Annotated in this window: 57 protein-coding genes and 1 pseudogene (1 of these 58 running past the window's edge); 33 read left to right on the forward strand and 25 right to left on the reverse strand. The window is 63.5% G+C overall.

Annotated features, from left to right (window positions below):
• Positions 1-71: 71 nt before the first annotated feature.
• Entirely contained in the window at positions 72-992 is a 921-nt protein-coding gene (gene argP, locus AC07O2_RS15955; RefSeq protein ID WP_495076733.1) for an HTH-type transcriptional regulator ArgP, read from the reverse strand.
• Between the two features lie 68 nt (positions 993-1,060).
• Positions 1,061-1,348 (reverse strand): DUF1330 domain-containing protein, encoded by a 288-nt coding sequence (locus tag AC07O2_RS15960; RefSeq protein ID WP_495076734.1) that lies wholly within the window; start codon positions 1,346-1,348, stop codon positions 1,061-1,063.
• A 144-nt stretch (positions 1,349-1,492) separates the two neighbouring features.
• Between AC07O2_RS15960 and AC07O2_RS15965 the strand changes: the two genes are divergently transcribed.
• Entirely contained in the window at positions 1,493-2,380 is an 888-nt protein-coding gene (locus tag AC07O2_RS15965; protein WP_495076735.1) for a LysR substrate-binding domain-containing protein, read from the forward strand.
• A 112-nt stretch (positions 2,381-2,492) separates the two neighbouring features.
• Positions 2,493-3,134 carry a LysE/ArgO family amino acid transporter gene (locus AC07O2_RS15970; protein WP_495076736.1) on the forward strand — a complete coding sequence of 214 codons (642 nt, stop codon included), beginning with the start codon at positions 2,493-2,495 and terminating at the stop codon, positions 3,132-3,134.
• Positions 3,135-3,211: 77 nt separating this feature from the next.
• Here the strand turns inward: AC07O2_RS15970 and AC07O2_RS15975 are convergent, their stop codons facing one another.
• A complete protein-coding gene (locus AC07O2_RS15975) occupies positions 3,212-4,030 on the reverse strand; it encodes a creatininase family protein (protein ID WP_495076737.1) in 819 nt (272 codons plus the stop codon).
• A gap of 41 nt (positions 4,031-4,071) precedes the next feature.
• Here AC07O2_RS15975 and AC07O2_RS15980 point away from each other — a divergent pair, with 41 nt between their 5' ends.
• Positions 4,072-4,821 carry an AAA family ATPase gene (locus tag AC07O2_RS15980; protein WP_495076738.1) on the forward strand — a complete coding sequence of 250 codons (750 nt, stop codon included), beginning with the start codon at positions 4,072-4,074 and terminating at the stop codon, positions 4,819-4,821.
• Here AC07O2_RS15980 and AC07O2_RS15985 read toward each other — a convergent pair.
• On the reverse strand, positions 4,807-5,514 hold the full coding sequence (locus AC07O2_RS15985; protein WP_495076739.1) for a sulfite exporter TauE/SafE family protein: 708 nt from the start codon (positions 5,512-5,514) through the stop codon (positions 4,807-4,809). The two genes, AC07O2_RS15980 and AC07O2_RS15985, sit on opposite strands and share 15 nt — an antisense overlap.
• A gap of 2 nt (positions 5,515-5,516) precedes the next feature.
• Positions 5,517-6,899, reverse strand: a complete 1,383-nt coding sequence (gene hemN / locus AC07O2_RS15990) for an oxygen-independent coproporphyrinogen III oxidase (protein WP_495076740.1) — start codon at positions 6,897-6,899, stop codon at positions 5,517-5,519.
• A gap of 146 nt (positions 6,900-7,045) precedes the next feature.
• On the opposite strand from hemN, the gene fnr reads away from it, so the two are divergent.
• Positions 7,046-7,765, forward strand: coding sequence for a fumarate/nitrate reduction transcriptional regulator Fnr (fnr, locus tag AC07O2_RS15995; protein WP_495076741.1), 720 nt, complete (start codon positions 7,046-7,048; stop codon positions 7,763-7,765).
• Here fnr and AC07O2_RS16000 read toward each other — a convergent pair.
• The 9 genes from AC07O2_RS16000 to AC07O2_RS16040 form a co-directional block, all read right to left on the reverse strand.
• Positions 7,743-7,991, reverse strand: a complete 249-nt coding sequence (locus AC07O2_RS16000) for a hypothetical protein (protein WP_495076742.1) — start codon at positions 7,989-7,991, stop codon at positions 7,743-7,745. The two genes, fnr and AC07O2_RS16000, sit on opposite strands and share 23 nt — an antisense overlap.
• 12 nt (positions 7,992-8,003) lie before the next feature.
• Entirely contained in the window at positions 8,004-8,276 is a 273-nt protein-coding gene (locus AC07O2_RS16005) for a FixH family protein (RefSeq protein WP_495076743.1), read from the reverse strand.
• Between the two features lie 21 nt (positions 8,277-8,297).
• Positions 8,298-9,668 carry a cytochrome c oxidase accessory protein CcoG gene (gene ccoG / locus AC07O2_RS16010; RefSeq protein ID WP_495076905.1) on the reverse strand — a complete coding sequence of 457 codons (1,371 nt, stop codon included), beginning with the start codon at positions 9,666-9,668 and terminating at the stop codon, positions 8,298-8,300.
• Positions 9,669-9,746: 78 nt separating this feature from the next.
• Positions 9,747-10,661, reverse strand: a complete 915-nt coding sequence (gene ccoP / locus AC07O2_RS16015) for a cytochrome-c oxidase, cbb3-type subunit III (RefSeq protein WP_495076744.1) — start codon at positions 10,659-10,661, stop codon at positions 9,747-9,749.
• Positions 10,662-10,679: 18 nt separating this feature from the next.
• Complete coding sequence (locus AC07O2_RS16020) at positions 10,680-10,817, reverse strand: cbb3-type cytochrome oxidase subunit 3 (protein ID WP_495076745.1); 138 nt, start codon at positions 10,815-10,817, stop codon at positions 10,680-10,682.
• Positions 10,818-10,832: 15 nt separating this feature from the next.
• Positions 10,833-11,543 carry a cytochrome-c oxidase, cbb3-type subunit II gene (gene ccoO / locus AC07O2_RS16025; protein WP_495076746.1) on the reverse strand — a complete coding sequence of 237 codons (711 nt, stop codon included), beginning with the start codon at positions 11,541-11,543 and terminating at the stop codon, positions 10,833-10,835.
• Positions 11,544-11,555: 12 nt separating this feature from the next.
• The gene (gene ccoN, locus AC07O2_RS16030) at positions 11,556-13,004 is read right to left on the reverse strand and encodes a cytochrome-c oxidase, cbb3-type subunit I (RefSeq protein ID WP_495076906.1); all 1,449 of its coding nucleotides are present in this window, start codon (positions 13,002-13,004) and stop codon (positions 11,556-11,558) included.
• A gap of 224 nt (positions 13,005-13,228) precedes the next feature.
• A complete protein-coding gene (gene ccoS / locus AC07O2_RS16035) occupies positions 13,229-13,366 on the reverse strand; it encodes a cbb3-type cytochrome oxidase assembly protein CcoS (RefSeq protein WP_495076747.1) in 138 nt (45 codons plus the stop codon).
• Between the two features lie 231 nt (positions 13,367-13,597).
• Positions 13,598-15,880: a heavy metal translocating P-type ATPase gene (locus AC07O2_RS16040; RefSeq protein ID WP_495076748.1), complete on the reverse strand. Its 2,283-nt coding sequence runs from the start codon at positions 15,878-15,880 to the stop codon at positions 13,598-13,600.
• Between the two features lie 104 nt (positions 15,881-15,984).
• Here AC07O2_RS16040 and AC07O2_RS16045 point away from each other — a divergent pair, with 104 nt between their 5' ends.
• The gene (locus AC07O2_RS16045; protein ID WP_495076749.1) at positions 15,985-16,422 is read left to right on the forward strand and encodes a universal stress protein; all 438 of its coding nucleotides are present in this window, start codon (positions 15,985-15,987) and stop codon (positions 16,420-16,422) included.
• A gap of 159 nt (positions 16,423-16,581) precedes the next feature.
• Positions 16,582-16,962, forward strand: a complete 381-nt coding sequence (locus tag AC07O2_RS16050; RefSeq protein ID WP_495076750.1) for a hypothetical protein — start codon at positions 16,582-16,584, stop codon at positions 16,960-16,962.
• Between the two features lie 40 nt (positions 16,963-17,002).
• Here the strand turns inward: AC07O2_RS16050 and argG are convergent, their stop codons facing one another.
• Positions 17,003-18,352, reverse strand: coding sequence for an argininosuccinate synthase (gene argG, locus AC07O2_RS16055; RefSeq protein WP_495076751.1), 1,350 nt, complete (start codon positions 18,350-18,352; stop codon positions 17,003-17,005).
• Positions 18,353-18,689: 337 nt separating this feature from the next.
• Here argG and AC07O2_RS16060 point away from each other — a divergent pair, with 337 nt between their 5' ends.
• The 3 genes from AC07O2_RS16060 (at position 18,690) to AC07O2_RS16070 (ending at position 20,283) form a co-directional block, all read left to right on the forward strand.
• Complete coding sequence (locus tag AC07O2_RS16060) at positions 18,690-19,016, forward strand: plasmid stabilization protein (RefSeq protein ID WP_495076752.1); 327 nt, start codon at positions 18,690-18,692, stop codon at positions 19,014-19,016.
• Between the two features lie 17 nt (positions 19,017-19,033).
• Complete coding sequence (locus AC07O2_RS16065; RefSeq protein WP_495076753.1) at positions 19,034-19,543, forward strand: CBS domain-containing protein; 510 nt, start codon at positions 19,034-19,036, stop codon at positions 19,541-19,543.
• Between the two features lie 275 nt (positions 19,544-19,818).
• Positions 19,819-20,283 (forward strand): alpha/beta fold hydrolase, encoded by a 465-nt coding sequence (locus tag AC07O2_RS16070; protein ID WP_495076754.1) that lies wholly within the window; start codon positions 19,819-19,821, stop codon positions 20,281-20,283.
• Positions 20,284-20,469: 186 nt separating this feature from the next.
• Here AC07O2_RS16070 and AC07O2_RS16075 read toward each other — a convergent pair whose 3' ends face one another.
• Positions 20,470-21,396, reverse strand: a complete 927-nt coding sequence (locus tag AC07O2_RS16075; protein WP_495076755.1) for a LysR family transcriptional regulator — start codon at positions 21,394-21,396, stop codon at positions 20,470-20,472.
• Positions 21,397-21,526: 130 nt separating this feature from the next.
• Between AC07O2_RS16075 and AC07O2_RS16080 the strand changes: the two genes are divergently transcribed.
• Entirely contained in the window at positions 21,527-21,931 is a 405-nt protein-coding gene (locus tag AC07O2_RS16080) for a RidA family protein (RefSeq protein ID WP_495076756.1), read from the forward strand.
• 195 nt (positions 21,932-22,126) lie between these two features.
• Here the strand turns inward: AC07O2_RS16080 and AC07O2_RS16085 are convergent, their stop codons facing one another.
• Positions 22,127-23,017, reverse strand: coding sequence for a LysR family transcriptional regulator (locus tag AC07O2_RS16085; protein ID WP_495076757.1), 891 nt, complete (start codon positions 23,015-23,017; stop codon positions 22,127-22,129).
• 107 nt (positions 23,018-23,124) lie between these two features.
• On the opposite strand from AC07O2_RS16085, the gene AC07O2_RS16090 reads away from it, so the two are divergent.
• Together AC07O2_RS16090 and AC07O2_RS16095 are read left to right on the forward strand one after the other, a co-directional pair.
• On the forward strand, positions 23,125-23,952 hold the full coding sequence (locus AC07O2_RS16090; protein WP_495076758.1) for a pirin family protein: 828 nt from the start codon (positions 23,125-23,127) through the stop codon (positions 23,950-23,952).
• A 64-nt stretch (positions 23,953-24,016) separates the two neighbouring features.
• Positions 24,017-24,622, forward strand: a complete 606-nt coding sequence (locus AC07O2_RS16095) for an isochorismatase family protein (protein ID WP_495076759.1) — start codon at positions 24,017-24,019, stop codon at positions 24,620-24,622.
• 29 nt (positions 24,623-24,651) lie between these two features.
• Here AC07O2_RS16095 and AC07O2_RS16100 read toward each other — a convergent pair whose 3' ends face one another.
• A complete protein-coding gene (locus AC07O2_RS16100; RefSeq protein WP_495076760.1) occupies positions 24,652-25,245 on the reverse strand; it encodes a CBS domain-containing protein in 594 nt (197 codons plus the stop codon).
• 278 nt (positions 25,246-25,523) lie between these two features.
• Here AC07O2_RS16100 and AC07O2_RS16105 point away from each other — a divergent pair, with 278 nt between their 5' ends.
• From AC07O2_RS16105 to acnA, 11 genes are all read left to right on the forward strand, one after another.
• Complete coding sequence (locus AC07O2_RS16105; RefSeq protein ID WP_495076761.1) at positions 25,524-26,162, forward strand: LysE family translocator; 639 nt, start codon at positions 25,524-25,526, stop codon at positions 26,160-26,162.
• A gap of 133 nt (positions 26,163-26,295) precedes the next feature.
• Positions 26,296-27,303 (forward strand): CE1 family esterase, encoded by a 1,008-nt coding sequence (locus tag AC07O2_RS16110; RefSeq protein ID WP_495076762.1) that lies wholly within the window; start codon positions 26,296-26,298, stop codon positions 27,301-27,303.
• Between the two features lie 40 nt (positions 27,304-27,343).
• Positions 27,344-27,655, forward strand: a complete 312-nt coding sequence (locus AC07O2_RS16115; RefSeq protein ID WP_495076763.1) for a DUF167 domain-containing protein — start codon at positions 27,344-27,346, stop codon at positions 27,653-27,655.
• Between the two features lie 56 nt (positions 27,656-27,711).
• Positions 27,712-29,835 (forward strand): protein-disulfide reductase DsbD family protein, encoded by a 2,124-nt coding sequence (locus tag AC07O2_RS16120; RefSeq protein ID WP_495076764.1) that lies wholly within the window; start codon positions 27,712-27,714, stop codon positions 29,833-29,835.
• 124 nt (positions 29,836-29,959) lie between these two features.
• The gene (locus AC07O2_RS16125) at positions 29,960-31,036 is read left to right on the forward strand and encodes an ABC transporter ATP-binding protein (protein WP_495076765.1); all 1,077 of its coding nucleotides are present in this window, start codon (positions 29,960-29,962) and stop codon (positions 31,034-31,036) included.
• A gap of 34 nt (positions 31,037-31,070) precedes the next feature.
• Positions 31,071-32,225, forward strand: coding sequence for an ABC transporter substrate-binding protein (locus tag AC07O2_RS16130; protein WP_495076766.1), 1,155 nt, complete (start codon positions 31,071-31,073; stop codon positions 32,223-32,225).
• 12 nt (positions 32,226-32,237) lie between these two features.
• Positions 32,238-33,086, forward strand: a complete 849-nt coding sequence (locus AC07O2_RS16135) for an ABC transporter permease (protein ID WP_495076767.1) — start codon at positions 32,238-32,240, stop codon at positions 33,084-33,086.
• Positions 33,083-33,910 carry an ABC transporter permease gene (locus tag AC07O2_RS16140; RefSeq protein WP_495076768.1) on the forward strand — a complete coding sequence of 276 codons (828 nt, stop codon included), beginning with the start codon at positions 33,083-33,085 and terminating at the stop codon, positions 33,908-33,910. Before AC07O2_RS16135 ends, AC07O2_RS16140 begins: the two co-directional genes overlap by 4 nt.
• A 4-nt stretch (positions 33,911-33,914) precedes the next feature.
• Positions 33,915-34,439 (forward strand): 2'-5' RNA ligase family protein, encoded by a 525-nt coding sequence (locus tag AC07O2_RS16145; RefSeq protein ID WP_495076769.1) that lies wholly within the window; start codon positions 33,915-33,917, stop codon positions 34,437-34,439.
• 116 nt (positions 34,440-34,555) lie between these two features.
• Positions 34,556-35,923: a lactonase family protein gene (locus AC07O2_RS16150; RefSeq protein ID WP_495076770.1), complete on the forward strand. Its 1,368-nt coding sequence runs from the start codon at positions 34,556-34,558 to the stop codon at positions 35,921-35,923.
• Between the two features lie 142 nt (positions 35,924-36,065).
• Positions 36,066-38,804 (forward strand): aconitate hydratase AcnA, encoded by a 2,739-nt coding sequence (gene acnA, locus AC07O2_RS16155; protein WP_495076771.1) that lies wholly within the window; start codon positions 36,066-36,068, stop codon positions 38,802-38,804.
• A gap of 31 nt (positions 38,805-38,835) precedes the next feature.
• Here the strand turns inward: acnA and AC07O2_RS16160 are convergent, their stop codons facing one another.
• Both AC07O2_RS16160 and AC07O2_RS16165 read right to left on the reverse strand, forming a co-directional pair.
• The gene (locus AC07O2_RS16160; protein ID WP_495076772.1) at positions 38,836-39,108 is read right to left on the reverse strand and encodes a hypothetical protein; all 273 of its coding nucleotides are present in this window, start codon (positions 39,106-39,108) and stop codon (positions 38,836-38,838) included.
• A gap of 202 nt (positions 39,109-39,310) precedes the next feature.
• Positions 39,311-39,739 carry a MarR family winged helix-turn-helix transcriptional regulator gene (locus AC07O2_RS16165; RefSeq protein WP_495076773.1) on the reverse strand — a complete coding sequence of 143 codons (429 nt, stop codon included), beginning with the start codon at positions 39,737-39,739 and terminating at the stop codon, positions 39,311-39,313.
• 70 nt (positions 39,740-39,809) lie between these two features.
• Between AC07O2_RS16165 and AC07O2_RS16170 the strand changes: the two genes are divergently transcribed.
• The 3 genes from AC07O2_RS16170 (at position 39,810) to AC07O2_RS16180 (ending at position 43,407) form a co-directional block, all read left to right on the forward strand.
• On the forward strand, positions 39,810-41,003 hold the full coding sequence (locus tag AC07O2_RS16170) for an HPP family protein (protein WP_495076774.1): 1,194 nt from the start codon (positions 39,810-39,812) through the stop codon (positions 41,001-41,003).
• A gap of 1 nt (position 41,004) precedes the next feature.
• On the forward strand, positions 41,005-42,759 hold the full coding sequence (locus tag AC07O2_RS16175; RefSeq protein ID WP_495076775.1) for a chloride channel protein: 1,755 nt from the start codon (positions 41,005-41,007) through the stop codon (positions 42,757-42,759).
• 129 nt (positions 42,760-42,888) lie between these two features.
• On the forward strand, positions 42,889-43,407 hold the full coding sequence (locus AC07O2_RS16180; RefSeq protein WP_495076776.1) for a superoxide dismutase family protein: 519 nt from the start codon (positions 42,889-42,891) through the stop codon (positions 43,405-43,407).
• 15 nt (positions 43,408-43,422) lie between these two features.
• Here the strand turns inward: AC07O2_RS16180 and AC07O2_RS16185 are convergent, their stop codons facing one another.
• Positions 43,423-44,100, reverse strand: coding sequence for an ArsR/SmtB family transcription factor (locus AC07O2_RS16185; protein WP_495076777.1), 678 nt, complete (start codon positions 44,098-44,100; stop codon positions 43,423-43,425).
• Positions 44,101-44,173: 73 nt separating this feature from the next.
• Between AC07O2_RS16185 and AC07O2_RS16190 the strand changes: the two genes are divergently transcribed.
• From AC07O2_RS16190 to AC07O2_RS16205, 4 genes are all read left to right on the forward strand, one after another.
• A complete protein-coding gene (locus AC07O2_RS16190; protein ID WP_495076778.1) occupies positions 44,174-44,521 on the forward strand; it encodes an NIPSNAP family protein in 348 nt (115 codons plus the stop codon).
• Positions 44,518-44,862 carry an antibiotic biosynthesis monooxygenase family protein gene (locus AC07O2_RS16195; RefSeq protein WP_495076779.1) on the forward strand — a complete coding sequence of 115 codons (345 nt, stop codon included), beginning with the start codon at positions 44,518-44,520 and terminating at the stop codon, positions 44,860-44,862. Before AC07O2_RS16190 ends, AC07O2_RS16195 begins: the two co-directional genes overlap by 4 nt.
• Before the next feature lie 63 nt (positions 44,863-44,925).
• Positions 44,926-46,632: an NAD(P)/FAD-dependent oxidoreductase gene (locus AC07O2_RS16200; RefSeq protein WP_495076780.1), complete on the forward strand. Its 1,707-nt coding sequence runs from the start codon at positions 44,926-44,928 to the stop codon at positions 46,630-46,632.
• A 158-nt stretch (positions 46,633-46,790) separates the two neighbouring features.
• Entirely contained in the window at positions 46,791-48,452 is a 1,662-nt protein-coding gene (locus tag AC07O2_RS16205; protein WP_495076781.1) for a hypothetical protein, read from the forward strand.
• Between the two features lie 6 nt (positions 48,453-48,458).
• Here the strand turns inward: AC07O2_RS16205 and AC07O2_RS16210 are convergent, their stop codons facing one another.
• The 3 genes from AC07O2_RS16210 to AC07O2_RS16220 are packed head-to-tail and all read right to left on the reverse strand — an operon-like array spanning position 48,459 to position 52,104.
• Positions 48,459-49,640 (reverse strand): diguanylate cyclase domain-containing protein, encoded by a 1,182-nt coding sequence (locus tag AC07O2_RS16210; RefSeq protein ID WP_495076782.1) that lies wholly within the window; start codon positions 49,638-49,640, stop codon positions 48,459-48,461.
• 59 nt (positions 49,641-49,699) lie between these two features.
• Positions 49,700-50,227, reverse strand: coding sequence for a YfiR family protein (locus tag AC07O2_RS16215; RefSeq protein ID WP_495076783.1), 528 nt, complete (start codon positions 50,225-50,227; stop codon positions 49,700-49,702).
• Positions 50,224-52,104: a TonB-dependent receptor plug domain-containing protein gene (locus AC07O2_RS16220; RefSeq protein WP_495076784.1), complete on the reverse strand. Its 1,881-nt coding sequence runs from the start codon at positions 52,102-52,104 to the stop codon at positions 50,224-50,226. Before AC07O2_RS16220 ends, AC07O2_RS16215 begins: the two co-directional genes overlap by 4 nt.
• Before the next feature lie 281 nt (positions 52,105-52,385).
• Between AC07O2_RS16220 and AC07O2_RS16225 the strand changes: the two are divergent.
• The 3 genes and pseudogenes from AC07O2_RS16225 to AC07O2_RS16235 form a co-directional block, all read left to right on the forward strand.
• A pseudogene (locus tag AC07O2_RS16225) lies at positions 52,386-52,886 on the forward strand (MBL fold metallo-hydrolase); the annotation flags it as partial.
• Positions 52,887-53,024: 138 nt separating this feature from the next.
• Positions 53,025-53,501, forward strand: coding sequence for a rhodanese-like domain-containing protein (locus tag AC07O2_RS16230; protein WP_495076907.1), 477 nt, complete (start codon positions 53,025-53,027; stop codon positions 53,499-53,501).
• 55 nt (positions 53,502-53,556) lie between these two features.
• Entirely contained in the window at positions 53,557-54,330 is a 774-nt protein-coding gene (locus AC07O2_RS16235) for a type III pantothenate kinase (protein ID WP_495076785.1), read from the forward strand.
• 47 nt (positions 54,331-54,377) lie between these two features.
• Here AC07O2_RS16235 and AC07O2_RS16240 read toward each other — a convergent pair whose 3' ends face one another.
• Positions 54,378-55,388, reverse strand: partial view of a M20 aminoacylase family protein gene (locus AC07O2_RS16240; RefSeq protein WP_495076786.1) — the 3' portion only. 198 nt of this gene lie beyond the right edge of the window; only the last 1,011 of its 1,209 coding nucleotides appear in the window; the start codon falls outside the window, past its right edge; it ends in the stop codon at positions 54,378-54,380.

Consider the following 55,388-nt stretch of genomic DNA (forward strand, 5'->3'; position numbering starts at 1 on the left):
CATACGGCCTTGCTTTCCCTGGCTTGTTGTGTCATCTGCCTTCGTAGACTTTCCCCGTTTTGTTAGCCGCTCTAAGCGTTAACGCCCACTCTCCATCCCCCCAACCCACCCGCCGCCTCCCGCACCCCCTGCGTCAGGCGTTGCGCGGACAGGGGCTCGCGCTCCCAGTGGTGCCAGTACAGGGCTACCTCCACGGCGCTGCCGGGTAGTACTTCTTCCAGCGGCAAGCGCCCCTCGCGGCGGGCCAAAAACTGGTCGGGCACCATGCCCCAGCCCATGCCGTGCTCCAGCGCGGTTTCATACGCATCGACGGCGGGCACGAAGTGCCGGGGGTATTGCGGCGCGGACAAGGCGAAGTGCTGCTGCAAAAATGCATCTTGCAGGCCGTCCGTGCGGTTGAAGATGATGGCCGGCGTAGCCAGCATGCGGTGTACCGACACGGCGCCGGCCTTGGTGCGGCACTGCGACACCAACGCAGGCGCACCGACACAGCGATAGCGCATGACGCCCAGCGACTCGGCCACACAGCCGCGCATGGGCTGGGCCAGGGTGCTGACGCAGCCAACCACTTCGCCGTTTTTCAGGGCCTCATGGGTGTGGTCCTGGTCATAGACCTGCAGATCCAGCAGCAAGCGGTAGCGCGCCACGCAGGCGGCCACGCCCGGCAGGAACCAGCTGGCCAGAGAATCTGCGTTGATAGCCACGCCCAAGGTTTGCCAGGCTGGCGTGCTGCCTTTGGCGCGGGGCAAGGCACCCACCAAATCGGCCTCCATCAGGCGCAGCTGCTTCACATGGGCCTGCAGGGCCTGGCCGGCGGGCGTGGCGCGCACGGTCTTGCCGCGCACCAGCAGGCGCTGGCCCAGCACCGTCTCCAGCCCCTTGATGCGCAGCGACACCGCCGCCAGCGTGAGGTTCAGCGCCGCAGCCGCTGGCCCAAAGCCGCCATGTTCCAGCACGGCGGCCAGGGCTTCGAGTTGTTTCGCGTCGAGCATGTGGTGGCTTCCATCAAGTATTTTTTACGTGATGGAGTTTATGCCGAGCCAAATTTAAACCTGCACCTTCAAATACCGTCCAGCAACACCAGGTCAAACTTGGCGCCACTCAGGCGCAGCTGCTTCAACGGAGCGTGGGCCGGGTCGTCGTACCAGGCATGGGCCTGGGCCGCGCTGGGAAACTCGATCATCACGGTGGTTCCCGGCAGATGCGCCTCGCCCTCCAACAGTTGCACGGGGCCCCGGGCGCGCAGGATGCCGCCGTGCTTAGCCACCAAGGCGGGCATTTTTGCACCGTATTCCTTTTGCCAATCGGTGTTGTGGATCACGAGGGAGCCAATCGCGTAGGTAGTCATCAGATAGTCCTTGGATGCGTAGTACCACCCATCTGCACGGCGGCATGCAAAGCCACCGGCCTGGGCGTATAGGTATTGTTTAAGGCACTACCATTGCAGTAAATGGGATGATCATTGCGACACCCGTAACCAATACTTCCGAATATGAGCGACAAATTGCGCAGCATGCAGGTCTTCGTGGTGGCGGCAACGGCAGAGAGCTTTGCCGCGGCGGGGCAGATGCTGGACCTGTCTGCCGTCATGGTCGGCAAACATGTGCGCGCACTGGAAGAGCAGTTGGGCGCCCGCCTGATAGAGCGCACCACCCGCAAGCAGGCATTGACCGACATCGGTAGCAGCTATCTGGAGCGCTGCCGCGAGGCCCTTACCAGCGTAGAAGCCGCCGACAGGGTGGCAGAAAGCCTGCGCGAGGCGCCGCAAGGCACGCTGCATATTTCCGCGCCCGTAGCCTACGGCGTGTACTGCCTGACGCCACTGCTCAGCGCCTACGCCGCGGCCTTCCCTGCCGTACACATCAACCTGGTGCTGAATGACCGGGTGGTGGACATGGCGGAAGAAGGCATTGATGTCGCGCTGCGCTCGGGTGCCATCACAGACAACGAACTGGTCGCGCGTCCCCTACGCCCCACCGAGGTCTGGGCCGCGGCCAGCCCGGCCTACCTGGAGCGCCGGGGCGTACCCGTCCATGCTGCGGATCTGGCGCAGCACGACTGCCTGGCATTTGCGGCCTGGGGAAGCAAGCCGCAATGGCGCTTCAGCCGTGGCGGTGAGACGGTGGCCGTGCCGGTGAAAGGCACATTCGTCAGCAACAACGGCCAGGCTTTGCTGGCGGCGGCGGTGGGCGGAATGGGCGTTGCCGTGCAGGCGGACTATCTGCTGAACCCGGCCATAGCGGCCGGCCAGCTCATCCGCCTGTTGCCTGACTGGCAATTGCCCCAGCGGGCCATGCACATCGTGCGCCGTGCGGAACGCCAGCCCACGGCCAAGCTGCGCAGCTTTATTGACTTTGTGCTGGCGCGCCTGGGCGAATAGAACTTTTACTCAATTATTTTTTATCCAATGTAATTTGAATTTAGCTTTGTTTAATTAGCAGCACAGATGCCAGACACTGCAGGCCGTTCCACAGCCCCGCTCAAAGCCCGCCATGTCCACCCTGCCCTCTTTGCTGTTCACACCCGCCTTCACCGCTGGACTGGTTCTGTGCCTGTCGCTGATCGTGGCGCTGGGGCCGCAGAACGCGCATGTGCTGCGCATGGGGCTGACCGGCCAGCATGTGTGGCTGACGGTGATGGTATGCATCGTGTCGGACATCGGGCTGATAGCCTTAAGCGTGCTGGGCCTGGCCCAGCTGGGCGGCATGTCGGACAAGCTGCAGGGCGCACTGGTGGGCTCGGGCATCGTCTTCCTGCTGTACTACGGCTGGCAGGCGTTTGCACGCTTTCGCAGTGGCACCCATCCGGAGGCCGTGGGCCTGCCCTCACAGGCGCCGATGACGCGTCGCCAAGCAGTAACTGCGGCCCTGGCTTTCGCCTGGCTGAACCCACATGCCTGGATGGATACAGCCGTGCTGATCGGCACCGCCTCGCTGGCCTGGGGTCGGCCGGGCAATGCCTGGTTTGGCCTGGGCGCGATCACGGCATCCACCCTCTGGTTTGCCAGCCTGGGCCTGGGTTTGATGCTGCTGGGCCAGCGCCTGCGCGCCCCAGCCCTGTGGCGTGCGCTGGACGGGCTGGTGGCGCTGATGATGTGGGGCACAGCCGGGGTGCTGGCCTGGGGGCTTGTGTAGCCGGTCAAAAACAGATTGCTATTTAAAATATAGCTGCCAGCGCAGGATATAACTGCGCTGGCGCCTGTTTTTATGCATCAACCCAGATCAGGCGCATCCACCAGAGTAGACAGCGGCAGCTCGGCGATCTCCTGCAGCAGCAGCGCCAGCTGCTGACCCGACGCATCCACCAGCGCCTGGCCCTTCTCCGCCGTGGCGGCGGCGGCGTTGCCGGCTGCGCCGGTGGCGTTGTAGTCCTGCATCTGCCAGCCCAGCTTGGCGCTTTTGCCATTGCCCAGAATGGGGTACTTGGCAGCCCGGTCTTGCGAGCTGGACTTGAAATCGCGCGCCTGCGCCATGTCCACAAACTGCGGGCGCAGGGCCAGCATCATCGAGGTTTCCACGTCGCCAGCATGTACGCCGAAGCGCTGCTCCTCGGCGCTGAACGGGCTGTTCGCAGCGCCCAGCGGCAAGTTGAACCAACTGGCGCTGTAGACCAGCAAATCATGCTCGGTACGCAGGGTGCGCGCCACGATGTCCATCAGGCTGACCTGGCCGCCGTGCGAGTTGAAGATCAGCAGCTTCTTTACGCCGCTGCGCGCCACGCAGGCGCCAAGCTCGGTCCAAATACGGATGACGGTTTCGGACGACAAAGTCAGCGTGCCGGGGAAGCGCTGGTGCTCGGGGCTGAAGCCAACCTGCTGGGTTGGCAGGAACAGCACCGAGGCATCGGCCGGCAGGTGCGGCAGCGCCGCCGCCACCACGCCATCCACCAACGTGGTGTCCACACTCAGGGGCAGGTGCGGGCCATGCTGCTCGGTGGCGGCCACGGGCAGAACGGCAACGGTGCGAGCCGGGTCCAGCTGCGCGAAGTCGCGGGTGCTGAGGTCGGCCCAGAAGCGTGATGAAGTGTGCATGCCAAGGATTTTAGGAGTCTGCTGCGCATAACATACAAGACATGATTTCCTCCCAGTACGTTAGCCGCGTCAGCCTCCAACGGGATAAGGTGGACTCTTTCGAACGCTACCCCTTCAACTTGCCAGCGGTACGCATGCTAGACCAGTTGGACATCCACCCAAAGGTCACCTTTTTAGTGGGAGAGAATGGCTCCGGCAAATCCACTCTATTGGAGGCCATCGCCGTTTCACTCGGTTTCAATGCCGAAGGTGGCAGCAAAAACTTCCGGTTCGGCACACGCATATCGCACTCCGAGTTGCATAGTTACCTGCGCGTTGCGAAAGGTTTCAGGCGGCCACGAGACGGTTTCTTTCTAAGGGCAGAGAGCTTTTTCAACGTCGCCACTGAAATCGAAAACCTGGATGACGATCCCACCGCGGGGCTACCCATCATCAGCCACTACGGTGGCCGCTCGCTGCATGAACAGTCGCATGGCGAGTCCTTTATGGCGCTGATGACCGAGCGATTCGGTGGTGAAAGTCTATTCCTTCTGGACGAACCCGAAGCAGCCCTGTCACCGCAACGGCAACTGGCGGCCATGTCACGCATGCACGACCTGGTGCTGCAAGGCTCTCAGTTCATCGTCGCCACCCATTCGCCCATCCTTATGGCCTACCCGGATGCCCGCATCTACCGTTGCGGCCAAGAAGGTGTATCCCCCATCGCCTACGAAGACACAGAACACTTTCAGGTCACACGAGACTTTCTTCTAAATCGGGAACGAATGCTCCAGGTTTTATTGCGCAGGTAAGCCAATAGATACAAGGCTGCGGCAAAAGTCGGCCACACGCGGATCCATGTCGTGCACCACGGCCCACAAGGCCACGGCCATCAGGGCGCCACCTGCCGCGCGCATGCCCCACTCCTTGTGCTTTGGGCTGCGCCAGGCCTGCAGGCGCAGCCACAGCCAGGGGCCGGCCATAAGAGTGATGGCGCTGCCTGCAGCAAACAAGGCCATGCACAGAGCGCCATCCAGTGGCCCGCCGCTCAGGGCCGCCACCAGCAGGGCCGAATACAGCAGGCCGCAAGGCATGAAGGCCCAGGCCGCGCCCACGCCAAAGGCCCAGCCATATCCGCCGGAGCTCGCCCGCAGGCGCGCCCACAGCTTGCGGCCCATGCCGTCTACCCATACCGGCTGGCGTGCCAAAACCAGCAAAGTCCCGCCCCAGACCAGCACGGCCACATGGAACAGGGTCCACAGCGGCTGCAGCGCGGTTGACTGGCGAGCCAGCCAGGCCAGGTTGTCGGCCGCCCAGGCCGCCAGCGCACCGGCCAGGCTGTAGCCCACCAGGCGCCCGGCCTGCAGCTGCAGCATGCCCAGCCAGGGCCGCTGCGCGCCGGCCAGACGGCCCAGGCTGCCACAGGCTGCGCCGCACATGGCGGCGCAGTGCGGACCGCCGGCCAGGCCCATCAGCAGTGCGGTCCAGGCCAGGCCCGTTTGCATGTTCAAATGATTCTTGAGAAGCGGGCGCGGTTGCGGTCAGCCTGCAGATAGCGGTCAAACACCATGGCCACCGCGCGCACCAGGAACCAGCCGGTGGCCGTGACGCGGATACCGCTGTCTTCCAACTGCACCAGGCCGGCCTCCACCAAGGGCTGCAGAGCAGCCAGCTCGGCGGCGAAGGCCTTTTTGAAATCCACCAGAAATGCCAGCTCGATGGATTCAAACTGCACCTCGCCCTGGCACATCAGACCCATGATGATGGCGCGGCGCACCAGGTCGTCGCGGTTCAGCGCCAGGCCACGCACCACCGGTAGCTGGCCCTGGTCGATACGGTCGCAGTATTCCTCCAGGGTCTTGGCGTTCTGGCTGTAGGTGGCGCCTATGCGGCCTATGGCCGACACGCCCAGGCCGACCAGGTCGCAGTCGGGCTGGGTGCTGTAGCCCTGGAAGTTGCGGTGCAGCCGGCCCTGGCGCTGGGCGATGGCCAGCGCGTCGTTGGGCAAGGCGAAGTGGTCCATGCCGATGTACACATAGCCGGCTTCCAAAAAGGTGTCGAAGGCCTGCGACAGCATGGACAGCTTGTCGGCCGCCGCCGGCAGCTCAGCGCCCAGAATGCGGCGTTGGGGCTTGAAGCGCTCGGGCAGATGGGCATAGGCGTACAGGGCAATGCGGTCGGGCCGCAGCTCTACCACCTGCTCCAGCGTGCGTGCAAAAGATGCCGGTGTCTGCCGTGGCAAGCCGTAGATCAGGTCCACATTGATGGACTCAAAGCCCAGCGTGCGGGCCACCTCCACCAGCTCGAACACTTGCTGCGCGGGTTGGATGCGGTGCACCGCTTTTTGCACGTCGGCATCAAAGTCCTGTACCCCAAAGCTGAGCCGGTTGAAGCCCAAGGTGGCCAAAGCTTGCAGGCGTTTGGCGTCCACCGTGCGGGGGTCCACCTCAATAGAGTATTCGCCGCCGGGGGCCAACACGAAATGGCGCCGCAACATGGCCATCAGCTGGGCCAGCTCGTCGTCACTCAAAAAAGTAGGGCTGCCTCCGCCCAGGTGCAGTTGGCTGACATTGCGCCGCTCGCCCAGCTGGGCGGTGTGCAGAGCGGTTTCGCGCTCCAGATAGCGCAGATAGGCGGCTCCGCGCTCATGCCGCTTGGTGATGATCTTGTTGCAGGCGCAGTAATAGCAAAGCGACTCGCAAAACGGTATGTGCACATACAGCGACAAGGGCAGGCTCAGTGCTGCCGCCCCCTGGTTGCGTTGCTGCAGGGCCCGCCCATAGTCCTCGCAGGTAAAGGCCTCGACAAACCTGTCGGCGGTGGGATAGGACGTGTACCGCGGCCCAGGCACATCAAAACGGCGTAACAATTCGGGCAAAACACGGGTCATGGCGGGCAGTCAGGTTGCATGACTGGAATGTGCCGCGAAGCCACGCTTGTTTCATTGACGTGGATCAAAACCGCAGCAGATGGCACCAGAGACAATGAGATACATCAAATAGCTCCATTGATCTCCATCAAGTTCATACTCTGCGCATGGTCCCCACCTCAATCAAAGTCGCTTGCTCCAACTGCAACCTGCGTGAGCTGTGCATGCCCTTGGGCCTGAACAAAGAAGAGCTAGAGCGCATTGACGACCTGGTAGCAGTGCGCCGAAAGGTACTGCGAGGCACGGCGCTGTTCCATAACGGCGAAACCTTCAAGGCGCTGTACGCCATCCGTACAGGCTTCTTCAAGACCACCGTCACCACCGAAGATGGCCGCGACCAGGTTACCGGCTTTCAAATGGCAGGCGAAATCATCGGCCTGGACGGCATCGTCAACGACCACCACACCTGCGATGCGGTGGCCCTGGAAGATGCCGAAGTGTGCGAAATGCCCTTCCACCGCATTGAAGAGCTCTCGCGCGAAGTCAACTCCCTGCAGCGCCATGTGCACAAGATCATGAGCCGCGAAATCGTGCGCGAGCACGGCGTGATGCTGCTACTGGGCAGCATGCGCGCCGAGGAACGCCTGGCGGCCTTTTTGCTGAACCTGGTGCAGCGTCTGCATGCGCGCGGGTTTTCACAGTCCGAACTCATCCTGCGCATGACGCGCGAGGAAATCGGCAGCTACCTGGGCCTGAAACTGGAAACCGTGAGCCGCACCTTCTCCAAATTTGTGGAAGACGGCGTGGTCGAGGTCAAGCAGCGCCACATCCGCATCCTGGACACCGAAGCGCTCAAGCGCATCGTCAATCTTCAGCCCTGTCTCTAGGCACTGTCACCGGCTGGCCCACCAGCAGCGTCAGGCAACCCACCAGCACAGCCACCGCCCAGAACGCAAAGAACGCCAGGCTGTACACGCCCTGGCGTGACAAAGGCAGCGGCTGCCCCAGCCATTGCAGGCTGTAGGGATCGACCACCGCAAACACCAGCATCTCCAGTATGCATGCGCCCAGGAACGCGGGCCAGACCACACCTACCACCCTAAAGCTTTGCATAGTGCCCTCCGGCTACTTGGTACGCACCGAGCCGGGCGGCGACGCAGCATGGTTGCGCCCCTGCTCGGCCGGTGCCAGCGGGCCCTGGGCGGCCAGGGTCTTATTGATCTCCAGCCCCTGGCGGTAGTAGTCCTGGGCCAGCACCGGGTCCTGCTGGCGGATGGCGATCCAGCCCGAGACCAAGGCCGCCACCACCACGGCCAGCGGGCCGGAAATCACCAGCCAGACATAGCCGTAGCGCCACCATGGCAGCGGCACCGGTGTAGCAGATACATGAGAGGGCATGGCAGTCTCCTGGAGTTATCGTCAGCGGGGAACAAAGAACGTGGACTTTTCCGACACCTTGGTGCTTCCATCCGCAGTCTGGATGTCGAAGAATACCGGGTAAGAGCCCGGTTCGACAGAACCATAAGGGATATGCAGGCGCACCGCCACCCAGCGCGAGGCTACCGGCTCCAGGTCCACCCATTCGTCCGAGGCCAGCACCAGCCCGTCCAGCCCATGGGCTATGAGACGGTAGCGCTGCGGCAGTTCACTGGCGTTCATGACCTGCAGGCGGTACACGTTTTCCAGCTGGCCACCGGACACAATGCGGGATAGCGCCGCGCGGTCGCGCACCACGTCCACCTTCAGCGGGGTACGCGTCAACAGGCTGCCCAGCAGCGCCAGCGTCAACACCAGCAGTACCGTGCCGTAGACCAGTACCCGAGGCCGCAGCACACGCCGCAGTATCTGCCGGCCCGACCAGCCCTGGGCCATGCCGTTCTGGGTGGCAAAGCGGATCAGGCCAGGGGCATAGCCCATCTTGTCCATCACGCCATCGCATACATCCACGCAGGCGGCGCAGCCTATGCATTCGTACTGCAAGCCCTCGCGGATATCGATGCCGGTGGGGCAGACCTGCACGCACAGCGTGCAGTCCACGCAAGAGCCCAGGCCCAGGGCCGCAGGGTCGGCCTTGCGCGAACGCGAGCCCCGGGGCTCACCACGGGTGGTGTCGTAGCTGACGATCAGCGTGTCCTTGTCGAACATGGCGCTCTGGAAGCGCGCATAGGGGCACATGTATTTGCAGACCTGCTCGCGCATGAAGCCGGCGTTGCCATAGGTGGCAAAGCTGTAGAACAGACCCCAGAACACTTCCCACGAACCAAAGCTGCCGCTCAAAGACTCCTGCAGCAGCGCATAGGTGGGTGTGAAATACGAGACAAAGGTAAAACCGGTCCACAGGGACAGCAACAGCCAAGCGCCGTGCTTGGCCGACTTGCGGGCCAGCTTGTGGGCCGACATGGGCGCGCCATCCAAGCGCATGCGGGCGGCACGGTCGCCCTCGATATGGCGCTCTATCCACATGAAGATTTCGCTGTACACCGTCTGCGGGCAGGCAAAGCCACACCATAGGCGCCCTGCCACGGCGGTGAACAGAAACAGGGACAGCGCAGACACCACCAGCAGCCCGGTCAGGTAGATGAAATCCTGCGGGTACAACACCAGTGAGAAGATGTAGAAGCGGCGCGCCTCCAGGTCAAACAGTACCGCCTGGCGCTGACCCCATTGCAGCCAGGGCAGGCCATAGAACACCAGCTGCGTCAGCAACACCATGGCCCAGCGCCAGCGCGCAAACAGGCCCTGCACTGAACGTGGGTAGATCTTCTTGCTGGCCGCGTACAGCGACACCATCACCTCATCGGCATCTGCTCCAGGCACAGGCACGATGGGAATGGTCTTGCGGGGCGCGACGGTGTTCACACCATGCTCCTACTTGCTGGCCACAGGCTTGTTGGACATGCCCCAGATGTAAGCCGTCAACACATGGATCTGGGCCTCGGTCAGCTTGCCCTGCTGGGCAGGCATCTGGTTGATCTTGCCCTTATTGACCATCTCCATGATGGCGGCCTCGCCCCAACCGTGCAGCCAGATGTCGTCCGACAGATTAGGGGCGCCCAGCGCCTGGTTGCCCTTACCGCCCACCCCGTGGCAGGCTGCGCAGACACCAAACTTGGCCTTGCCCAGACCGGCGCGCACCGAGTCATGCGGGCTGCCCGACAGGCTCAGCACATAGTTGGCCACGTTCTTCACGTCGTCCGGCGTGCCCACCGCAGCGGCCATCGGCGGCATTTGGCCGATGCGGCCATGGGTGATGGTTTCCTTGATCTTGTCTGGCGTACCGCCGTGCAGCCAGTCGGCATCGGTCAGGTTGGGGAAGCCTTTGCTGCCGCGTGCGTCCGAGCCGTGGCACTGGGCGCAGTTGTTCATGAACAGGCGCTCGCCAATCGCCATGGCCGGCGCGCGGCCCGCCAGTTGCTCGGGCGGCAGAGCCACAAAATCGGCATACAGGGGCTGCAGCGCCGCATCTGCGGTTTTCACTTCGTCGCTGTATTCGTTGGCCGAAGTCCAACCCAGCTTGCCGGCAAAGTTGCCCAGGCCGGGGTAGAAGGCCAGGTAGCCGACTGAGAACACGATGGTCAAGACGAACAAGCCCACCCACCAGCGTGGCAAGGGGTTGTTCATCTCGCGCAGGTCACCGTCCCACACATGGCCGGTGGTGTTGTCGCTCTGGAACGGCACCTTTTTACGGGCCGTGATCCAAAGCAGCAGCAAGCAGGCGGCAATGCTGGCGACCGAGATGGCCGCGATACATACCGACCAGAGATTGTTTGTGAAATCGCTCATACAAAATCCTCTTGGGAATCAGTCTTGCTGGAAAGGCAGTTGTGCTGCCTCGTCAAACTGGGCTTTGTTGCGGCTGGAAAAAGCCCAAACCCAGATACCAACAAAGGTGATGAAGCTGACAACCGTGGCGGCGATGCGCAAGGTGGTGACGTCCATGGCGGGCTTTCTGTATCAAGGAGCGTTAACTGGGGTAACGGGCGTGGCGGACGCTGGAGCAGCGGGCGCCGTGGCAGCGGACTGCGCGGCCAACTGATCAGACAGCGCACGGCCCAGCACCTGCAGGTAGGCGATCAGGGCTTCCTGTTCGGTCTTGTCTTTCACCTCGGCCGCTGCGCCGGCAATTTCGGCGTCGGTATAGGGCACGCCCACGGTGCGCAAGGCCTTCATGCGCGGCGCCACATCGGTCGGGTCCAGCAGGGCCTTTTCCAACCAGGGGTAGGCCGGCATGTTCGACTCGGGCACCACGTCGCGCGGGTTGTGCAGGTGGATGCGATGCCATTCGTCGCTGTACTTGCCGCCCACGCGGTGCAGGTCCGGGCCGGTGCGCTTGCTGCCCCACTGGAACGGGTGGTCGTAGACAAATTCACCCGCCACCGAGTAGTGGCCGTAGCGCAGTGTCTCGGCGCGGAACGGGCGGATCATCTGCGAATGGCAGCCGTAGCAGCCTTCGCGCAGGTAGATGTCGCGGCCCATCAGTTGCAAGGGTGTGTAGGGCTTCAGGCCGGTGACCGGCTCGGTGGTGGACTTCTGGAAGAACAGCGGCACGATCTCCACCATGCCGCCCACGGCGACCACCAGCAGGATCAGCACGATCATCAAGAAGTTATTGGTCTCGATCTTCTCGTGCGAGAAGAAGGGCACGGGTTTGTTGTTGTCAGACATGGGTTGTATTCCTCAGGCGTGGGCCACCGACGTGTTGGGGACCGGCACCAGTTGCGAGCGTCCGGAGATGGCGGTCATCCACACATTCCAGGCCATGACCAGCATGCCGCCCAGGTACAGAACGCCACCGGCCACACGCACCACATAGAACGGGAAGGTGGCTTTCACGCTTTCCACAAAGGTGTAGGTCAGGGTGCCGTCGGCATTGATGGCACGCCACATCAGGCCCTGCATCACACCGGCAATCCACATGGCCGCGATGTACAGCACCACGCCAATGGTGGCCATCCAGAAGTGCAGCTCGATGGCAGGCACGCTGTGCATCTTCTTGCCGCCAAACATACGCGGGATCAGGTAGTACAGAGAGCCCATGGACACAAAGCCGACCCAGCCCAGCGCACCGGAATGCACGTGGCCAATGGTCCAGTCGGTGTAGTGGCTCAAGGCGTTCACCGTCTTGATGGCCATCATCGGACCTTCAAAGGTGCTCATGCCATAGAAGGACAGGGACACGATCAGGAAGCGCAGGATCGGGTCGTCGCGCAGCTTGTGCCAGGCGCCCGACAAGGTCATCACGCCGTTGATCATGCCGCCCCAGCTAGGCGCCAGCAGGATCAGCGAGAACACCATGCCCAGCGACTGGGTCCAGTCAGGCAAGGCCGTGTAGTGCAGATGGTGTGGGCCGGCCCACATATAGGTGAAGATCAGCGCCCAGAAGTGGACGATGGACAGGCGGTACGAGTACACCGGCCGCTCAGCCTGCTTGGGGATGAAGTAGTACATCATGCCCAGGAAGCCGGCCGTCAGGAAGAACCCCACGGCATTGTGGCCATACCACCACTGCACCATGGCGTCTTGCACACCGGCGTAGGCCGAGTAGGACTTCATCCAGCCCGCAGGCACCTCGGCGCTGTTCACCACATGCAGCAAGGCCACGGCGATGATGAAGGCCCCGTAGAACCAGTTAGCCACGTAGATGTGGCGCACGCGGCGCCGGCCCACAGTACCAAAAAAGACGATGGCGTAAGCCACCCACACCAGGGTGATGAGGATGTCGATGGGCCATTCCAGCTCGGCGTATTCCTTGCCGGTGGTGTAGCCCAGGGGCAGGCTGATGGCCGCGCCCACAATGACAGCCTGCCAGCCCCAGAACACAAAGGACGCCAGCGGCGGGCAGAACAAGCGCACCTGGCAGGTACGCTGCACCACGTAGAAGCTGGTCGCCATCAGTGCGCAACCGCCAAAGGCAAAAATCACCGCATTGGTATGCAGGGGGCGAATCCGGCCGTAGCTGAGCCAGGGAATGCCGTTGGTAAGGTCTGGCCATGCCAGCTGGGATGCGATAAGCAAACCTACCGTCATGCCCACCACACCCCACACGACGGCCATGATGGAAAACTGCCGGACGGCGGTGTCGCTGTAGACCTCCGGTCCTGCGGATTGTGAATGCGTGATAGCCATGGGCACCTCTTCTGTGTATGGCATGCAGTGTCCCGGCGACAGGCCGGACACACTTTGATGCAAGTCAACCGAAAGTCACTTAGCGCCCTTGCAACCAGCCTCCCCGCATCTTTCAAGAACACCGCAGAACCGGCTTTGCAAGGGGGGTTGGAGTGGCGACATGCGTTCTCGGCCCAACGGGCCGATTCCGGGAAGCGCGCGAAGCCTGGGGGAGAGCCACCAAGCTAGTCGTTGTGCAGAATGCGCTCGCCTTCTTGCTCCACCGATTCGAACTGGCCCTGGTAAATAGCCCACCACAGCCCGCCCAGAATGGCCAGCACCAGCACTACCGACAAGGGAATCAACAGGTACAGGATGTCCATCAGGGTCTCGCACCTTGTTTGCTATGCATTCCATAGCTGCTTGCGCAGACAACACCTGCCCAGGCAGGTCTTTTTATGTAAATCATGCAAATACTCGCCACCCGACAACGGGCACAACGGACCTCAAGCCAGGAACCCGTGGAACCGGCTCCGCCGGGCCACTGGGTTCGCCCCCTGCAAGGGGGTTGGCGAAAACGCGCAACGTGTAGCCTGGGGGTGAGCAATGACACATCATGCTTTGGACAATCTAGCGGCATTCAGCACCACCAACAGGGAACTCAGCGCCATGCCTAGGCCTGCCGCCCAGGCGGGCAGCCAGCCCACCAAGGCCAGCGGCACGCACAGCGCGTTGTAGGCCGCGGCCCAAGCCAGGTTTTGCCGCACCACACGCAGTGTGCGGCGGGCGGTGCGCAATGCCTGCGGCAGGGCCAGCAAAGCGCCACCGGTCACCACGAAATCCGCCTGTCGCTGGGCCAAAGGCACGGCCTGGCCAAAGGCAAACGACACATGGGCTCCGGCCAGCACCGGCCCGTCGTTCAGTCCGTCGCCCACCATGGCCACCCGGTGGCCACCGGCCTGCAGGGCGCGCAAATGGGCCAGCTTGTCCTGCGGCGCGCAGCCCCCCCGCGCCTGCTCTATGCCCAGTTGCGCAGCCACGCGCTGGGCCGCCGCCGGCTGGTCGCCAGACAGCAACTCCACGCGCACGCCCGCCTCGCGCAGGGCCTGCACCGCCTGCGCCGCATCCGGCCGCAGGTCTTCCGACACATCAAAACTGGCCAGCCAACCCTGGGCATCGCTGAGGTGTACCTGTTGCTGCACCGGGTCGCCCGGCGTGCCGCAAAAGCGGGCCGAGCCAAAGCGCAAGGCGCCGTGACGGCTCTGGCCATGCATGCCCAGGCCGACGGCCTCCTCCACTTCCACCACATCGGACGGCAACTGCAGCCCCCGGGCCTGCGCGGCCGCGGCCACCGCCCGCGCCACCGGGTGCAGAGAGGGTGCGGCCAGCGCCGCCGCCAGGGCCAGAGCCTCGTCGTCGGACAGGCCGGCGCAGGTATGGATAGCCGATACCGCCATGCCATCCAAGGTCAGCGTGCCGGTCTTGTCGAATACCACGGTGTCCACCTGGGCCAGGTTTTCCAGTGCCTGCAGGCGGCGCACCAGCACGCCCGATTTGGCCAGCTTGCCAGCAGCGGCCAGCAGCGCCGCCGGCGTGGCCAGCGACAGGGCGCAAGGGCAAGTCACCACCAGCACGGCCACCGCCACCATCAGCGCATGGCCGGGGCCGGACGGCCACCAGAACGCGCCCGCCAACGCAGCAGCCACCAGCACACACCACAGAAACGGGCGCGCCATGCGGTCGGCCAGCTGGGCCAGACGCGGCTTCTGGCTGGCGGCCTCGGCCATCAGCGCCACGATCTGGGCGAAGCGGGTGTCGCTACCCAGGCACTCCACATGCAGCTCCACCGGGGCGCTCAGGTTGTAACTGCCGGCCAGCACGGCGTCGCCGGGGCCACGGCCCAGCGGCGTGGATTCGCCGGTCAGCAGGGCCTCGTCCACCTGGGTGCGGCCCAGCAACAGGCTGCCGTCTGCCGGAAAGGCCTCGCCTGGCAGCACGCGGATACGGTCGCCCAGCTGCAGGCGCCGCACCGCCACGCGTACAAAGGCCGGCACGGCGGCGCTGGCGTCCCAGCGCTGCACGCTGTCGGGCAGGCGGCTGATCAGTGCCTCCAGCGCGCCGGCGGTGCGGTCGCGCAGGCGCAGCTCCAGCCAGCGGCCGGAGAGCAGAAAGAAGACGAACATGGTGAGCGAGTCGAAATACACCTCACGGCCCAGCGGCCCGGTCGGGTCGAAGGTACCGGCGGTGCTGACCGCAAACGCCACAGCCATGCCCAGCGCGGCCGGCAGGTCCATGCTGGCGCGGCGGTGCCACAGGTCACGCCAGGCAGCGCTAAAAAACGGCCCGCAGGAAAACACCACCACCGGCAGGGTCAGTACCCAGGAGGCCCAGCGCAGCAGTTGGGCCATGTCGGGCGTCAACTCGCCCGGCCCGGCCACATAGGCAGGCATGGCATACATCATCACCTGCAGCATGCAAAAGCCGGCCACCAGCCAACGCCACAGGGCGCGCCGCTGGGCCTGCTGGCGCAAGGCCCGCTCGGTGGCGTCCAGCGCGGGCACTGCACGGTAGCCCGCGCGTTGCACGGCGGCCAACCACTGCGAGGGCCGGCCCACATCGTCCAGCCAGACCACGCGCGCGCGTTGGGATGCCGCCCCCACCTCGACCTGCACCACGCCAGGCAGCTTGCGCAGCGCATCTTCCACCGACAAGGCACAGGCCGCGCAGCGCATGCCCTCCACCAGCAGCTGCGACTCCTGGCAGTGGGGCCACTGCGTGGAAGGCCGGCTGAAGGCCGCCCATTCGGACGGTTCGTCCAGCCACGCGGTCTGCTCTGCCTGCGCGGAAGGCGTAGGCAGGGACAGGGGCGGCGGGGCGATCTCAAGGCTGGCGGGCATGCCACGAGACTAGCGCTGTAGGACGGCGCCGCGTTTGACCTAGATCAACACCCCAGTCCCCACATAAGACTTATGCTGAAGCCATTCCACTACCGGAGAACGCCATGTACCGCTGCATTCTTGTCGCAACCGATGGGTCCGAACTGTCCCAACTGGCCGTTACCAGCGGCATTGACCTGGCCAGACTGACCGGCGCCCAACTGGTCATCGCGAAGGTCGTGCCAACCTATGCCCGCACCTATTTCGAAGGCTCCATCCCGGTGAGCCTGGACGAAAGCGCCCGCATCGAACAGCAATGGGCCGATGAAGCCCAGGCCGTGGTGGATGCCGCCAAGGCCCTGGCCGATGGCGTCAATACCAAGGCCGTGGTGGTGCGTTCGGACCTGGTGGCCGAGGGTCTGATTGCCGCCGCCACCGAGCACAATGCCGATCTGATCGTGATGGCCTCGCACGGCCGACGCGGTCTGAAACGCCTGCTGCTGGGCAGCGAAACCCAGCAGGTGCTGACGCACTCGCACACCCCGGTGCTGATTCTGCGTTGAAGACACTGCATTGAATAACCATCCAGCGCAGGTACTACCTGCGTCAGTAGCTACCAAATATATAGCAAACACGGAGTCGGGGAATTCCTGGTCCCCGGCTACGCCATGCGCCAGATGCGGCGACACTGGGGGCTTGTTGTGCTCTCAAAGGCTGATGCCATGGCTTTAGGCTGGTTCTCGCTGCTCAAAACCGTTCCCTGGTCCGACGTGATCGCCACCGCCCCGGTGGTGGCCGACGGCGCCAAACGGCTGTGGAAAAGCATGGCCAAAAAGCCACCGGTAGTGCCCACCCCGGTGCCGACGGCGGTAGCTGGCGAGCCCACATCGCTCGCCCAGTTGCAAGCACGCGTGGCCGCGCTGGAGCTGGGAGCCGAAGAAATGCGCGCCCAGCTGCGCGTCTCGTCCGAGCTTATCCAGTCACTGGCCGAACAGAACAAGGAGTTGGTGCAAAGGGTGGAGGCGCACCGCGTGCGCCTGCTCTGGGCCAGCACCGGCATAGTTGCCCTGGTGCTGGCGGTCGCCTGGCTGGCGACACGCTAAAGCCCTGAAGCCCTGTAAGAAGGGCCAGAAGGGCCGTCGCTTAGACCTTGCCGCCGGGGTTGGCGATCAACGCCACGCCAGCTGCGTCCGAGCCGGTGCCCAGCAAGCCGGCACGGGTGTAGACGCCCAGCTTCTCGCGGGTGTCGGCGATGTCCAGATTGCGCATGGTCAGCTGGCCGATGCGGTCGGCCGGCGTGAAGGCCGCGTCTTCCACTTTTTCCATTGACAGGCGCTCGGGCGCGTAGGTCAGGTTCGGGCTGCTGGTGTCCATGATGGAATAGTCGTTGCCGCGGCGCAGTTCCAAGGTCACTTCGCCGGTGATGGCGCGGGCGATCCAGCGCTGGGCGGTTTCGCGCAGCATCAGGGCTTGCGAGTCGAACCAGCGGCCTTGGTACAGCAGGCGGCCCAGGCGGCGGCCATTGCTGCGGTACTGCTCGATGGTGTCTTCGTTGTGGATGCCGGTGACCAGGCGCTCGTAGGCGATGTGCAGCAGCGCCATGCCGGGGGCTTCGTAGATGCCGCGGCTCTTGGCTTCGATGATGCGGTTCTCGATCTGGTCGCACATGCCCAGGCCGTGGCGGCCACCGATTTCATTGGCGGCATACATCAGGGCCACAGCGTCGGAGTAGGTCTGGCCGTTCAGGGCGACCGGCTGGCCTTCTTCAAAGCGCACGGTGACGCTCTCAGCCTTGACCACGCAGTCTTCGCGCCAGAACGGCACGCCCATGATGGGCTTGACGATGTGCATGCCGGCGTTCAGGAACTCCAAGTCCTTGGCTTCGTGGGTCGCGCCCAGGATGTTGGAGTCGGTCGAATAGGCCTTCTCTACGCTCATCTTGTAGTCGAAACCGTTGGCCACCAGGTACTCGCTCATCTCCTTGCGGCCACCGAGCTCGTCGATGAACAGCTGGTCCAGCCAGGGCTTGTAGATGCGCAACTCGGGGTTGCACAGCAGACCGTAGCGGTAGAAGCGCTCGATGTCGTTGCCCTTGTAGGTGCTGCCGTCGCCCCAGATGTTCACGCCGTCATCGCGCATGGCCACCACCAGCGCGGTGCCGGTAACAGCACGGCCCAGCGGCGTGGTGTTGAAGTAGGTGGCGCCACCGGTGCTGATATGGAAGGCGCCGGACTGGATGGCGGCAATGCCCTCGGCCACCAGCTGTGGGCGGCAATCGACCAGGCGGGCCATTTCGGCGCCGTAGGCCAGGGCCTTGCGGGGGATTTCGTCGTAATCGGACTCGTCGGGCTGGCCCAGATTCGCGGTGTAGGCGCAGGGAATGGCGCCCTTGGCGCGCATCCAGTGCACGGCGGCGCTGGTGTCCAGCCCCCCCGAAAACGCGATGCCGACACGTTCGCCAGCGGGGAGTTTTTGCAAAATATTGGCAGCCATGGTGTTCTCTGTGTCAGTGCGAAACCTTCGATGTTAATTGACGCGGGGGATTCCACTTGCCAGGACGCCATTGCAGTTGGATCTGGATGGGCATGTATTGCTATATTTTTTGCAGCTGCCAGCACAGATAAATATTACGCCCACGGCATATTTGAACCCCGTGCCACCCGCCTGGTGTTTGGCATCTGGGGGCTCGGCGCACCGGTGCGCTGGCTCTGTACATTCACATACAAACACAGTGGTGTTTCGTCACTACCATGGTCCAACGCAGCGCGCAAGGGCAGCACTCTCCGAGACCCGGCCCCAAGCCACTTGCCCCACACACCAAGGATTCGCCATGCCGCAAAAGACCTGGAGCGCAAAACGTGAGCGCCAATACATGCTCATCAAGGAGAGCCTGCTGAAACGCGGAAAACCCCAGCCCCTGGCCGAGGAAATTGCCGCACGCGTCGTCAACAAGGAACGCGCGCAACACGGCGAATCCGTCGAGGCCAGCGCCTCGTCACTCAACGATATGCCGGCGGGCCGGCGCGGTGGCTTGCGCTCGCATAAGGGGCCGGGCGGACGTACGCTGCTGCAGCTGCGCAATGAGGCCCGACAGCGCGGCATCAAAGGCCGCTCGACAATGAACAAGGCGCAGCTTGAAGCTGCGTTGGCCCCATGAAAACACTAGCGTCCGTTATGGCCGCAAGCACCGCCCCCGAGAGCCCGCCTGCGGCGGTGGCAGAGGCCCGTACCGTGGCCCCCTTGCTGGTCGGCAGCATCGAATCGGTGGCCCGCTCGCGGCTGCTGACCGTATCACCGGACAGCCAACTGGTCGAAGTGGCCGCGCTGTTGTCCGAGGCGCAAATCAGCACCGTGGTGGTGTGCGATGCCGGGGGAGTCCCCCTGGGCACGATCACGGAGACCATCCTGATCAAGCATCTGGGTTTGGGCCAAGCGAACTTCTTCACCACCCGCGCTGGTGAAGTGATGACGCGTGGGTTCACCACTTGCGCACCAGAAGACTTGCTCTCCGATGTTCTGACCATGATGCATGCACGCGGGCTCATCCACGTGCTGCTGGTGCGCTCGGACGGCAAGCTGCTGGGGGTCGTGAACTCCCGCGACGGACTGCGTGCGCTACTGGCCGCAGGCAACCACGAAGAGGCGCTGCTGCGCGACTATGTAATGGGCGTCGGCTACCAATAAGCCTGTCTTGTCTTCATCGCCCTCGCGCGGTACGCATGCGCGCTCCACCACCCAGGAGACATTCATGCATACAGCCAACAACTCGCCACGCAAGCCCGCCCAGGTCACGGCATTCCCTCGCAAGACCCGGACTCTGCAACGCAAACCGCGCTGGACCCCGAGGAATCGGAGCGCGAAGTCAAGTCCCTGCTGGCCGACGATCTGCAGCGGGTCCTGGACCACTGCGAGTTGCAGGACGTGACGCTGGTGGGCTTCTCGATGGGCGGGGGGGCGAGGTGGCCCGCTACATCGCGCGGCATGGCGAATCACGCCTGCACAGCCAGGTGTTTGCCGCTGCCGTGCCGCCCTACCTGATGCAAACGGCCGCCCCCCCCGATGGTCCGCTCACGCACAAAGCACAACAAAGCAGGAATGCGCTGGAGCGAGACCGCGACGCCTTCTTCGCGCATGTCACCCAGGACTTCTTCTCGGCCCACGGTGTGCTGCAGGTCACAGAGTCGCAGCGCAGCAACGCCATCGCCCTGTGCCACCAGTCGGCGCAGTATGCGGCCTTAGCGTGCATGGACGCCTTCGGCACCACCGACTTCCGCGCAGACCTGCAGCGCATAACCGTGCCAACGCTCGTCATCCATGGCGAGGCAGATGCTATCGTACCCATCGAAGGCTCGGGCCTGCGCACCCACCACGCGGTGCACCATAGCCAGTTGGTGAAAGCAAGCGGTGCATCGCAATGGCTTTAACGTTTCGCACGCGCAAGCATTCAACGATGCGCTGCTGGCGTTCCTGCGGTTGTGATCGCATAGCCGTGGATAGCTTTGGCACGTGACCACAATTGCCATAAAACACTACATTTTTAGTAGCATTTTCCACAGGTGGATATTGCGCTAAAGGCTGATTTATCTAAAAACCAGCCCCCAGCGCCATGCTCACGCAACCTGCCGCTCGGCAACAGGTGCATGCTGTTGCATTAGCCCGACGACCCAGTCGATAAACACCCGCAGCTTGCTACTGACATACCGGTTCGGCGGGAAAGCCAGGTAGAGCGGCATCGGGTCCAGGCGCCAGCCCGCAAACAGGGGCACCAGTTCCCCACTTGTCAGGTGCGGCTTGGCCATGTAGTCCGGTAGCCATAGCACGCCCACACCGGCCAGACCGGCCGCCAAGTAGGCATTGCCATCATCCACCGAGAACACGTAGCGGCCTTGCACCTTGACACTCTCGCCGTCGCGGCGCATTGCATAGGGATAGGTCTTGCCACTGCGCGCCCTCAGGAAGCCGACCACGCGGTGGTGCGTGTCCTCCAACTCGCGCGGGTGCCGGGGCGTACCGGCCTGCGCCAAGTAGCTGGGAGCGGCATAAACCCCAAGCTGCAGATCGCCCACCCGACGCGCCACCAGCGACTGGTCGGTGAGTTCGCCGCCGCGCACCACGCAGTCCACGTTCTCGTCGATCATGTCCACCATACGGTCGCTGACGCCTATGTCGATCTGGATGTCGGGGTATTGGGCGTGGAAGGCCGGCAATGCCGGCACCAACACCATGCGGGCCAGGGGGCTGGGCACATCGACCCGCAGCCGGCCACGCGGCAAGGCGGCGGCGCTGGACAGGCTGGTCTCGGCATCGTCCACGTCGGCCAGGATGCGCAGCACACGTTCGTAATAAGCCGCGCCATCGGCGGTGACGTTGACCTTGCGCGTGGTGCGGTTCAGCAGGCGCACGCGCAGCCGCGCCTCCAGCTGCTGCACCAGCTGCGTCACGCTGGTCTTGCTCATGTGCAGGGTCTCGGCAGCCTTGGTAAAGCTGCCGGTTTCCACCACCCGGGCGAAGGCCTGCATGGCATCAAAACGGTCCATCGCGGCTCCCCCTACGTTGACGCTGCCGATTGTTTGGATTTTACAAACAGTGATGGGTGGACTTGCCGGTTTATCCGCCGGCCATGGCGCCCTAAAGTTGCTCCATCTTTCACTCCTTACAAGGACAGCCATGACCCAACGCGACGTTGTTTTCCCACCCGGCCGCCAGGCGCTCTACGAGCGCAACCGCTACTCGCCAGCAGTCCGCTCCAACGGCTTTTTATTCGTTTCAGGCCAAGTGGGCAGCCGCGAAGACGGTTCGCCCGAGCCCGACCTGGAAGCACAGACCCGCCTAGCCTTCGACAACCTGAACGCCATCCTGAAAGCCGCCGGCTGCACTTTTGACGACGTGGTGGACGTCACCGTCTTCATCGTCGATCCGGCGTCCAAGTTCGAGACCATCTGGAAGGTGTTCCCCGACTACTGGGGCCAGGCGCCGCACCCGACACTGACCGGTGTCGGCGTGACTTGGCTGTATGGCTTCGACTTCGAGATCAAGGTGATTGCCAAGCTGCCGGAGCCCAATGCAGGCTGATCTGGCGCGGCGGAGTCGGAACGGTGCGCGCGAATGGAGTGCCCACCGTTTGGGTCTGCCGTAGCGAGAAGCCGGCAGGCGGTTGGGGCCAATACCGGCCATAGTACCCGTAAGAAGGTTATGACATACGGGCGAAACTTCGTCGCTACGGTTACCTCCGATCGCGAAATTGCTTTCTCCCAATGAGAACCGCGGCTACGCCCGCCCTTCAGCCCGCGAGCCCAGCTGCTCCTGCAGGAATTCAATAAAGCGCTGCGTCTTGGCCGGCAGCAAGCGGGTTTCGGTCAACGCGTAGACCGGTATCGGGTTGCTCTGCCACTGCGGCAAAACCCGGCGCAGGCGGCCTGCCGCCAGCTCGTCCGCAGCGATCTCCCCAGGCAGCAGGATCACGCCCTGGTCCAGTGTGGCCAGCCGGCGCAGCATGCCGATGCTGTTGACCTGCAAGCGCCCGCCGACCTCCACCTCGACGCTTTCTGCCCCCTGGTGCAGCGTCCATGTGCCGACCTTGGGAAAGCCCAAGCACGCGTGCCGCGCCAGGTCGCTGGGGTGCATGGGCTCGCCAGATATCTCCAGGTAGCGCGGCGAGGCATAGGCCTGCACCAACAGGCGGGCCAGCAGACGGGCAACCAGGCCCGAGTCCTTCAGCTCGCCCATGCGAATGGCCACGTCGAAGGGTTCAGCGACCAGGTCCACGCGGCGGTGCGTGAGGTCTAAATCAAAGCGGATGCCGGGGTAGCGACGCCCAAATTCGGCAATCAGCGGCGCCAGGTAGATGGTTGCAAAGTCCACCGGCAGCGACGCGCGCAGCACGCCGCTAGGCTGCGCCAGCATTTCGCCCAATTGCTCGTGGGCGATGCGCGCCTCGTCCACGATGCGCCGGCAGCGCTCGTAGTACAGCTGCCCGGCTTCGGTCAACTCCACCTTGCGGGTGGTGCGGTGCAGCAGGCGCAGGCCAATCGCCTTCTCCAGGGCGCTGATGCGCCGGGACAACGTGGAGTTCGGCACCCCCGTGGCGTCGGCCGCGCGGCGAAAGCTGCGCGCCTGGGCGACCTCCACAAACAAGGCCATGTCGTTCAGCATTTCCATCTTGATTACGCCATTTATGGATCAATGATTGCCATTTTTACGTATTTATCTCTTACGAGGATTAATCGAAGATACACCCATCGCATCCGCACCAGAAGAAATCCACCATGACTATCCCCATCGCCCGCATGCAGCACGCCCACCGGGGCCCGCATTTCCAGGCTTACCGCCTGCATGCCTCTGAAGCTGCACCGCTGGACCCTTTCATGGGCATAGACCACGCCAGGATGGGCGCACCCACGTTTCCGCCGCATCCGCACGCTGGCTTTTCGGCGGTGACGTACTTGTTCCTCGACTCGGAAACCGGTATTGCCAACCGCGACTCGCAGGGCAATCGCACATTGATCGAGCCAGGCGGCCTGCATTGGACCGCCGCTGGCAGGGGCGTGGTGCACGAAGAAAACCCCGCAGTGCCAGGGCGCACCGCGCACCTGCTGCAAATCTTCGTCAACCTGCCGCAGGACCGGCAGAGCGCAGCGCCGTTCGCGTTGACGCTGGCCCCGCAAGACGTACCCGTGGTGCAGCGCCCCGGCGTCCAGGTTCGCGTGCCCTTGGGCAGCTTTGGCGGTCTGCACTCGCCGCTGGCGCCGCCCACCGCAGCCACTTTGCTGGACATCACGCTGGAGGCGGGTGCCGAGCTGGTGCTGCCGGTGCCTGCTGGGCAGCGCGCGCTCTTCATGCCGGTCTTGGGCAGCGCAGCGCTGGATGGCCAAGGCTTCGGTCTGGACGATCTCGGAGCCCCGATCCTGCCCGTCAACACCGCAGCGACGACGCACTCGCTAACCGCCCCAACGGCGCGCGCCCAGGTCGCCGTGTTCATCGGCGCACCACTGCACCAAGCTATTTTTTCCAACGGGCCCATGGCTTTTGCGAGCCAGCAGGACCTTATCGCGGCTACCGCCGCTTACCACCGTGGCGATATGGGAAAGCTGTAACAGCTCGCCACCCTTCCCCGGGCGGGTATTCCACGCGCCCCATTCACTACCTAGGAGTTACACCATGAAAGTTGAACGATTCACCGCCGACAACACTGCCTTGCTGCTGATCGACCACCAGGTCGGCACCATGCAACTGATCAAGAACATTGACAAGGAGCTGGCCGCCAAGCAGTCGATTGCTCTGGCCAAGATGGCCAAGATACTCAATATGCCGGTGGTCATCACGTCCAGCCAGGAAACCAACGCCCAGGGCCCGATCCTGCCGGAAATCGCCGACATCCTGCCCGAAGCGCATGCAGCCCGCGTCAAGCGCCCCGGTGTGGTGAATGCCTGGGCCTACGCCGACTTCCACAACGCGGTGCTTGCAACCGGCCGCAAAAACCTGATCATGGCTGGCGTCACCACCGACGTGTGCCTGATCTTCCCAGCCATTGATGCCGCGCTAGAAGGCTTCAACGTGCAGGCCGTGATGGATGCATCCGGCTCCCCCAGCGACTTGTCCGAAGAGTTTTCGCGCCAGCGCATGCACGACGCGGGCGTGGTGCTAACCGCCACCAACACGCTGATGGCGGAGATTGCACAGGACTGGTCGACACCAGCCGGGCAACAGCTGATCACCCTGCTGTTCACCGATGTGTTCCCAGCCCTGGGTGCAGGCATCGTCTAAGGTTCGCGTCGCGCTGCGACGCGCGACTATCAATGCCCCGCCAACACCTGCTCCAGCTCGGAAAAGGTCTGCGCCATGGCCGTCACTGGCAAGGGATGGCCCAGCTGGCGCTCGACCTGGGTTTGCGACACCAGGCCGCGGATGCGCGGGGTGCGGTCGGCGGTGTCGGAATCGATCACCAGCAGATGCGGGCGGCCGCGCTGTACCAGCGTGGCCACCACCTGCTCCACGGTGGAGCGCTGCAGCGCCGCGAAGGTGATGGCGTCGATCTCGGACAGCGGCGTCATCAAGTCAGCCGCGGTCAGGTCTTCGTGCTTGATCTGGCGTTGGTGCACCAGGCGCATGGGTTTGTCACCGGCGATGTCGGCCGATGTCAGGATGCCGTCCACCGAGGGCATGTCGGACACCACGAACAGCAGGCGCACGCCCTGGTAGATCATTTTCAGTTCGGACTGGTCCAGCGAGGTTTGCGGCTGCACCGTGGCGGCGCGGATCTGCGCCAAGTCGGTAAACACTTCCATGGCGGGCGACTCCAACGTCACCGGGCCGTGCTGCGGGGGCTGGACCTGAACGATATGCGTACCTGCGGGGAAGCGGAATGTGGGGAGAGAGCCGTCTGACATGGGAACCTTTCAAAACCGCACCCTGTGTTGTGTCTGCGGCGCTGTACGTCTGCCAGATGCTGGTTGCTACGGGTGCCATAAAGCTGCAACCGACTCCGTTATAGGCCTGTCTCTGCAGGGCCACAAGGGGTTTTACTAGGGTTAACCCTCAATTTACCTGCGCTTTGCAATGCCCTCCCGAAACCTGGCTTTTCAGGCAACTAATACACAGCGCGGGACCCTACCAAACAACCAAATCGGGTAGATTCCATGCTCCCGCATGTTCGCTCAAGCCCACCATGACCACGACCACCTGGCTCCTTTTCATCACCATTTCCCTGGTTACCGCCTTCACTCCCGGCCCGGCCGTGTTATTGGCGGTGTCCAACACCATCGCCTGGGGCTTGCGCAAGACGCTGCTAGGCAGCTCGGTGGGTAGCGCGATCGGGGTTTTTACGGTGTCTGGCATTGCCATGGCAGGGCTGGGCACCTTGCTGCATACCTCGGCTTGGCTGTTTGCCGGGTTGAAGACCGCCGGCGCGCTATATCTGATGTACCTGGGCTACCGCCAATGGACTAATCCCGGCTCGGTGTTCAGCAAAGCCGCCCAGGCCCAGGCACAGCAACACAAGTCCCGCTTTGCGCTGGCCCGCCAGGGCCTGCTGGTGTCGCTGACCAACCCCAAGAGCATTTTGTTCTTCACCGCGCTGTTTCCACAATTCCTGCGCCTGGACGCCCCCATGCTGCCGCAATTTCTGGAGCTGACCAGCGTATTTACCGCCTGCGCTTTGTCTTCACACGTGGTCTATTCGCTAATGGCCACACGCTTGCAGGGCTGGTTTTCCACCCCTCGCCGCGCCCAGGTGTTCAACCGCGTCACCGGCGGCGCCTTTGGCCTGCTGGGTCTGGGGCTGCTAAGGCTGAAGAACCCGAACTGAGCAGGCTGGCTGCGGGCCGCACAGCGGGCCGTGCATGCTACAAGCGTGTCATATTTCGTCACGCAACGTAGCGTCGCGGGCTGGCCGGCATTTGCACAATCGTGGTTCCACTCGTGACCACGGATTGACGACCATGCCCAAACCCCTCTTCTCCCACATCCGGCTCCTGTCAGCGGGGCGCAGCACGGTGCTGGCCACGCTGACCACCCTCGCGGCCTGCGGCGGTGGCAGCGGAGATACATCCAGCAGCCCCACCACGGTAGACGCAGAGAAGCTGCAGCAGACCACAGTCAGTGGCTTTCCGCATGCTGTGGACATCTACAAGCCGGTGGGCGCCACCCGGGCCATCGTGGCGCTGCATGGTGGCGGCGGCAACAAGACGGCCATCGCCTACCAGCTGGGGTTGAACAGCACGGCAGACAGCGCCAGCAACACCACCATCAACTGGGCCTGGCTGCAAGCCCACCATGTCATGTTGGTGCTGCCCCAGGGCCAGCACATAGACGGACAGGAGGGCGCCACCACCTGGACCAACTACGCCATGCGGTCAGGCCAGGATGACAAGGCTTTTCTGCAGGCCCTGGCGGCGCAGATCCGCAGCGACTACGGCATCGACACCATCACGCTGATGGGGCACTCCATGGGCGGGGTGATGACCAACCGCATGTGGTGCGAATCACCCAGCACCTTTTCCAGCTATGTGTCGCTGGCCGGCCCGGCGTCCACCACCTTCAATCGGCCGGCCACTCCTTGCCAGCCGGGCAGCGCGGCAAAACCCTATATGGGCATCATCGGCGACAGCGACGAGGTGATGCAGACCACCGGCGCCTGGGCCGCACCCAGCTGGACCATCAACCCGGCGGTCGTGCTCGCCTCGCTCCCGGCGTGGGACAACAACACCGTCATCGCCGAAATGCAGCAGCAGCAGACCCGCACAACGCTGCTATGCGGGCAGACGCTGGATACCAACACCTACAGCACCAGCGGCAATATCGACAGCTGGACCAGTTGCGGTGGCCGGCTGGTACTGAAGCGGGTACACGGCGCGGAGCATGGCGTGGCATCCATCAATACCCAAATGAACAGCAGCAACCCCACCCAAGTGATGGACACCGTGGCCAACTTTGTGGAAGGGCTCTGAGCGGCCCGAGCCAGCAAACGGGCCGGCCTAAAATCTGGCCATGCAACAGCCCCGTAACGCCACCGGTGACAGCTTCTTCGCCTGGGACGGTGATGTACTGATCGTCAACATCCTGGGCAAGCCCTCGGCCTGCTGTGACGCGATCGCCAAGCCCATGGGCACGCAACTGAAGGTCAGCGTGACGGCCACGCCAAAAAACGGCAAGGCCACTGACCACATGGTGCGCTTTCTGGCGCCGCTTTTTGGCGTGGCAGTGGCCGATATCGAAGTGGTGTTTGGCCGGGAAAGTGTGCACAAGCAGTTGCGTATCAAGGCGCCAAAGAAGCTGCCACCGGTGTTCGACGCGGGCTAGACTCCGGAACTTTGCCGGGCCGCACAGGCTCCGACCCGGCATACTCTGGCCCCACCATGCTGCATCGCCTCCTTACCGCTCTCGTTTTCATAGCTGCCAGCGCAATATCCATCAGCGCAAACGCCCAAAAATCCACAGTAAACACCGAGCAGGTGCACGCCGAGCTGGTGGCCCACGCACCCCAGGGCGCGGTGTCCGGCCAGCCGGTCTGGGTGGGCTTGCAGATCAGCCACCAGCCCGAGTGGCACACCTACTGGAAGAATGCCGGCGACTCCGGCCTGCCCACCACGTTGAGCTGGACCCTGCCGCCTGGCGTCACCGCCGGCGACATCGCCTGGCCGCTGCCGCACAAGATTCCGGTGGGCACACTGGCCAACTACGGCTACGAGGGCACGGTGCTGCTGCCCGTGCCGCTGACCATCACCCCGGCCTTCAAGCCCTCGCTGCTGGCCAGTGACCTGGAGGTCAAGCTGCACGCCGCCTGGCTGGTCTGCCGCAAGGAATGCATTCCGCAAGAAGGCGACTTTGTGCTGAAGATCCCGGTGAAAAGCTCCACCGGACTGAACGCTGCCGCCTTTAACGCCGCACAAGCTGCCCAGCCCGAACCGCTGGTGGCGCGCAGCAATGTGGTGCTCAAGGGCAACACCCTGCGCGTCAGCGTGACCGACCTGCCGCCCGAAATACGCGGCAAAACACTGCAACTGTTCCCCGAAACCCCAGAAATCACCGAAACCGCGGCCGAGCCCACCCAGAACTGGGAAGGCGATGTGTGGACTGCCGACGTACCCCTGTCCGCCCAGCGCAGCCAAAGCCCGGACGAAATGCCGCTGGTACTGGTGACGGCCGATGGCGAGCCCCGTCGGGGCTTTCGCACGCTGGCCAATGTGAGCGGCCGCTGGCCGGCCGTGGCCGCCGTACCCACGGTGTCGCCCGCCCTGGCCGCCGCCTTGCAGGCGAACAGCGCGGCATCGCAAATCCCCACAGCCCCCAGCCTGACCTGGGGCGCAGCCCTGCTGGGTGCGCTGCTGGGTGGCTTGATACTGAACCTGATGCCCTGCGTGTTCCCGGTGCTGGCCATCAAGGTCATGGGCTTTGCGCAGCATGCCGGTGACCGCCGGGGCCACCGCGTGGACGGCATGGCCTACAGCGCAGGCGTGGTGCTGTCCTTTCTGGCGCTGGGCGGGCTGATGCTGGCCCTGCGCGCGGGCGGTGAACAGCTGGGCTGGGGCTTTCAGCTGCAGTCACCGGCCGTGGTGGCGGGGCTGGCCGTGCTGTTCACCGTGGTCGGGCTGAACCTGGCCGGGCTCTTCGAATTTGGCCAGTTCCTGCCCAGCCGCGTGGTGACGCTGCAGGCGCGCAATCCGGCGCTGAACGCATTTTTGTCCGGCGTGCTGGCGGTGGCCGTGGCCTCGCCCTGCACCGCTCCCTTCATGGGGGCTTCGCTGGGTTTTGCCGTGGGCCTGCCCGCCGTGCAGGCGCTGCCGGTGTTTGCCATCATGGGCATGGGCATGGCCCTGCCCTACCTGGCCGCCAGCCTGAGCCCGGCCGTCGCGCGGCTGCTGCCACGCCCCGGCGCCTGGATGCAAACCCTGCGCAGGCTGCTGGCGATTCCCATGCTGGCCACGGTGGCCTGGCTGGTCTGGGTGCTGGCCCAGCAAAGCGGCATGGCGGGCGCCGCCAGCCTACTGGCGCTGCTGGCCGGGGTGGCGGTGGTGCTGTGGACGCTGCGCCAGAAAAACACCGCATATGCTATTGTTTCGATAGCTGCAACCGCAGTATTGACCTTCGCTATCGGCCATAACATTACACAACTGGCGCCTCCTGTCCGCGCCCTGGCCGATGGCCGCTGGCAAGCCTGGGAGCCGGGTCGGGTCGAGCAGACCCTGGCCGCCGGCCAGCCCGTGATGGTGGACTTCAGCGCCGCCTGGTGTATTACCTGCCAATACAACGAGCGCACCACCTTGGCCCACCCCGCCGTACTGGCCGACCTGGACGCCAAAAACGTGCAGCTGCTGCGCGCCGACTGGACCCGCCGCGACCCGGCCATCACCGCCGCTCTGGGCCAGCTGGGCCGCAACGGCGTGCCGGTGTATGTGCTGTACAAGCCCGGCAGCGCGCCGCAGGTGCTGTCCGAGGTGCTGAACGTGGACGACTTGCGCGCGGCCATCGCCCAGCTGTAGCTGCAGCACCCGGCAGGCCTTGTCACGGGACTGTCACTGATAAAGGGTTTTCCCGTCACGCAAGAGTCATGTTTTGTGGATATCGTTTGCTGTAGTCAAACGACGTCCGACAAAGAAGCCCGCTGTGAACCCGATTATTTCCGTGCGCGGCCTGCGCGTAGCCTATGGCGCGAACGAAGTGCTCAAAGGCATTGACCTGGATATTGAACCAGGCAGTTTCGTGGCCCTGCTGGGCGCGTCGGGCTGCGGCAAGACCACGTTGTTGCGCACCCTGTCGGGCTTCAACCCCGTCAAGGCGGGCAGCATCACCGTCAAGGGCCAGGACATCCTGCACGAACCGCCCGAGCGCCGTGGCATGGCGATGGTGTTCCAGTCGTACGCGCTGTGGTCACACATGAGCGTGGCGCAAAACATCGGCTACGGCCTAAAGCTACGCCGCGTACCGCGCGCCGAGATCCAGCAACGCGTAGACAAGCTGCTGCAGATGCTGGGCCTGCAAGACTTTGGTGCGCGCGGCGTAGGCGAGCTGTCCGGCGGGCAGCGCCAGCGCGTGGCCCTGGGCCGCGCCCTGGCGGTGGAGCCTGAAATCTTGCTGCTGGACGAGCCGCTGTCCAATCTGGACGCCGGCATACGCCTGCAGATGCGCCACGAGATCCGATCCATCCAGCGCGCGCTGGGCGTCACCGCCATCCTGGTCACGCACGACCGCGAAGAAGCCATGGTAATGGCCGACCAGGTGGTAGTACTGGAGCAGGGCCGCATTGCCCAGATCGGCGCCCCGGAAGACGTATACCAGCGCCCGCAAACACCGTACGTGGCGACCTTCATGGGGGCCGACAACACCATCCACTGTGAAGCCCAAGCCGACAACAGCGGCGTACAGCTGCGTGTGCCGCGCGTACCGCAGGCCCAGGTGTGGTGCGCCACCAGCATGCCTGTGCAGGGCCCGGCGCAAGTGCATTTCCGCAGCGAAATGGCGAGCCTCGGCGCGTCCGACGCGCAGGCCGATGACAGCCTGCAGATACCCGGCCGCATCCACCAGGTGAGCTACCTGGGCGGCGGCTACCGCTGCGAAATCACGACCGAATGCGGCGCATTCTTCATCGACCACCCGCGCCCCATGGCGAACGGCGACACCGTTACCGTCTGCATTCCCGCCCACGCGCTGCACATCTACCCACGTGCCTCGGCACAGGCCTGAGTCCCTTTTTTTAATTGCTACACAGGAGCACTCCATGCCACTACTTCGCCGCACACTCGCTGCCTCCATTGCCCTGGCGCTGGGCACTCTGTCCCTGGGCGCACAGGCCCAGACCACCACGCTGCATGTGATCAGCGGCGGTTCACAGAACATGGTGGACTACGTGACCGACTACCTGGGCCCGCTGTTCGAGAAGCTGAACCCGGGCGTCAAGGTCAGCGTGGTGGGCACCGGCCCGGACGATGCCGGTTCGCAAAAAATGATGGAAAAGCTGCAGGCCCAGAAAGCCGCCGGCGCCGCCACCTGGGACACCGACGTGATCGTGCCCAATCAACAAAAAACCGGCGAAATGGTGCGTGACGGCCTGCTGCTGAAATACCGTGACAGCATCCCCACCGGCAAGTACGCCGTCAGCCAATCTGCCAAGCAGGCCCTGGGCGTGAATGTGGACGGCTATGTGATGCCCATGTTTGAAAGCCAGACTGCGCTGGCCTACAACCCCGACCTGATCAAGACCCCGCCCGCTTCCTACGACGAGCTGCGTGCCTTTGTGGCCAAGAACCCCAAGAGCTTTGGCTACAACGGCCTGAAGGGCGGTATGTCGGGCGTGGCCTTTGTGGTGGGCTGGATGTATGCCTACGGCGGCAACCCCGAGACCGTGCAGCAAGGCCCGTACGACGCCAAGCCGCCTGCCGGCTGGAAGAAGGCTTTCGCCGACCTGAAGAGCTTCAACCAGCAAGTAGTGTTCACGCCAGGCAACGCCGGCACGCTGGACATGTTGAACCGTGGCGAAATCGCCATGGGCCCGGTGTGGGTGGACATGTTCCAGAGCTGGAAGGCCGAGGGCCGTCTGGCACCCAACATGAAGCTGAAAATCCTGTCGCCCGGCATGCCTGGCCAGCCCTACTACTATGCCATCCCGGCCAAGGCGAAGAACGTGGAACTGGCCAAGAAATTCATCGCCCTGGCCACCAGCCCGCAAGTGCAGGCCGACGGCATTGTGCGGCGCTTCAACTGGTACCCGGGCATTGACGCTAATGTGGTCAAACCCGTGCTGGACCCCAAGATCTGGAATCAGCTTTTCGTGGACGTGACCCCGACCGACCTGGCACGCAATGGCAAGCCCTTCCCGCTGGCGCCTTATTTCAAGGACCTGCGCGAGCAGTACGAAGCCCAGGTACAGAACTAAGCACGCCAAGCGATGCGCCGCAGACCTTCCGAACTTTTGTCCGCCCTGGCCCTGCTGCTACCCGCCTTGGCGATGGTGGGTCTGCTGTTTGTCTACCCGCTGGTGTTTTCACTCACCTATGCCTTCCGTAATGAAGGCACGGGCGGCTGGGACCTGGGTAATTTCGCCAAGGCCTTCGCGCTGTACGGTAGCGACATCACACTGACCGCGGTGGTGACCGTGCTGTCCACCGCCCTGGTGGGCGTGCTGGCGGTGGCGATTGCCGGCTACCTCACGCTGGGTGAGAACCGGCGCGCGGTGGCGGCACTGCGTTGGATTTACCGCTGGCCGCTGTTCATTCCCTTCGTGGTGGCGGCCCAGTTGATGCGCACCTTTCTGGCCAAGAACGGCATGCTGAACAACGCGCTGATGGCGGTGGGCCTGGTGGAGCCGCTAAATGCCATGAGCCTGCTGGACTGGCGTGGCGTGGTGGTCACCTTTGTGTGGAAGCAGCTGCCGTTTGCCGCGCTGCTGATCAGCGGAGCCATGGCCTCCATGGACCGCTCCATGATCGAGTCGGCGCGCGGCCTGGGTGCGGGGCGGCTGCGCATCCTGCTGGAAATCGTGCTGCCGCAGGTGATGGCCACCGTGTGGGTCAGTCTGATCTTGTCTTTTGTGACCATGCTGTCGGCGCTGTCTGTGCCGATGATGATCATCGCCGGCTCGCCCACGCTGCTGACGGTGGACATGGCCTGGCGCGTCAACTCCTATGGCGACTACGGCGTAGCCAACGCGCTGGGCTTTGTGGCATTTGCGATGAGCGGAGTGGCCGCGTGGTTCTATCTGCGCCAAGGTCTGCGCACGGGCGGGCAACCCAAATGAAGCTCAGCCATTCCCGCACCCCGGACTTCGTGGGCTCGCTGCTTCAATTACTGCTCATTGGCCTGTTAGCCATCGCCGTCTTTGGCCCGCTGCTGAACATGCTGATCTGGACCGTGACCGAAGCCTGGTACTTCCCGGCCAAGCTGCCGGTGCGCTGGGGCTTCGCCTTCTGGAACAAGGTGTTCCGTCCCGAAGCCGGCGCCATGCGTGCGCTGACCACCAGCCTGCTGATAGCGGTGCTGACGGTGCTACTGAGCCTGGCGGTGGCCATTCCCGCCGGTTACGCCTTGTCCAAACGCACGCTGCCGTTTCGCAACTTGTTTTTGCTGTTTTTTCTGCTGCCGCAGGCCTTCCCTACGGTGGCGGTGCACATGAATATCGCGCGCATCTTCTACGGCCTGGGCCTGACCGGCACCATCTGGGGCGTCATGCTGGTGCATGCCATACAGGGTCTGGTCTTCGCGGTATGGATCGCCTCGGCCTCGTTCGCCGCCATCCACCAGGAACAGGTGGAAGCCGCGCGCAACCTGGGTGCATCTCCGCTGCGCGCCTTCCTGACTGTGACCCTGCCTCTGGCGGCACCCGGGCTGATGGCCAGCGCCATCTTCGTATTCCTGATCTCGCTGGACGAGTTCTCGGGCACCTTCTTCGTCGGCGTGCCGGATGTGCACACCCTGCCGCTGACCATGCTGAACGCGGCCATGGAAGGCAACTACCAGATCGCATCCATCACCGCACTCTTGCTGCTGGTGCCATCGGTACTGTTCATGCTGTTTGTGGAGCGTTTCCTGAAGGCCGATGTGCTGGCGGGCGTGGGGAAATAAGCCCATGGTGGTGCCCGCTGAATACTCCATCTGGCTACGCCCCGCAGCACCGGATGAAGCCGCGCTGCTGCAGACGATTGATCGCCTGGCGGCCCTGCGCGGCAGCGAGCGCTTCGCCCCGCACGTGACGGTGCAGGGCGACCTGGCCCAGCCGCTGGACGCACTACGCCACATGCTGGCGCCCCTGGCACGCAAAATACCGGCACAGCGCTGGCGGGTGGAGGCAGTGGAATGCAGCCCGCATTTCTTCCGCTGTATGGTGTTGCGCTTTGCCCCCTGCACCGCCTTCAAGGGAATGCAGGCTGCGGCACAAGCCTTCAGCCAGACAGAGCTAGGCTTGTCACCCTTTCCCCACCTGAGCCTGGCCTATGGCGAAGCGCACCCGGACAACGCCCGGCTGTGCCAGGAACTGGCTGATGAATACGTGGGGCGTGAGATCGTGCTGGACCGGCTCAGCATCTGTCACTCGTCCAAAAAAGTACCCATACCAGACTGGTGCTACCTGGCGGACTATGTACTGACCCGCTAAAAACCGGGGTTTTGACCACGTCGAATACGTAAAGTTTACATATACAAACGCAAAGAATTCCAATTTCACGGTATTCTAAAAAGCCGGCAATTGTTGCCTGTGCAAAAAGACAGGCCATGAAAAACTCCCTCATCTCAACAAGCTTCTTTCGCGCATGCGCGCCAACTACTTTTGCGCTAGCTCTTGCCATTAGCTTGGCCGCCTGCGGCAGTGGCGGCGGTGGCAGTAGCAGCGGTACCTCTGGCACCGTCAGCATAGGAGGCACCGTCAGCGGCCTCACGGGCTCAGGCCTGGTGCTGCAAAACAACGCGGGCGACAACCTCGCCATCTCCGCAAACGGCAGTTTCACCATGGCCACGGCCCTGGCCGTTGGGGCCAGCTATAGCGTCACAGTCAGTAGCCAACCAAGCTTGCCCAGCCAGACCTGCACCGTCAGCAACGGTAGCGGCACAGCCAGTGCGTCCGTCACCAATATCGCGGTGACTTGCACCACACCTTCAGTGCGATTTGCCTACGTGGCGAATAGCGGTGCAAATACAGTGTCGGCCTACACGGTCGATACCAACACGGGGGCTTTGACCTCGGTAGGCACCGCCTATGCGACAGGCGTAGCTCCTGACTCGGTAGTGGTTGCGCCGTCGGGCAAATTTGCCTATGTGGTGAACTTCAATGACAACACCCTGTGGACTTACGCCATTGACACCAGCACCGGCGCCTTGAGTACTGTTGGCAGCAGCTCCGCGACCGGCAATAACCCAACCACTGTTGCCCTCGCTCCCTCGGGCAAATTCGCTTATGTGGCCAACTCCATTGACAACACGGTTTCCAGCTACACCGTGGACACGACCACTGGCGCCTTGACAACACTTGGAACGGTCGCAACGGGAACCAGTCCGCGCTCCGTCACAGTGGATCCCTCGGGTAAATTCGCCTACGCCAGCAATTACAGCGACGGCACGGTTTCCGCCTACACAGTGGATAGCAGCACCGGCACGCTGACGGCCATTGGCACAGTAGCAACCGGCTCAGGCCCCCGCTCAATCGCTATAGACCCCACCGGCAAATTCGCCTATGTGGCAAACTTCGGTTTCGGCAGCTTCAACAACACGGTTTCGGCCTATAGCATCAACACCAGCACCGGAGTATTGACCACCGTGGGAACATACACCGCAGGCACGGCACCCCGCTCGGTAGCGGTAGACCCGCGGGGCAAGTTCCTCTATGTGGCCAACTCGGAGGCCGACACCGTGACCGCCTACAGCATCAACACCAGCACAGGGGCACTGACCACGGTAGGAAGCTTTGCCACCGGTAGCAAACCGTATGCAGTGGCCGCCGACCCCACGGGCCAATTTGTCTACGTAGCCAACTCCAACGCCGCCACTGTCTCGACCTACAGCATCAATAGCAGCACAGGCGCCCTGACGCAGACCGGAAGTTATGCCGCAGGCACGGGAGCGGCTGCCGTAGCCACCACGCAGTAGCTAGACCAGGCCATCGGCGACATGCCGCTGCCGATGGCCTATCCCGCACCGACCACCGCCGTCGGTAAACGGCATCCCTGCTGACAACCAGGTTCATCGAAGCCTGCTATGTTGGAACCTGTGTCAAAAAACAGGAGCCTCCATGACAGCCCCATCTCCCCACGCGTTCGCGCCCGCCCTGCAAACATTCACCACCGCTACGGGTGAGTCCGGCCAGTACTGGTCGCTGCCGGAGCTGGCCAAGCGGTTCCCCAGCGTAAATCGACTTCCGGTATCTGTACGCATCGTGCTCGAATCGGTGCTGCGCAACTGCGACGGCAAAAAGGTGACGCCCGAGCACGTGGCGCAATTGGCGCACTGGTCCCCCACTGCCGAGCGCACCGATGAAATCCCCTTTGTCGTAACCCGCGTGGTGCTGCAGGACTTCACCGGCATCCCCCTGCTGGCCGACCTGGCCGCCATGCGCAGCGTAGCCGCATCGCTGGGACAAAGCCCCAAGACCATAGAGCCGCTGGTGCCGGTAGACCTGGTGGTAGACCACTCGGTGATGGTGGACTACTACGGCACCCCCCAGGCGCTGGACCTGAACATGAGGCTGGAATTCCAGCGCAACCACGAACGCTACCAGTTCATGAAATGGGGCATGCAGGCCTTTGACACCTTCCGCGTGGTGCCGCCCGGCTTTGGCATCGTGCACCAGGTGAACCTGGAATACCTGGCACGCGGTGTCTACAAAAACCCCAAGGACACGGCCGCCGCGCCGGTGTACTACCCCGACTCGCTGGTCGGTACCGACAGCCACACCACCATGATCAACGGCATCGGCGTGGTGGGTTGGGGGGTGGGCGGCATCGAGGCTGAAGCGGCCATGCTGGGCCAGCCGGTGTACATGCTGACACCGGACGTGGTGGGCTTCGAGCTGACCGGCACGCTGCGCGAGGGCGTAACCGCCACCGACCTGGTGCTGTTTGTCACCAACATACTGCGCGCCGAGAAGGTGGTGGGCAAGTTTGTCGAATTCTTCGGCCCTGGCGCGGCGTCCATCCCCGTGCCGGACCGCGCCACCATTGGCAATATGGCACCGGAATATGGCGCCACCATGGGCTTCTTCCCCGTGGATGACAAGACCGTGGCCTACTTCAAGGGTACGGGCCGCACCGATGCCGAAATTGCCTTGTTCGAGGCCTACTACAAGGCACAAGGCCTGTTCGGCATGCCCAACCCGGGCGATATCGACTACAGCAAAGTCGTGCGATTGGACCTGGGCACCGTCGTCCCCAGCCTGGCCGGCCCCAAGCGTCCGCAGGACCGCATCGATCTGGACAAGCTCTCAAGCACCTTCAGCACGCTGTACAGCCAACCCAATGAAGCCAACGGCTTCAACCAGCCGGCCGAAACCCTGCTGTCGCGCTACCCCCTGCCCTCGGGCGGCGGCGTAGACATCGGCAACGGCGACGTGCTGATTGCCGCCATCACCTCCTGCACCAACACCTCCAACCCCAGCGTCATGCTGGCCGCAGGCCTGCTGGCCCAAAAAGCTGTAGAAGCCGGCCTGACAGTGCTGCCGCACATCAAGACCTCGTTGGCACCCGGCTCGCGCATCGTCACTGAATATCTGGAAAAAGCCGGCCTGCTGCCCTACCTGGAAAAGCTGGGCTTCTACCTGGCGGGCTATGGCTGCACCACCTGCATTGGCAATGCAGGTGACCTCACACCCGAAATCAATGCTGCCATCACTGGCAACAAGCTGGTGTGTGCTGCCGTGCTGTCGGGCAACCGCAACTTCGAAGCCCGCATCCACCCCAACCTGAAGGCCAACTTCCTGGCCTCGCCTCCGCTGGTGGTGGCCTATGCCATCACGGGCAATGTCATGACCGATCTGGCCACCCAGCCACTGGGCAAGGGCAGCAACGGCCAAGACGTGTACCTGCGCGACGTCTGGCCCAGCATGGCTGAGATAGACGAAAAACTGCACTACGCCATGAACGCCCAGTCCTTCCGCGCCAACTACGACAAGGTCAAAGCCGAACCCGGTGCGCTGTGGAGCAGCATCCAGGGCGTCACCGGCCAGGTCTACAACTGGCCGCAGTCCACCTACATTGCCGAACCGCCCTTCTTTGGCGGCTTCACCCAACAGCCCGCCGTAGCAGCCGCGGGCTTTACCGGTGCGCGCCCCATGGCGCTGTTTGGCGACTCCATCACCACCGACCACATCTCGCCGGCTGGCTCGATTGCCGAGAAATCACCGGCCGGCCAGTGGCTGCTGGCCAACGGGGTGCCCAAAGCCGACTTCAACAGCTACGGCTCGCGCCGCGGCAACCACGACGTAATGGTGCGCGGCACCTTCGCCAACGTGCGCATCAAGAATCTGATGCTGCCACTAGACGCCAACGGTTCACAGGTCGAAGGCGGGCTGACGCTGCACCAACCCAGCGGCGAGAAGCTGTTCATCTACGACGCGGCGCAAAAGTACATGGCGGCAGGTGTGCCCACCGTGGTGTTTGGCGGCGAGGAATACGGCACTGGTTCGTCCCGCGACTGGGCGGCCAAGGGCACGCAGCTGCTGGGCATCAAAGCCGTGATTGCCCGCAGCTTTGAGCGCATCCACCGCGCCAACCTGGTGGGCATGGGCGTACTGCCGCTGCAGTTCAAAGGAGACGACAGCTGGCAAAGCCTGGGCCTGCGCGGCGACGAAACCATTGACGTGCTGGTAGACGGCGCGCTGCAGCCACAAATGGATGTGCAGCTGGTGATCCACCGCGCCAATGGCACGCAGCAAAACGTAGCCGTACGCCTGCGCATCGATACACCTATTGAGGTGGACTACTACCAACACGGCGGCATCCTGCCATTTGTGCTGCGCCAGTTGCTGGCCAATTGATCAAAAGAAGCAGGGGCGCCGTCCCCTGTGGTCACACCAATTTGCTGAGCGTGTTCTTGACCACTGCGGCGGCTCCGGTGGAATAGGCCGCAATGGCACTGGCAGATGCGAGTCCCCCACGGCTCACACCCTTGTATACCGACTGCACTGCGTTTTCGAGATTGACGGTGCTTTGCGCCACCGACTTGATGCCGTTCCCCAGCCTCTGCACGCCTTGCGCGACGGCATCGGTCACACCAATGGCCGCAGCCCCCACCACCCCATACTTGTCGATATTGCTGCCGGAGGCGCGTGCTGCAAGCACTTGGGCATATCTGGATACGCCATTTGTACGCTGAATACTCATACGTCCCCGGCTGGTTGGTAGATAAGGAAGCGGCCTCTGCGTGGCTGCGCAGGCGTGAATGGAAGTTTACCCGTCACATACAAAGCCACGCAAGCCGATCACACAGCCTTTACAAGTCGCTACTCAGGCACCAGGTGGCGTAGAAATACATACGCCAGCTTCACAACTGGTCGTTGAACGCCGAAATATTTGCCACCTGAAAGCCACCGCTGAGTGACTGCAGCTCCTTGTGGTGCAGCTCGGCCAAGCGGCGCAAGCAGGTATCGCCCTTGGACGTCAGCCGCACCTCCACTTGCCGCCGGTCCACAGCGCTGGCTGAGCGGGTCACCAGCTCGGCTGCCTCACAGCGCGACACCAGTGCCACCACACCATGCTGCTGGGTCTGCAACCGCTCGGCCAGCTCGCCCACCGTGGCCCATTCGCGCCCTGGATAGCCCTTGATATGCAATAGCAACTGGTACTGCAGCGGAGTCAGTCCTTCGGACTGGGCGGCGTCCTCACTGAAACGCAGAAACCGGCGCAGCTGGTAGCGGAATTCCGATAGAGCCTCGTAGTCGGCTTTGGCAAGGGTCTTGGGGCGTGGGGGCATAGGTTCGGTCAAGGCAGGTAATTACATCACAATGTGATGTAATTACAGTTTTGTGTGGCATCCATATCGCATGAAGCTCTCCCCTCCATTGTGGCTGTTGAACCTCTACCCCGCGACCACCTCGGTCAACAACGCCGAGCGGCTGCGGGCCAGCCTGGGTGCATTGATCGGCATCGCACTGACCGGCTGGCTCAGCACCCAGGCCATGGGTCTGACCCTGGCCGCCGCCTGGCTGATCGCGCCCATGGGCGCATCAGCCGTGCTGCTGTTTGCCCAGCCGGCCAGCCCGTTGGCACAACCCTGGTCCATTACCGGGGGTAATCTGCTCGCAGCTGTCATCGGCGTCAGCTGCGCCAAGCTCATCCCCATGCCGGTGGCGGCGGCAGCCCTTGCCATCAGCCTGTCCATCGCAGCCATGTTCTGGCTGAGATGCCTGCATCCGCCCAGCGGTGCGGTGGCACTGACCGCCGTGCTGGGCGGGCCACAAATCCATGCAGCAGGCTATGGCTTCGTTGCCAATCCGGTGGCGCTGAACACGGCACTCCTGCTGCTGACGGCGTTGCTCTACAACAAAGTCACCGGCCGCCGCTACCCACACACCCAGCGCGCCGACGCCCCGCATCCGCACCACACCAGCGATGCCGTACCCACCGCTCGCCTGGGCTTCACGCCTGAAGACCTGCAGACCGTGCTGAAGGACTACAACCAGGTGCTGGACGTGAGCTTTGACGACCTGGAAGCGCTATTCCACCGCACGGAAACACAGGCCTTTCGCCGGCGCTTTGGTGCCAAACAATGCAGCGACATCATGTCCAAGGATGTGCTGTCCGCCGAGTTCGCCACCGAGCTGGCCGAAGCCTGGGACAGCATGCACACCCACCAGGTGCAAGCCCTGCCTGTGCTGGACCGGGCGCGACGGGTTATCGGCATCGTCACGCGCTCCAGCTTTTTGCGCCAGATTGATGACCATGGCTATCCAGGCCTGTCCACGCGGCTGCGTGCCCTGCTGCTGCGCACCCCGCACACGCACTCCAGCAAGGCCGAGGTGGTGGGCCAGATCATGACCACACCGGTCACCACGGCCTTTGACACCACGCCGCTGGGCGAGCTGGTGTCGCTGATGGCCGATGCGGGCTTGCACCACATACCGGTAGTCAACGCCCAGCGCCGCCTGGTGGGCATGGTCACGCAAACCGATGTGATGGCCGCCTTGTACGAAACCAGCCTGGCCCACCTGGGCTCGGCCAGCACAACAGCAAACTGATATGGACCACACCGCGACCCCCAACCGTGATTACGCCGCAGACCGGCGCATGCTGCTAACCGCCAGCCTGGCCGTTCCCGTAGGCGTGTTGGGCGCCTTGGCGGCCTGGCTGCTGCTGACGCTGATCCACACCTGCACCAATCTATTTTTCTTCCAGACGCTATCCACTGCAGACCAGTCACCCGCAGCAAACCGCCTCGGCGCATGGAGCATCCTGCCCCCGGTGGTCGGTGGTTTGCTGGTCGGCCTGATGGCCAGGTTTGGCTCGGAAAAAATCCGCGGCCACGGCATTCCTGAAGCGATTGAAGTCATCTTGTTTGCCCGCAGCCGCATGTCGGCCAAGGTCGCCGTACTCAAGCCGCTGGCGTCGGGCATCGTTATAGGTTCGGGCGGCCCCTTCGGCGCCGAAGGCCCCATCATCATGACCGGCGGCGCCCTGGGCTCGCTGCTGGCCCAGCTCTTCCACCTGTCGGCATCGGAACGCAAGACCCTGCTGGTCGCGGGCGCTACGGCGGGCATGACGGCCGTGTTTGGAACCCCTGTGGCCGCCGTTCTGCTGGGCGTGGAGCTACTGCTGTTTGAGCTGCGCCCGCGCAGCCTGCTAGCCGTCTCCATCGCATGCGCCGTGGCGGGCTTTGTGCGGCCACTGCTGCTGGAGGCCGGGCCCTTGTTTCCACTGCAAACCCAGGTCGCCAGCTGGCCGACCCTACTCGCCTGCGTGCTGCTGGGGCTGCTGGCCGCGGTGCTGGCGGCCGGCCTGTCCAACGCGCTGTATGCGATGGAGGACGCCTTCCACCGCCTGCCCTTGCATTGGATGTGGTGGCCGGCCATCGGGGGTCTGGCCGTGGGTCTGGGCGGTTGGCTGCAGCCCCGGTCCCTGGGCGTGGGTTACGACGTGATCAGCGACCTGCTGAACCAGCGCCTGGTGCTGGCCAGCATACTGGCCCTGCTGGCGGTCAAGGTCATCATCTGGGTGATCGCCCTGGCCTCGGGCACTTCGGGTGGCGTGCTGGCGCCGCTGCTGATGCTGGGAGCGGGTATGGGCGCGGTGCTGGCGCACGGTTGGACAGGCACGGACGCCGCGGTGTGGCCCTTGGTGGGCATGGCAGCCATGCTGGCCTGTGCGCTGGGTGCACCGCTGACGGCCACGGTCTTTGCTGTCGGCTTGACGGGCGACGTGAACGCCCTGCTGCCGCTGCTGCTGGCATGCACGGTGTCGCACGGCCTGAGCGTGCTACTGATGCGCCGCTCCATCATGACCGAGCGCCTGGACCGCCGGGGCCGCCACGTACACCGCGAATACGGTGTGGACCCGCTGGAACGTACCCGCGTCGATGAAGCCATGACCCGCCAGGTGCAGACCATACCGGCCAGCACGCCGCTAACCGACATTCCAGAACGCTGGTTTGGCGCCCAACAGCAGCACCGCGCCTTTGCCGTAGTCCAGGCCGATGGCCGCTACGTAGGCATGCTGGACATCCATACCTTGGCAAACCCAGCCCCCGCGGCGCAGCTTGCAAGTGATCTGTTCCCCCAGGCAACACCTGTATCCGCCTTGCCGGAGGAAACCTGCCGCACGGCAGCCCGGCGCATGGCGGCACACGGGCTGGAGCGCCTGCCCGTGCTGGCCGACCACCAATCACAGCGCCTGGTCGGCATCGTCAGCCGCAGCGATTTGGTCAAACCATTGCAAGCCCAACAGGATGAAGAAGATATCCGGGAGCGGCTCTTGGTGTGGCGGCGACACGCCTCCTGACGCCCAGCCGCGCGCCCATTTGAGATGCGGTCAATATCCCCTTCAGAAGCCCTGACAGCTTCCTGAGGCCGACGCATTGGGTTTAGCATGCAGGCTGCTTATCAACCCGCAATGCCCAAGGAGTCCGCCATGCGCCACCACCTGTTTTACGCTCTTGCCTCCATCGGCCTGCTCGCCGCCTGCGCCAGCACGCCACCGGCGCCCGTGGCCAGCGCCCCCTTGCAGCCCACCAAAGGCAATACCGCCACCGGCACTGTGCAATTCAAGCAGTTGCCAGGCAAGGTGCTGGTCAGCGGCAACATCAGCGGCCTGGCGCCCAACGCCACGCTGGGCTTTCACCTGCACGAAAAGGGTGACTGCTCCAGCGGTGACGGCATGAGCGCCGGCGGCCACTTCAATCCTGACGGCCACGCCCACGGGGCAGCCAGCAGCGCCATGCACCACGCGGGCGACTTGCCCAGCCTGCAAGCCGATGCCCAAGGCGTGGCGAAATTCAGTTTTGAGTCCACCAGCCTGTCGGTGGGCAGCGGCCCGCACGACGTTGTGGGCCACGGCCTGATCGTGCACCGCGATGCGGACGACTACACCACCCAGCCCACAGGCAACTCCGGCCCGCGCATCGCCTGCGGTGTCGTACGCGCCGGCTAAGCGCCGGCGGCCTAATTAGGCCATCAGCGCACGAAACGCCTGTTCGCCCGGCGGTGTGAAGCGGATCACACGTGAATCCGCATCGCGCCGAGCCCAGCCCAATGCATAAATGCGCTGCAGCAATGCCGCCCCCAAGGCGCCACCCAGATGGTGGCGGCGCTCGCCCCAGTCCAGACAGGGCCGGCAAAAAGCGCGCTTTTGCGCCTGAGCAGCCGCCGCATCCACACCCAGCGCGGTAAACCAGCCGTAGCCTGACTTTGTGAGCTGCACACCACTAGCCTGGGCCTGCAACAGCTGCCGGCCCAGCAAGGCCTCGTAGGCCAGCACACCCATTTCACCGGCAAGATGGTCGTAGCAGATGCGCGCCTTGCGCAGGGCCGGCTCGCGCGGGCTGGAGCGCAGGCGCACCGCGCCGGTACGGAAAGCCACGCCCATCAGCGACTCCAGCAAATGCGCCACGTCGTGGTCCGCCAGGCGGAAGTAGCGGTGCCGGCCCTGGCTGTCCACGGCCACCAGACCGGCCTCCACCAGCTTGGCCAGATGCGCGCTGATGGTCTGCTTGGTCACGCCGGCAATGCCGGCCAGCTCGGTGGCGGTGAGCGCGCGGTCTGCCATGAGGGCGGTGAGCACCTCGGCGCGGGCGTGGTCGCCGATGAGCGCGGCGACGCGGGCAATGCTGGGTCCGTCTTTCATGGTTCGATCTTCAGCGAACCGTTTCATGGCGTCAAGCCACTATCTTTGGAGCATCTCCACTGAAAGCACTCCCATGACCATCACCTGCTGCATACGCTATGAAATCGACCCGTTCCAACGCGATGCCTTCCAGCAATACGCCGAAAACTGGGGCCGCATCATCCCCCGCTGCGGCGGCCACCTGGTGGGCTACTTCCTGCCACTGGAAGGCAGTAACTACGAGGCCTGGGGCCTGATCGCCTTCGACTCGCTGGCCTCCTACGAGCGCTACCGGGCCCGCCTGAAAACCGATACCGAGGGCCGCGCCAACTTCGCCTTCGCCCAGACCCACAAATTCATCCTGCGCGAGGAACGCAGCTTTGTCGAAGTGGTGGACGGCACCCTGGGTATCGCGGCACACGCCGTGGAGGGCGCAGCATGATCGCGGTGATTTTCGAGGTCGAACCGCGCGACGGCCAGCTCGATGCCTACCTGGACACCGCCGCAGCCTTGCGCCCGCAGCTGGAGGCGATGGACGGCTTCATCTCCGTCGAGCGCTTCAGCAGCCTCAGCCAGCCCGGTAAGCTGCTGTCGCTGTCCTTCTGGCGCGACGAGGAGGCCGTCAAGCAGTGGCGCGCCCTGGACAACCACCGCCAGGCGCAGCAGGCCGGGCGGCAAAAGATATTTGCCGGCTACCGGTTGCGCGTGGCCCAGGTGGTGCGCGACTACGGCATGCACGACCGGGAGCAGGCCCCTCCAGACTCGCGCACAGTACATGGCTGAATCCACCCTGCTCTCGTAAAATCGCCCCCTCTTGCTTGATAACTACAAGCCTTTAGGCACCCCATGATCCGCATTTCCGAACTCAAACTCCCCCTCGACCACGCCGAGGACGCGCTGCCTGCCCTGGTGGCTCACACCCTGGGCCTGGCTCCGGCGCAAATCGCCCACTTCACCATCCACAAGCGCAGCTTCGACGCGCGCAAAGCCACGCTGATGCAGGTCTACATCGTGGACGTGGCGCTGGTGGATGCCGCTCAAGAAGCCGACCTGCTGCGCCGCCACCCGGACAACCCGCACCTGCGCCCCGCGCCCGACATGGCCTACTACCCGGTAGGCCAGGCCCCCGCCGATCTGCCCGTACGCCCGGTGGTGGTGGGCTTTGGCCCCTGCGGCATCTTTGCGGCGCTGGTGCTGGCGCAGATGGGCTTTAAACCCATCGTGCTGGAGCGCGGCACCACGGTGCGCCAGCGCACCCAGGATACCTGGGGCCTGTGGCGCAAGAGCGTGCTCAAGCCCGAGAGCAATGTGCAGTTTGGCGAGGGCGGTGCCGGCACCTTCTCGGACGGCAAGCTGTACAGCCAGATCAAGGACCCGCGGCATCTGGGCCGCAAGGTGATGCGCGAGTTCGTCAAGGCCGGCGCGCCAGAGGAAATCCTGATCGCCGCGCACCCGCACATCGGCACCTTCAAACTGGTGAAAGTGGTGGAGAACCTGCGCGAGCAGATCATCGCCCTGGGCGGCGAAATCCGTTTCGAGCAACGCGTGACCGACGTGCAGATCGAAGATGGACACATGCGCGGCCTCACCGTGTTGGACCAGGCCACCGGCCAGAGCTACCAGCTGCGCGCCGACCAGGTGGTGCTGGCCCTAGGCCACAGCTCGCGCGACACCTTCCAGATGCTGCACGCGCGCGGCGTGTACATGGAGGCCAAGCCCTTCTCCATCGGCTTCCGCATCGAACACCCGCAGGGCCTGATCGACCGCGCCCGCTGGGGCCAGCATGCCGGCCACCCACTGCTGGGTGCGGCCGACTACAAGCTGGTGCACCACGCACAACATGGTGAAGGACGCGGCCGCGCTGTCTACAGCTTCTGCATGTGCCCCGGCGGCACGGTGGTGGCCGCCACCAGCGAGCCAGGCCGCGTGGTCACCAACGGCATGAGCCAGTACTCGCGCAACGAGCGCAATGCCAATGCCGGCATCGTGGTCGGCATCACGCCGGAAGACTACCCGCTCGACCCGGCAGCCTGGGCCGCCACGCTGGGCGATGTGGCACCGCCCGCGCCCGGCCCCGGCCAACAAGTGCACCCGCTGGCCGGCATCGTGCTGCAACGCCAGCTGGAATCCAACGCCTATGTGCTGGGCGGCAGCAGCTACCAGGCGCCGGGCCAGTTGGTCGGCGACTTCATCGCCGGGCGCGCGTCTACCCAGCTGGGCAGCGTGGAGCCCTCGTACAAGCCCGGCGTGCTACTGGGCGACCTGCATGCAGCCCTGCCCGGCTATGCGATTGCCGCCATCCGCGAGGCGCTGCCGGTGTTTGGCCGCAAGATCAAAGGCTTTGACCTGCCCGACGCAGTGCTGACCGGCGTGGAAACGCGCACCTCCTCACCCCTCAAAATGACCCGCGATGAAGACTTCCAAAGCCTGAACGTGCGCGGCCTGTACCCGGCGGGCGAAGGCGCCAGCTACGCTGGAGGCATCTTGTCGGCCGGGGTGGACGGCATCAAGGTCGCAGAGGCCGTGGCGCGCAGCCTGCTGGCCAGCAGCTAAATTTATAAAAAATAGGCCGCTAGCGCAGATATCACGTGCGCTAGCAGCTATTTTTTATATAGCAAACAGGAGCCAACTGCAAGCCTGGAATTTCCCAGCCCCGCAGGCTGCGCAGCGGCCTACACTGTGTGCAACGCATCCACGTTGCAGCACACACCATGCCCGCTATCCCAGCCCCCCGCGTAGAACATTTACAGCAGGCCCTGCTCTGGCCCGTGCGCCTGATGCCGGTGCGGGGCCAAGAAGGTGGTGTGGCCAAGCCCTGGGAGCTGCTGGCCAGCATGGGCGACACATCGCCCTGGCGCGAGGTGGTGGACGAGTTCACCGGCGACAGCAGCCGCTTCCACGAGCGGCACTACAACGAGTTCGTCAGCTTTTTGCCCTATGTGCAGCGCTTTCTATACGGTGAAGGCCGGCCCAAGCATGGCGCACCGGGCGTATCCCACGGCTCGCCCATGCGGGTCTTCCGCCGCCACGACATTGCCGCTGTGCGCGTGGTGCCGCGCCCCGGCGACGCGCCCATCACGCTGGACATCGTGCACGTAGACCTGTATTTCTTTCTGGACGTGGACCTGGTGCTACTGAACGTAGAAGTGACGGCCCAGCACCTGGAACTGGCCCAGGCCCAGGAGCTGCTCTACCGCTTTGGCCGCGCCTACCCGGCTGGCTGGGACGCGCAAGGCCAGGCCCTGCACTGCCTGGCCCGCGCCGAATGGCTGGACGCCCAGGGCCAGGTGCTGGCCGCCTCCGATGCGCATGAGCGCGACGCGTTTTTGTCCCACGTCAGCACGCGCCGTGCGCCGCGCCTGTCGGCCCACTGGGACTATGTGATGCAGCCCCTGGTGGGTGACCATTCCGACCACGAAGGGCCGCTGCGCTTTCGCCAGATCGAGTATTACCGCATGCCCTTGATGGCCTACCTGGCACTGGACCGGCCACGCGACCTCAGCCGCAGCGATTTCATCCGCCTGGGCCTGGTTACCGGCTCCGGGGCACACGAGCCTGCGGGCAGTTGCGAGCTGCCTTACGGCGAGCAGCACCTGGCCGACTTCGAGAAAAAGTACTGCTACGACCGCTTCTGGGCCGAGGGTGGTGCTGCGCCCAATACCCGCTATCTGTGCAACGGCCACGCCATGGTGGTGCTGGGCGAGGCGGGCAGCAGCTTCTACACATGCCGCGACCGGGGTGTGCTGGCGCAGTTCCGGCACCAGCATTTCCTGGTGTTTCTGATCGCGCACTTCCAGAAGGCTGCGCTGCTGATGTATTCCGACCGGATGGCCGAGGCGCTGAAGAACCTGGACATCAGCAACGCCGACAGCGTGCGCCACTTCAAGCGGGCCATTCGTTACGGCTTCTCCAGCTTTCTGCGCTTCACCCACCGCTACTGGTTCCACGAGGTGTCCGAACAGGCCCAAGTGCGTGCACTGTTCAAGATGTGCGCCCAGCACCTGGGGCTGGATCCGCTGTATGCCGAGGTGAAGGAGCGCATTGCCGAGATGAACCAGTACCTTGAGGCCGACAGCCTGCGCCGCCAGGCCAACACCGTGGTGCGCCTCACCGTGGTCACCATCTTCGGCCTGATCGGCACCGTCACTACCGGCTTCCTGGGCATGAACCTGCTGGCCGAAGCCGACGCCCCGCTGGACCGGCGGCTGTGGATCTTCGCAATCACCTTTGTGCTGACCACCGTGCTCACGGTCTACACCATGGTCAAGTCCAAGCGCCTGTCGGACTTTCTGGACGTATTGTCGGACGAGCGCACCAGCGCCTGGTTCAAAGCCAAGGCGCTGTTCGCAGTCTGGACGCGCAAGGAGGATTGAGCCGGGTTACTGTTCCGTCGCCTCAAAATCCGTGCGGTAGATGCAGAACTGCCCGCGCCCCAGTGACTTGGCCTGGTACATGGCGATATCTGCACAGCGCAGCAGTTCGGCCATGGTGTGGGCATGGTCCGGGCAGGCGCTGATGCCAATGCTGCCGCCGATCAGGGCCTCATGGTCGTCCAGCACAAATGGCTGCGCCAATGCATGGACCATCTTCTGCGCCAGAAGCGCAACATCGTTCAGGCTTTTGACGTTTTCCAGAATGACGGCGAACTCATCTCCGCCGATGCGGCAGACCACGTCGTTGTTGCGCAAAGTATGGGTCAAGCGCTGCGCCACGGACCGCAGCAATGCATCGCCCATGTCGTGCCCCAAGGTGTCGTTCACTGCCTTGAACCGATCCAGGTCAACGAACATAAGGCAGCTGCGACCACCATAACGCAATGCATTTCCCACAGCCTGCTCGGCCCGCTCCTTGAAATAATGCCGATTGGTTAGGCGGGTCACGTTGTCATAGTAGGCCAGCTGGTTGAGCCGCACATCGCGCTCATGGATATGCGAAAGCATGGTGTTGAACGCCTGCGACAGGTCGCCAATTTCGTCCTTGCTCTCGACGATTTCACGCAGGGTGTAGTCCTCTTTATTGGCCACGTGGTGGGTCAGCGCGACCAGGCGCGACAGGGGGTCAATGATGCGCGCAATAAGGCGGCGCGCCAGCCACAGCGCGCACCCCACACCAGCCAGCGTGCTGATGAAAATGACCATCGCATACCACTGGATGCGCATATAAAAAGCATCCAAGCTACTTTCTATCAACAACCAACCAACGGCCTCGTGCTTGAGGTATGCACGGCGCACCACCCCCATCCCGTTCCAGGAAATGGTTTCGCCGTCCGCCAGATTCGCCACCGACAACGCCTGGGGAGCCTTGCCATTCGCCATATATTGGGCATAGAAGCTGCCATCAGGCAGCAGCAGCACGGCACGGGAAATATTGGGCGATGCACGCAAGGTGTCCAGAACCTCCTTAGCAGCCGAAAGATCCCGAAAGGCCAACGCGGCTGCAACATTGTCCCGAATGATGTCCGCCTGCACCTGCAACTCTTTCAACGCAGCCTGACGTACTGCCAGGTATTCGTACCCCAGGGTGACACTGACAATGGGCAGCATGGCGGCCAAGATCACCATGACTGTGATCCCGCTGAGCTTGCGCTGTATAGATTGATCGTGAAACCAATCCCAAAATTTCATGGAGAAACGACCCGTGAAGCCAACCTCAACAGCTTGGAACTGAGCTGAAGATTTGCCAATTTGGTAGCAGCCGCATTGACTTCAAAAACCAGCCTGCGATTCTCGGGCGCCAGACTGATCATGGCCCCCGAAGTCCACGGCAAGCCGTCGTCGGCCACGGTCAATATGGGGGCTCGACCAATGGTGTTCACCAGCAGGGCCACACGGGCGTTACTGGTTTCGCTGATAAAAATCAGCCTGCATTGCAAGGCATCTTCAATATGCTCGATGCGCCGCACCTGGATTTTCTGGCCGCTGACCTCTTTGCCATTCAGCGCATCCAGCGCAGGGCCAAAAGAGTCCTGCCCATACAAACACAAATTAAAGGTGTTGGACGAAGATGCGGGCCAGGTCGTCAGCAAGGCGAAGTTATAGATATATGCCGCCTTCATGGTGTATTCAGGCACGGCTGGAGCTGTTTGCGCTTGGGCCACAAGGCCCAGCGGCAAACTAAAGACCAGCCATAACAGGATACGGCGGATCATTTGAAGTCCCGGCTGATCTGCAGCCAGATATTGCGGCCATCCCGGTGATAGACCGGCAAACCGTTGCCGTTATATTTCACGTCGGTGTAGCCGCTATTCAAGGCATTGCGCACGCTCAGGCTCAGCTGCCAATTGGGCCACCAGTCCCGAGACGTCAAGGCCAGGTTGGTCATGACGGAAGTAGGTATCTCCTCACCGTCGTACCGTAAACGACGCCCCAGAACCTGCACCTCCGCTCCTAGCCTGAGCTTTTCGCCCACCAAAGGCACGGTGATGTTGAGCTTCGCGTTATGGTAGGGCGAGTCGACCGGCCAGGTCCCGTCATCCTTGCGCGCCCGCTGCCATGCATAGCTGGCACGTAAGCGCATGGCGTTGGTCCATTGGTGCTCCAGCTCGGCTTCCACACCTTGGGTAGAAATAGGAGAGGTGACGGTGCGCCGGTCTATGTTGTAGCTGTAGATCGAAGCAATCAGCCGCGTTGTGGGGGCCAGCTGCTGCTCCCACACCAGCTCGGTGTTGCGCAAGCGTTCGATGGCCGCGTCCGGCACAAACGACTCGACAGTCGGCGTAGGCTGCAAATGGGCGATGCCCGTCGATAGTTTGAGAATGCTACCTTGGGCGGGAGTCCAGATAAGCGCTATCCGTGGACTGGTAAAGCCTGTTCCGTTGTTGCGATGGTCGTGGCGCAGCCCCAGGTTGAGCTGCCAATTGGGCGCCAGCGCGATGTCGTCATAGGCGTACAGGCTGACCGTTTTGCGCTGCTGGTCATCCACAAAAGGATCGCTGCCCGGGCTGCTGAGTTGGTAGAGCTGTCGATAGTCGTTGCGCAGCTCGGCGCCCACCACCACGGTATGTCCATTGAACGCGTTGCTGACCAGCTTGTTGTCCAGCCCCCACCAACGGCCATCGTTGGACTCCCGGGTGCCGTCATCGCTATTGGCGTGGTAGAGATACTGGCCAAAGTAGGCATGGCTGGACAGCTTGAGTCCAGGCCCCAGATCGGAATCCTTTTTCAGGCTGGTAAAGCCGCTGGAGTCGGTGGCGACGTCTTCTGGATTGCCCGGTATCGCAACCGGACGCCGCACCATGGCAGCAGTCAGCGTCCAGCCCTGGACACTGCCTTTGATAAACAGACGCTGGTTGCTCTCTCTCTGGCCCAGGCCTTTGGCGTCAGAGTCGGGGTCAATCGGAATGTCATAACCATTGCTGCGGTAATTTGAGATGGAGAGCAGCAAGTCCCCGCCGTTCTCAAATCGACGCCCCATCGTCACGCGCTGCTTTTGCAGGTGGTGGCTACCGAAATCCAATGCGACCTGGGCACCCGCGAAGTCGCCGCCCTTCTTGGTAATAATGTTAATTACCCCCAAGAATGCACCGCCGCCGTAGCTGCTGGAGCCCGTGCCAGGGATGTACTCCACACGGTCAATCAACTCTACGTCCAGGAAACCATCTTCTCCAAAAAAAGTTTGGCCAAAATAATTCTCGGGGGCGGCATAGCCGTCAATCAGCAAGGTAATGCGCCCGGCGTAATCGCCAGGCTCGCCATAGCCACGACCACCCAGATAGGCATAACGGAAGTCGTGCGCCATGTAGAGCCCCCGCATGCTGCTGAGGATGTCGTCCAGCGTGCGGTAGCCATAGTCCCGGATGTCTTGCGCCGTCACAATCGACACGGCCGAAGGGGCATCGCTGATCTGCCGGGCAAGCTTGGCAGCGGTGATGATTTCGGTGTCGAGCAGCTCTTCAAACGGCCGTTGCGTCACATCCAAAACGCCAACACTGTCCTCTGCATTGGCGCGCGACATGCAAGCGCCCGACACCAGCGCCGCAACGGCCCAAACAGCGCCCAGGCGCCGGCCAAATAACTTCACGCGCACGCACGCTCCTGAGCGACCCATCGCTGCAATCCGCCTGACTGGGCAAACCATCCGCGAGGCGCCACCTCAGAGCGCAAAGAACTATTTGCTTTCATTTGATCCAATTGCTGTATCGGCCGATCTCATCTCCATCAACAGGGCCATTGTATGAATTGGGCTGCCCATGTATCCGTTTGTTACGTGAGATTTTGCCGCACAGGTCGCTTTTCACACAACTACAACACTATGCAGGTTCGGCGTTATGCTGATAGCTCCTATCCGGCTCGCACCCACTCCAAGCCATGCAACCCATACAACTCTTCGACCCCGCGTCCAGCACCTACACCTATGTGCTGGTAGACCCGGCCAGCAAAGCCGCCGCCATCATCGACCCGGTGGATGCCCAGCTGGAGCGCGACATGGCTTTGCTGGCCGCGCAAGGCCTGTCCCTGGTATGGACGCTGGAAACCCATGCCCATGCCGACCACATCACCAGCGCCGGCCTGTTGGCCGAGCATGCCGGCGCCAAAACCGCCGTGCCCAGCGGCTGCGGCATTTCCGGCGCAGCGGTACAGCTGCAGCATGGTGACTTCCTCAGCTTTGGCAGCGAGACCCTGCAGGCCCTGCACACGCCCGGCCATACCGCGGGCAGCATGAGCTTTGTCTGGCGCAACCATGTATTCACCGGCGACACTCTGCTCATCAACGGCTGCGGCCGCACCGACTTCCAGTCCGGCAGCACCCAGGCGCTGTACCACAGCCTGACGCACATCTTGTTCGCCCTGCCTGACGACACCATGGTCTGGCCCGGCCACGACTACCGCGGCCAAAGCCATTCCACGATTGGCGCCGAAAAAACCCATAACCCCCGCATCGCCCACAAAACCCTGGAAGAATTTACCGCCACCATGGACGCCCTAAACCTCCCCCGCCCCCAACGCATGGATGAAGCCGTGCCCGCCAACCTGCATTCCGGCCTGCGCCATGACGCGGATGCACCCGCCCAGCCCAGCGGCATCCGGGCTGCCCAGGGCTATGCCGGCGACGTGTCGCCCCAGCTGGCCTGCGCCTGGTGGCAGGCGGGTGAAGCCGTGCTGATCGACGTGCGCACCGACGCCGAACGCGAATGGGTCGGCTTTGTACCGGGAGCAGTACCCCTGGCCTGGAAGCAGTGGCCCGGCATGGCCATGAACCCCGACTTCGACGCCGGCCTGCAGGCCGCCCTGGCTGGTGGAAAAAAAGCCGTCATGCTGTGCCGCAGCGGCGTGCGCTCCGTAGCGGCGGCCAAACGCGCTGCCGAGCTGGGTCTGCAGGCCTACAACATCCTGGAAGGCTTCGAAGGCGATCCAGATGGCGACGCCCACCGCGGCCGCAAAGGCGGCTGGCGCTTCCACGGCCTGCCCTGGCGCCAAGGCTGAACACCCGCCCTGGGTGGACGCAGATAATGCGCGCAAAGAACACGGAGACCACAGGATGAGTTTTCTCGCCATCGACATTGGCAACACCCGACTCAAGTGGTCGCAATACTCCGCCCCCCACCCCGGCGCGACCTTGCTGGCCCACGGCGCGGAATTCCTGGAGAACATAGACAAACTGGCCGAAGGCCCCTGGGCCGGGCTGAGTACCCCCGACAGAATGCTGGGCTGCATCGTCGCTGGCGACGCCGTCAAGCGCCGCGTACACGAGCAGATGGAACTGTGGGACGTCGCCCCGCAGTGGGTCGTGGCCAGTGCGGCCGAGGCCGGCCTGACGAATGGCTATGACCACCCCACCCGCCTGGGCGCTGACCGCTGGGTCGCCATGGTGGGTGCCCGCCACCGCATGCTGGCCCAGGGGCAGACCCGACCCATGGTGGTGGTGATGGTGGGCACCGCGGTCACGGTGGAGGCCATCGACGAACACGGCAAGTTCCTGGGCGGCCTGATCCTGCCGGGCCACGGCATCATGCTGCGCGCGCTGGAGTCCGGTACGGCCGGCCTGCACGTGCCCACCGGCGAGGTGCGCCTGTTCCCCACCAATACCAGCGATGCGCTGACCAGCGGCGGCACCTACGCCATCGCCGGCGCGGTAGAGCGCATGGTGCAGCACGTGCGCCAGCACTGTGGCATGGAGCCGGCTTGCTACATGACCGGCGGTGCCGGCTGGAAGATGGCGCCCAGCATGTCAGTGCAATTTGAGCTGGTGGACAACCTGATTTTCGACGGCCTGCTAGCCTTGGCGGCACTGCGTTTCAACACTGAAAGTTAAGGGCTTTTTAGGCCTCTAGCGCAGGAAAAACCTACGCAAGCAGCTATCTATTTTGAAGCAGTCGAATCCGCGGATGCCAACCACATCTCGGCCAACCGCACCCAGTAGGTGGCGCCCAGGGGCAGCAGCCTGTCGTTGAAGTCGTAACTAGGGTTGTGCAAGGTGCAAGGCCCTTCGCCATGGCCCATGGAACGATGGTCGCCATCGCCATTACCAATGAAGCAGTAAGCGCCCGGCTTGGCCAGCAACATGAAGGCGAAGTCCTCGGCGCCCATGGTGGGCTCCTGCTTCACCACGTTTTCGGGGCCAACGATGCCCTCCATCACCTTGCGGGCGAACTCGGCCTCCATCGGGTGGTTGATAGTGGGCGGGTAGTTCCGCACAAATTCAAAGTCACAGCGCGCGTCAAAGGCACCGCACAGGTTATCGGCAATCTGGCGCATGCGAGCCTCGATCAAATCCAGCACCTCGATGCTGAAGGTGCGCACCGTGCCCTGCAGCTCGACGCTGTCGGGCACGATATTGGTGGCCGAACCACCATGCACCATGGTGACCGAGATCACCCCGGCGTCTATAGGTTTTTTGTTGCGGCTGATGATGGTCTGGAAGGCCAGCACCATCTGGCAGGCAATGGGCACCGGGTCCACCCCCATCTGCGGCATGGCGGCATGGCTGCCCTTGCCGTAGATGGTGATCTTGAATTCATTGCTGGACGCCATCACCGGCCCGGGGCTGACGGCAAACTGCCCCTCCCCCATGCCCGGCCAGTTGTGCATGCCGAACACGGCTTCCATAGGGAAACGCTCGAACAGCCCCTCTTGCACCATGTCGCGGGCACCGCCGCCGCCTTCCTCGGCCGGCTGGAAAATCAGGTAAACCGTGCCGTCAAAGTTGCGGTGCTCGGCTAGGTACTGGGCCGCGCCCAGCAGCATGGCGGTATGACCGTCATGGCCACAAGCATGCATCTTGCCGGGGTACTGGCTGGCATGCGCAAAAGTGTTGAACTCTTGCAGCGGCAGCGCGTCCATGTCGGCGCGCAGGCCGATGGCCCGTTTGGA

The organism is Rhodoferax sp. GW821-FHT10B06 (assembly GCF_059415605.1).

Bases quoted from the DNA above. Each gene is read 5' to 3' on its own strand.
- argP (WP_495076733.1), bottom strand. From the start codon at position 992: ATGCTCGACGCGAAACAACTCGAAGCCCTGGCCGCCGTGCTGGAACAT.
- AC07O2_RS15960 (WP_495076734.1), bottom strand. From the start codon at position 1,348: ATGACTACCTACGCGATTGGCTCCCTCGTGATCCACAACACCGATTGG.
- AC07O2_RS15965 (WP_495076735.1), top strand. From the start codon at position 1,493: ATGAGCGACAAATTGCGCAGCATGCAGGTCTTCGTGGTGGCGGCAACG.
- AC07O2_RS15970 (WP_495076736.1), top strand. From the start codon at position 2,493: ATGTCCACCCTGCCCTCTTTGCTGTTCACACCCGCCTTCACCGCTGGA.
- AC07O2_RS15975 (WP_495076737.1), bottom strand. From the start codon at position 4,030: ATGCACACTTCATCACGCTTCTGGGCCGACCTCAGCACCCGCGACTTC.
- AC07O2_RS15980 (WP_495076738.1), top strand. From the start codon at position 4,072: ATGATTTCCTCCCAGTACGTTAGCCGCGTCAGCCTCCAACGGGATAAG.
- AC07O2_RS15985 (WP_495076739.1), bottom strand. From the start codon at position 5,514: ATGCAAACGGGCCTGGCCTGGACCGCACTGCTGATGGGCCTGGCCGGC.
- hemN (WP_495076740.1), bottom strand. From the start codon at position 6,899: ATGACCCGTGTTTTGCCCGAATTGTTACGCCGTTTTGATGTGCCTGGG.
- fnr (WP_495076741.1), top strand. From the start codon at position 7,046: ATGGTCCCCACCTCAATCAAAGTCGCTTGCTCCAACTGCAACCTGCGT.
- AC07O2_RS16000 (WP_495076742.1), bottom strand. From the start codon at position 7,991: ATGCAAAGCTTTAGGGTGGTAGGTGTGGTCTGGCCCGCGTTCCTGGGC.
- AC07O2_RS16005 (WP_495076743.1), bottom strand. From the start codon at position 8,276: ATGCCCTCTCATGTATCTGCTACACCGGTGCCGCTGCCATGGTGGCGC.
- ccoG (WP_495076905.1), bottom strand. From the start codon at position 9,668: ATGGTGTCGCTGTACGCGGCCAGCAAGAAGATCTACCCACGTTCAGTG.
- ccoP (WP_495076744.1), bottom strand. From the start codon at position 10,661: ATGAGCGATTTCACAAACAATCTCTGGTCGGTATGTATCGCGGCCATC.
- AC07O2_RS16020 (WP_495076745.1), bottom strand. From the start codon at position 10,817: ATGGACGTCACCACCTTGCGCATCGCCGCCACGGTTGTCAGCTTCATC.
- ccoO (WP_495076746.1), bottom strand. From the start codon at position 11,543: ATGTCTGACAACAACAAACCCGTGCCCTTCTTCTCGCACGAGAAGATC.
- ccoN (WP_495076906.1), bottom strand. From the start codon at position 13,004: ATGGCTATCACGCATTCACAATCCGCAGGACCGGAGGTCTACAGCGAC.
- ccoS (WP_495076747.1), bottom strand. From the start codon at position 13,366: ATGGACATCCTGTACCTGTTGATTCCCTTGTCGGTAGTGCTGGTGCTG.
- AC07O2_RS16040 (WP_495076748.1), bottom strand. From the start codon at position 15,880: ATGCCCGCCAGCCTTGAGATCGCCCCGCCGCCCCTGTCCCTGCCTACG.
- AC07O2_RS16045 (WP_495076749.1), top strand. From the start codon at position 15,985: ATGTACCGCTGCATTCTTGTCGCAACCGATGGGTCCGAACTGTCCCAA.
- AC07O2_RS16050 (WP_495076750.1), top strand. From the start codon at position 16,582: ATGGCTTTAGGCTGGTTCTCGCTGCTCAAAACCGTTCCCTGGTCCGAC.
- argG (WP_495076751.1), bottom strand. From the start codon at position 18,352: ATGGCTGCCAATATTTTGCAAAAACTCCCCGCTGGCGAACGTGTCGGC.
- AC07O2_RS16060 (WP_495076752.1), top strand. From the start codon at position 18,690: ATGCCGCAAAAGACCTGGAGCGCAAAACGTGAGCGCCAATACATGCTC.
- AC07O2_RS16065 (WP_495076753.1), top strand. From the start codon at position 19,034: ATGGCCGCAAGCACCGCCCCCGAGAGCCCGCCTGCGGCGGTGGCAGAG.
- AC07O2_RS16075 (WP_495076755.1), bottom strand. From the start codon at position 21,396: ATGGACCGTTTTGATGCCATGCAGGCCTTCGCCCGGGTGGTGGAAACC.
- AC07O2_RS16080 (WP_495076756.1), top strand. From the start codon at position 21,527: ATGACCCAACGCGACGTTGTTTTCCCACCCGGCCGCCAGGCGCTCTAC.
- AC07O2_RS16085 (WP_495076757.1), bottom strand. From the start codon at position 23,017: ATGGAAATGCTGAACGACATGGCCTTGTTTGTGGAGGTCGCCCAGGCG.
- AC07O2_RS16090 (WP_495076758.1), top strand. From the start codon at position 23,125: ATGACTATCCCCATCGCCCGCATGCAGCACGCCCACCGGGGCCCGCAT.
- AC07O2_RS16095 (WP_495076759.1), top strand. From the start codon at position 24,017: ATGAAAGTTGAACGATTCACCGCCGACAACACTGCCTTGCTGCTGATC.
- AC07O2_RS16100 (WP_495076760.1), bottom strand. From the start codon at position 25,245: ATGTCAGACGGCTCTCTCCCCACATTCCGCTTCCCCGCAGGTACGCAT.
- AC07O2_RS16105 (WP_495076761.1), top strand. From the start codon at position 25,524: ATGACCACGACCACCTGGCTCCTTTTCATCACCATTTCCCTGGTTACC.
- AC07O2_RS16110 (WP_495076762.1), top strand. From the start codon at position 26,296: ATGCCCAAACCCCTCTTCTCCCACATCCGGCTCCTGTCAGCGGGGCGC.
- AC07O2_RS16115 (WP_495076763.1), top strand. From the start codon at position 27,344: ATGCAACAGCCCCGTAACGCCACCGGTGACAGCTTCTTCGCCTGGGAC.
- AC07O2_RS16120 (WP_495076764.1), top strand. From the start codon at position 27,712: ATGCTGCATCGCCTCCTTACCGCTCTCGTTTTCATAGCTGCCAGCGCA.
- AC07O2_RS16130 (WP_495076766.1), top strand. From the start codon at position 31,071: ATGCCACTACTTCGCCGCACACTCGCTGCCTCCATTGCCCTGGCGCTG.
- AC07O2_RS16135 (WP_495076767.1), top strand. From the start codon at position 32,238: ATGCGCCGCAGACCTTCCGAACTTTTGTCCGCCCTGGCCCTGCTGCTA.
- AC07O2_RS16140 (WP_495076768.1), top strand. From the start codon at position 33,083: ATGAAGCTCAGCCATTCCCGCACCCCGGACTTCGTGGGCTCGCTGCTT.
- AC07O2_RS16145 (WP_495076769.1), top strand. From the start codon at position 33,915: ATGGTGGTGCCCGCTGAATACTCCATCTGGCTACGCCCCGCAGCACCG.
- AC07O2_RS16150 (WP_495076770.1), top strand. From the start codon at position 34,556: ATGAAAAACTCCCTCATCTCAACAAGCTTCTTTCGCGCATGCGCGCCA.
- acnA (WP_495076771.1), top strand. From the start codon at position 36,066: ATGACAGCCCCATCTCCCCACGCGTTCGCGCCCGCCCTGCAAACATTC.
- AC07O2_RS16165 (WP_495076773.1), bottom strand. From the start codon at position 39,739: ATGCCCCCACGCCCCAAGACCCTTGCCAAAGCCGACTACGAGGCTCTA.
- AC07O2_RS16170 (WP_495076774.1), top strand. From the start codon at position 39,810: ATGAAGCTCTCCCCTCCATTGTGGCTGTTGAACCTCTACCCCGCGACC.
- AC07O2_RS16175 (WP_495076775.1), top strand. From the start codon at position 41,005: ATGGACCACACCGCGACCCCCAACCGTGATTACGCCGCAGACCGGCGC.
- AC07O2_RS16180 (WP_495076776.1), top strand. From the start codon at position 42,889: ATGCGCCACCACCTGTTTTACGCTCTTGCCTCCATCGGCCTGCTCGCC.
- AC07O2_RS16185 (WP_495076777.1), bottom strand. From the start codon at position 44,100: ATGAAAGACGGACCCAGCATTGCCCGCGTCGCCGCGCTCATCGGCGAC.
- AC07O2_RS16190 (WP_495076778.1), top strand. From the start codon at position 44,174: ATGACCATCACCTGCTGCATACGCTATGAAATCGACCCGTTCCAACGC.
- AC07O2_RS16195 (WP_495076779.1), top strand. From the start codon at position 44,518: ATGATCGCGGTGATTTTCGAGGTCGAACCGCGCGACGGCCAGCTCGAT.
- AC07O2_RS16200 (WP_495076780.1), top strand. From the start codon at position 44,926: ATGATCCGCATTTCCGAACTCAAACTCCCCCTCGACCACGCCGAGGAC.
- AC07O2_RS16205 (WP_495076781.1), top strand. From the start codon at position 46,791: ATGCCCGCTATCCCAGCCCCCCGCGTAGAACATTTACAGCAGGCCCTG.
- AC07O2_RS16210 (WP_495076782.1), bottom strand. From the start codon at position 49,640: ATGGTGATCTTGGCCGCCATGCTGCCCATTGTCAGTGTCACCCTGGGG.
- AC07O2_RS16215 (WP_495076783.1), bottom strand. From the start codon at position 50,227: ATGATCCGCCGTATCCTGTTATGGCTGGTCTTTAGTTTGCCGCTGGGC.
- AC07O2_RS16230 (WP_495076907.1), top strand. From the start codon at position 53,025: ATGGATGAAGCCGTGCCCGCCAACCTGCATTCCGGCCTGCGCCATGAC.
- AC07O2_RS16235 (WP_495076785.1), top strand. From the start codon at position 53,557: ATGAGTTTTCTCGCCATCGACATTGGCAACACCCGACTCAAGTGGTCG.